The sequence below is a fragment of the Rosenbergiella epipactidis genome (assembly GCF_018494055.1).
In the GTDB taxonomy this organism is placed as follows: Bacteria; Pseudomonadota; Gammaproteobacteria; order Enterobacterales; family Enterobacteriaceae; genus Rosenbergiella; species Rosenbergiella epipactidis.
Genome location: NZ_JABBFQ010000003.1, coordinates 1 through 57,671 on the forward strand (window position 1 = coordinate 1; position 57,671 = coordinate 57,671).

The window sequence follows — 57,671 nt, forward strand, 5'->3', positions numbered from 1 at the left end:
CAGAAGTGAAACGCCGTAGCGCCGATGGTAGTGTGGGGTCTCCCCATGCGAGAGTAGGGAACTGCCAGGCATCCAATTAAGACCAATAGGTCATGACCACACCCTTGACACGGTGCGGGAGAAACAAGCAAAGTAGCAGTGCTGCTTTGAGACAGAATCGGTGGAGCGGTAGTTCAGTTGGTTAGAATACCTGCCTGTCACGCAGGGGGTCGCGGGTTCGAGCCCCGTCCGTTCCGCCACTTATTAAGAGAAACCCATGCTAGAAATAGCATGGGTTTTTTGCTTTGGGAAAATTCTTCCTAAAACACCGCTTTTAAAGCCATTATTTTTCCCTGCAGACTGATATCATTATGGATAGTCATCCATAAATGAGGGATAGCTTCAGCGTGCGAAAAAAGACATTTGCTATGCGTTATACAGCAGGTCAACCTGCAGAACAGGTCTTCCCACCGGAGCTGCAATTTCCGTTCGTCCATTGCTTACCGGAAGGGGCATTACTTCCAGATTATAAAAATCTGAAAGTCTTGGTATGGAATATCTTTAAGCAGCAACGTGCTGAGTGGCAGTCAGTGATCACTGATTTCGGTAAAGATAGCCATTTAGTTATGCTACAAGAAGCGCAGACGACGCCAGAACTAGTCACTTTTGCAACGTGCCATTTTATTGCAGTTGACCAAGTCCCTGCTTTATCCTTTCCTCAACATCCTTCTGGGGTCATGACACTAGCGAAAAGCGCCCCGATTTTCTGTTGCCCACTTCGTGAGCGTGAGCCTTTACTGCGCTTAGCTAAATCAGCTTTGATTACCGTCTATCCCATGCCCAACGGCCAAATGCTTATGGCAGTGAATATGCATGCGGTTAATTTTAGTTTAGGGATAGAAGTCTATCGCAAGCAATTGGCGACAGTAGGCGAACATATGCAACACCATTGTGGCCCGATACTCATGGCTGGCGACTTTAATGCGTGGAGCCAGCCTCGCAGCAAGGCTCTATATCACTTCGTTCATAAGCATCATCTAAAAGAAGTGCATTTTGATCATGACCATCGCAGGACGGCTTTTGGTCGTCCTCTCGATTTTATTTTTTATCGAGGAATGTCTATCGAGAATGCACGAGTATTAAAAACAGAAGCCTCGGACCACAATCCGTTACTAGCAGAATTTAGTTTTACCTAAAGAGTGACTGAGCATGAACTACTTTGATGGCCACAATGATCTCTTGCTTAACCTATGGTTAAATTATCCAGATAATCCTGGCGCTTTCTTCGAAAATATTAATGGGCATCTCGATTTTCCGCGTATACAACAGGCTGGCCTGATGGCTGGCTTCTTTGCGATTTTTATTCCACCTAAGCATTACATTGCCGAAAAATATCCCCGTCACACTAAAAAGCTTGAAAACCCTCTCGAGGTGATGTGGGAACAACTCTCCATCTTAACAACCTTGATTAAGCAGTCTGATGGCAAAATGAAACTTTGCACTACTGCAGCAGAGTTGCATCAAGCTAAGAAAGATCAAGTGTTTGCTGTGATTGCGCACATTGAAGGTGCGGAGGCATTGGCTTTAGACAGTCACGCCCTCGACGCGTTTTATCAAGCGGGCGTTAGAAGCGTAGGGCCTTTTTGGAATACTGCCAATGCTTATGGGGAAGGGGTAACGGGCGCTTTTCCTGGCACACCTGACAGTGGACCTGGTCTCACCTCGGCTGGAAAAGATCTTATTGCTCAGCTCGTAGCAAAAAAAATGGTGATTGATTGTTCTCATATGAATGAGAAAACCTTCTGGGAAGTTGCCGAACTCAGTAACCAACCGCTTATCGCTACTCACTCATCGGTTCATCAACTTTGTGCACAACCCCGTAACCTAACAGACCAACAATTGATAGCGCTCCGTGATAGCGGAGGTGTCGTGGGAATAAACTTTGGCAATGCTTTTGTCCGTCCCGATGGCGCACGTAATGAAGAGACAGACTTAGACATATTAGCCGACCATTTCTGTTATGTCGCTGAACTGATTGGTGATGAACATCTCGCTTTGGGATCTGACTTTGATGGTGTATCGGTCCCAAAAGCACTTGGTGACGTCACCGGTCTCCCTTTGCTGGCTGAGCGGCTTAGACTGCGAGGATTTACCGCTGAAAGCTTAGAGAAAATAATGCATGGAAACTGGCTAAGGGTACTGGAACGCACCTGGGGTCAATAATGATGATTAATTTTGGTTTAGTGTTGACCTTGGAGAAACATTAGCGCAACATTTACTCCCCCAAGGTAATCTATGATTACCTAGATGATAATAATGAGGATAACACTATGTGGAAAAAACCAGAATTTGAAGATATGCGTTTAGGTATGGAAATTACTCTGTACATCTCTAACCGCTAAGCAACACATCTATGCCCGTATACCAGTACGGGCATCTTCCTCTCTCTAAATCGACACTTCTATGTTTATCAAAGTATTAGGCTCTGCCGCCGGTGGTGGTTTTCCTCAATGGAATTGTAATTGTGCCAATTGTCAGGGCGTCAGAGAAGGCTCTATCCCCGCGCGACCTCGTACACAATCCTCGATATTGATTAGTGACAATCGGCAAGATTGGGTATTGTGTAATGCTTCTCCAGACATCTCCGAGCAAATTCGTCATACCCCGGAGTTTGTTAAACACGGTCATCTCCGTGGCACCACGGTAGGCGATATCATTCTTACCGACAGCCAAATAGATCACAGTACGGGGCTATTAAGCCTGCGTGAAGGCTGCCCCCACCGTGTATGGTGTACTGCAGAAGTTCATGAAGATCTTTCGACGGGGTTTCCAATTTTTCCGATGCTAACGCATTGGAATGGGGGGTTATTGCATCAGCCGATTGTGCCGATGGAACCTTTTAAAACCCGCGTATGTACGCAACTACGCTTTACGCCAATCCCGATCATCAGTAATGCGCCCCCTTATTCTCCTTGGCGTGATAAGCCCTTACCGGGCCATAATGTGGCACTCTATATTGAAGATGAATCCACCGGTAAAAGCGTATTGTATGCTCCGGGCTTGGGCGAACCCGATGACGTTATTTTGCCTTGGCTACAAAAAGCCGATTGCTTACTGATTGATGGGACCGTCTGGCAGGATAATGAGCTGGTGACAACCGGTGTGGGACGTAATACTGGCAAAGCGATGGGCCATTTAGCCCTTTCCGAAGAGAAAGGCATGCTAGCAATGCTGGCAACTCTCAAAGCTCAGCGCAAAATTCTAATTCATATTAATAATACTAACCCAATACTTAATGAGTCCTCCCCGGAAAGAGCAAGCCTTGATAAGGCGGGTATCGAAGTGAGTTGGGATGGTATGGAAATCACGTTGGGAGAATAAAATGCATATTAGCGAAACGCTAACACCAGAAGCTTTTGAACAGGCCCTACGCGATAAAGGGGCTTATTATCATATCCATCACCCTTACCACATTGCTATGCATAACGGGCAAGCAACAAAACAACAAATTCAGGGATGGGTAGCCAATCGTTTTTACTATCAAACAAATATTCCGTTGAAAGATGCTGCCATTATGGCGAACTGTCCTGATCCCAGCGTAAGACGTCAATGGGTACAACGTATTCTTGACCACGATGGTGATGGAGAGAGTGAAGGGGGCATTGAGGCTTGGCTACAGTTAGGCGAAGCCGTTGGCTTAACGCGAGAAGCGTTGCTCTCTGAACAACATGTATTGCCTGGGGTACGCTTCGCGGTCGACGCTTATGTGAATTTCGCGCGTCGAGCTAACTGGCAGGAAGCCGCGTGCAGTTCGTTAACTGAACTTTTTGCGCCGCAAATCCATCAATCTCGATTAGATAGCTGGCCGCAGCACTACCCTTGGATCAAGGAAGATGGCTATTTTTATTTCCGTAGTCGTCTGGGGCAAGCTCGGCGAGACGTCGAGCATGGGCTATCCTTAGCCTTAGAGATTTTCGATACGGCCGAAAAACAGACGCGTATGTTGGAGATCTTACAATTTAAGCTCGATATCTTATGGACCATGCTAGATGCAATGACCATGGCTTATAGTTTAGATCGTGCCCCTTATCACACAGTGACGGACCAACCGGTTTGGCACACGACGCGTTTGGTGTAAATGATGATGACTTTATCAGCAGTACCTTGTTTCCGCCGTGGTTATCGCATGCAATGGGAAGAGTCTCAACAACAGCATGTGATCCTCTACCCTGAGGGGATGGCTAAACTCAATGAGTCGGCAGCCATGATTTTAGCGTTAGTTGACGGTGTCGCCAGTGTCGACCTCATCATAGAGAAACTCAATACACGCTTTCCTGATGCGGGGGGCGTAGATGAGGATGTTATCGATTTTCTTCAGGCGGCTTACCGTCAAAAATGGATTCTACTGAACGATGCAAAGTAATCCAGAAATTAAAGCACCGCTATGGTTGCTGGCTGAACTGACATACCGCTGCCCGTTACAATGCCCTTATTGTTCGAATCCCTTGGATTTTGCTAGAGCAAAAGAAGAGCTAACTACCGCGCAATGGATCGACGTTTTCAAGCAAGCCCGTGCGATGGGCAGTGTCCAGCTTGGATTTTCAGGGGGCGAGCCGCTGACGCGTAAGGATTTGCCTGAGCTTATCGCGGCAGCACGCGAACTCGGTTTTTATACCAATCTGATTACCTCTGGAATTGGCCTCACCGCAAAAAAATTGGATCTGTTTGCCGAAGCCGGTTTGGATCATATCCAAATCAGTTTCCAAGCCAGCGATGAAACGTTGAACGCTGCCTTGGCAGGATCCAAAAAAGCTTTCACCCAGAAGCTTGAGATGGCTAAAGCGGTCAAAGCCCATGGTTATCCCATGGTACTGAACTTTGTCTTACATCGGCACAATATCGATCAGATCGATCGGATCATTGAACTCTGTATTGAGCTCGAAGCCGATGATGTTGAACTGGCGACTTGCCAATTCTATGGTTGGGCGCAACTCAATCGAGAAGGATTGCTACCGACCAGAAAACAGATTGCCGATGCTGAAAAGGTGGTTGCCTCGTATCGAGAGAAAATGGCTGCTTCAGGTAATTTGACTAACCTCATCTTTGTCACGCCAGATTATTATGAAGAGCGTCCTAAAGCCTGTATGGGCGGCTGGGGGGCTATTTTTATGAATGTCACGCCGGATGGCAAAGCCTTACCCTGTCACAGCGCACGTCAGCTACCGATTGACTTTCCATCGGTACTTGAACATCGTCTTGACGATATTTGGTACAATTCTTTTGGCTTCAATCGTTACCGTGGTTACGACTGGATGCCAGAGCCTTGTCGCTCTTGCGATGAAAAAGAGAAAGACTTCGGTGGATGCCGTTGCCAAGCCTATATGTTAACGGGTAATGCCGATAATGCTGATCCGGTATGCAGCAAGTCTGCTCACCACGGAAAAATTCTTGCTGCCAGAGAAGAAGCGAATCATTGCCAGATGACCATCGAGCAGCTGCAGTTCCGGCACCAGCGTAATTCCGAGTTAATTTTTAAAACGTCGGTATAGGCATGGGGAAAATCGCTGAGGCTCGCCGCTACTGCTTATCCTCAGGACCTGAGGTGAATATCGAGCAGATTCCTCATCTGCAGCGCGCGGCAGTGGTTTGGATTTTTCCCGTCGGTAGCCATCAGGAGCCAAAGGAGTGGCCGGGGTTAGCTCATCTTTCCGAGCATATGGTTTTTTCAGGGGGGGAGCAGTTTCTTGAACAACAGCGCCTGATGCCTTGGGTTCAACAGCATGGTGGGCGACTCAATGCAACCACTCAACAGAACTATACCGCTTACTACTTTGAAGTTGATCCCGCTGATCTTCGACAAGGCCTACTGCGTCTAAAAGACATGCTGACTGCTCCGCGCTTTGCGGCGGCGGATCTTTTACGTGAAACTGCTGTCATTGACGAAGAGTTTCGACTTTATTCTCGTTCGCCCCATGCGCTAGCCAGCGCAGCCCTCCACAGTCAAGTTGAGCATCCGTCAGCCTTTGCCGAGTTTCATATTGGTAATGCAAAGGCTTTTGGCAACGATATGACTGCGTTAGGGGCAGCACTGGAACATTTTTACACTCAAGGCTATGCCCTGGAGCGTAGCCAAGTATGGATAGCGTCACCGCTTAGCTGCCAGCAGCAATACGACGAGGTAGCGGATTGCTTTGCATTACCCGATACGCCATCCGCCATCGATTCGCAGCCCGTCAGTCGAGTTGTAGAGAGCGCTGCGATTGGTTGGCAGAATTGGCAAGGCGAAATTGGTCTAGCCAAACAGGCTGGATTAGGGATAACGCAGGTTATTGAGATGAGTCGCTTGAGCGATTGGCCGATATTGGTTGAACTGATGACCGATACCGCACCGGGATCGCTATGCCAGGTGATTAGTCGGAAACTTGGGCATCATCTCTCAGTTAGGGTTGAGCGCCATTATCATGATAATCAACAAATTTTCTTTACGTTATGGTTTGAGGGCGCTGACTTTTCTGAAGAGGATGCACAACGAAGTTTAGCTCTCTGGCAGCAGTGGCGTATAGCAGCCTCACAACTTTCTACTCCCCAGTTCGCTCATTATCGGCAACTCGCGCAAACAGAAGCGCGACGATTACCGGCTATGGAGTTCCTTCGCGAACACGCCTTAGGCTTTATATTTGCGACGTCGACAGAAAATGAATTAATCCCTACACCTCTACAACAAGCGCTGTCGTCCATTAATTGTTTTGCATTACTGCGGAGTCGACAGGAGTCTGCCATTCAAACCGTTGAATGCCAGGGACTTACTTGTCAATTTCAAGTCTCTCCCCTTGTGATAAGGGGCATGACTAATGACCATGATGCGTTTATCTTCTACCCGCAACCTCGTGTAACGTCTAAAGACGTCCTACCGATAACAGGCAGTGGTTGTCATGTGCCGCTCCATTACGGTTATGAGCCGAAGGGGGGAGTAAGTCTGCTATTACGCCCTGCCGCAGGGGCCGCCATCTCTGACGAAGTACGAGCGATTCTCACCCAGTCCCTATCGCCTGTATTGAGTCTTGTGAGACATGCTGCGGGAAAAGTTATTTGGCAGCAGGTTAACGGTAATGATTTACTTTTTATCCGTTTTGAACAGTCTGCCGATCTTCAAGAATGTGTAGCAAACATCATTGAATATTGGCCGAGCGAACTTCCGGCCAGCTCGATTGGCGGCTATGGCTCTTTATCGCTTAGGGAGCTCTTACAGAATGTGCCAAGCCTCTTGGCTGAGAAGCTTGACCGATGGATGGTTCACTTTAGTGGTCTGACGCAACCTGATGCTGAGATCTTACATGGGATGCTCAGTAACCTTCCTCTCAGCTGGCAGAGATTCCAGGTGGACAAACTGCCTCTTCAGCAAAATAGAGTTTATCGGGCGCCAGAGAGTGACTCAGCGACGATAGTGGCTTTTATTCCCTATCCTCTGACTTCGTATCAATCATTACTGGTTTACCAACAGTTAGCTGCTTACTACGAAAGCGCTTTTTATCACCAACTGCGGGAAGTAGAGGCCGTGGGCTATGCCGTTGCTTGCCGCCAGCGTGTCTACCGTGATCGGTGGGGATTACAGATAATCTTACAATCTTCGCATCTTTCTACGCAGCAACTGTACGAACGGGTAGGGGAATTCTTTCAGCGATTGACGCTACCTGAGAAAGGATTAACCGTCCAGACAGACGTTGCGGGTGAAAGCAGTGGCGATGAAGAACTTGACCGCTATTTACGCGCTCATCTTTCTCTTGAAACCGGTAAGCAGAACGATAATGATCAGGAATTTACCCTAGCGAGGGGACATAGAGCGCTTATCGAAAGAGTAAAAGATAAACAGGGTGGCTGGATTTTCATTGAATAAAAAAAAGCTGTTCAGAAAGAACAGCTTTTTTCAGTCTATATTACGAGTTATTAACGAATAACGTCAGTTTCTTACCTGGTTGCAGCGATTGTTCATCTCGCGTCAAACTTCCATTCCAACGAAGAACATCTTTGATGTTAACGCCGTGACGCTCTGCGATGCTGGAAAGAGAATCACCCTTACGAATCTTATAGGTGATGCTGTTTCCATTATCAGCCAGTTGTTGCCTGCTGTTTTTATCTTGACCGCCTAGCTCTAAGGTCTGACCAATGCGTACCTGTGCAGTACGTAAATTGTTCATCGACTTTAAGGCTTTAACGCTCAATCCGTGTTTTGCTGCTATAGTTGATAGGGTATCACCCGATCGAACCTTATAACGTGAAACTGAACTCGTTGCTGCCACTGCCATAGGTTGCACAGCTTGAATATCGTCGGTCGCTAACGAATCTTTCAGCCTCACGACATGCGATTTCGGTACCATCACATACTGCGGTCCACTCGGCGCTGTTGTACCGCGCTTGTAGCCAGCATTAAAACTTTTAAGCCGTCCCACAGGAATTCCTGTCATTGAGGCGACTTGGGTTAAGTTAATCTGCTTACCGATGTTCACCTTCGCTAAGGCTCGGCCGGTATTGGCTTTAGGTAACTTAATCCCGTACTGTTTTGGATTCTTGATCAGCTGGCTCAACGCCAACATTTTCGGAATATAAACAGTCGTTTCTTTAGGCAGAGATAAGTTCCAGAAATCGGTCGGCTTACCCCGTGCTCTATTAGCCTTCATTGCGTTCAGAACTCGACCTTCACCGCTATTATACGCTGCAACAGTGAGCAGCCAATCGCCATGAAACATCTTGTTCAGACGCTGTAACATATTCAGCGCAACGGTCGTTGAAGCAACAATATCGCGTCTTCCATCGTACCACTGCGTCTGTTTCAATCCGTAATTTCGCCCCGTGCTTGCTACGATTTGCCAAATACCAGCCGCGTTAGCATTGGATGTTGCATGGGGGTCAAAAGCACTCTCCACTATAGGTAAAAGTACCAGCTCCATCGGCATCTTTCGTTTCTGTATCTGGTCGACAATCCAGTACATATACGGTTCTGCTTGAGCAGTTACCTCGTGGAGATAACTCTTATCCTTCAAATACTTCAGTTTTTGTTCGCGGATCCGAGGGTTGTTCGGAACCTTCATCTTCAACTTGTCGCTAATGGTTTCCCAGAGATCACTATTTTGTGCGGTTGCATTCCCATCATCCTGCCAATGGGGAGACAACATGCGCGCTCCGAGATTCCCATCACTTCCCTGACTCGCTGAAGACAGACTCTGTGCATGTTGCTCAGGCTCGCCCGCATCACTCCCTGATACATGGCAACTGAACAACAAGACTGAGGCGAGAAATATCGCTTTAGTCTTCATATAAGTTCATTGATTGATTAAAAGACAGGCAATGATACGTGAGCATGCCGCCTAACACAACCCTAAACTTACCCCCGGTCTTTTAGACGCCGTAACGCTGCGAAACGCTGTGCAGGGGTGGTCAGTGTGGGATCATCTTCAAAGCATGCGATAATCTCCGGTCGATCAGTCATTAAGAAGACATTGATCAATCGCTCCGTTTCCAACGTAGTGGGCAGGGTTATTTGATGATTTTCGCGTAATTTTTTTACTTTGTTACGATAATCACTCACCATCGGATCCTGTGGTAAGAGACGATGCGCGAAGTCCAAATTTGAGAGCGTATATTCGTGGGCACAACACACCAGCGTTTCATCGGGTAGCTGATTTAACCGACTCAACGAGGTAAACATTTGGTCGGCGGTTCCTTCAAAGAGGCGTCCACAGCCACCGGAGAAAAGTGTATCGCCGCAGAATAGATAGGGCTTAGCGTAATAGACGATATGGCCTAAAGTGTGGCCAGGGGTGGCGATAACCGTAAAGGTATGATTGAGGAGTTCGAGGCTATCTCCTTCCTCGACTTGTTGGGTCGCCCCTTTGCTAAGCGTCTCTTGGGGGCCATACACCGGTACTGAGGGATAGTGGCGACTAAGCGCATCAACGCCACCAGTGTGATCAGCATGATGATGGGTCAGCAAAATAGCGTCAAGTTTCCAATTGTGTTGAGCGATAGCGTCTAAAACCGGTTGAGTTTCTCCGGGATCGACAATGATCGCCCGTTTATTGTCATCGATCAAAGCCCAGATATAATTATCTTCTAATGCGGGCAGGGCTGTTAGTGTTAAGCTCATAAAGATTCCTTTGTCATCCAACCAGTGATTACTTAATGAAGATTGTAAAAATCAGTCGTTCTCTTTCCAGCCCTTCGCAGTGGCATGAGTTGCGGTGGGGCCGACAGTTCCAGACGCTAGTCAGTGATGAGATACAACCTTGGTTAAGTAAACTCTATGGTTCGCATTTCATTAAGATTGGGCCGCTAAGCCACTCTATCGATACTAGTCGCTGCGCGATAAGCCATCAAGTGAGGATCGGTAATGATGTCACTCGAGTGGATCTCGTCGGTGATAAAGAAAAACTCCCCGTAATGAGTAAATCGATTGATGCTTGTCTAATCACTCATGCTTTAGCATGGAGTAAAGATCCCCATCAGGTGTTACGAGAGGTCGATCGGGTATTAGTCGATGATGGATGGATGATATTGTCGGAATTCAACCCGTTTAGTTTACTAGGGCTGGTGCGCGCATGGCCAGGGCTAGTGAACAAGGCCCGTTTTTATCCCAAAAGCCGGTTAATTGATTGGCTAAGTTTGTTGAATTACGAAATTGTCAGTTACCGTGCGACACAACTCCTCCCTTGGCGTTCACAGACTGGAATATTGACCCGCCACTTTCCAAGCCTCGGTTGTAATCATCTTATCTTGGCGCGAAAGCGGACCTATCCTCTCACCCTAGCGAAAAAAAGGGCTTCAGCTCAGGGGGCCCGCTTACGACCAGCCGTGAATGTGAGTCGCCAAATTTGCTCACTGGGCGATCATCACGAAGCGGATAAATAACCGTTGTCGGGGAGGGTAGGGTGGCCTGCAGCTTGACGGGCTAATTCGTCACAACGCTCGTTTTCTGGGTGTCCAGCATGGCCTTTTACCCACATCCAGTGGATAGTATGATCTTTCAATGCCAAATCGAGTCGCTGCCATAAGTCGACATTCTTCACCGGCTTCTTATCCGCCGTTTTCCATCCGCGTTTCTTCCAGTTGTGGATCCATTGCGTGATACCTTGACGAACATACTGGCTATCCGTGGTGAGTGTCACGTCGCAGGGCTGTGACAGCGCCTCCAACGCGATAATCGCCGCAAGTAATTCCATGCGATTATTCGTGGTGAGATGATAGCCCTCACTGAATTCTTTGGTATGTTGGCCATAGCGGAGAATCGCCGCATATCCCCCTGGTCCTGGATTACCTAAGCAGGAGCCATCGGTGAAAACTTCTACCTGTTTACGCATATCTGGTAGACTTCCTTGGGTAAAACGGTAAGTTTATCGGAATGAGAGCTATGAGCACAGTAAAAAACCGCCAGATAGTCCTTGATACTGAAACAACGGGCATGAATATGGTCGGCGTACATTATGAAGGTCATCGAATCATCGAGATTGGTGCCGTTGAGGTCATCAATCGTCGTTTAACGGGAAATAATTTCCACGTTTATATCAAACCGGATCGGTTAGTAGACCCTGAAGCATTTGGTGTCCACGGTATCTCTGACGAGTTCTTAAGTGATAAGCCTTCCTTTGCCGATATTGCGCAGGAATTTCTTGATTATATCAAAGGGGCCGAACTGATCATCCATAACGCGCCCTTCGATATTGGCTTTATGGATTACGAATTCGACAAGCTCAAGCAGGGCATTGGCCATACCAGCGAGTTTTGCGCCATTACTGATAGTTTGGTGATGGCTCGTAAACAGTTTCCCGGAAAACGAAACAGCTTAGATGCGTTATGTGGCCGATTCGATATCGATAATACGAAACGAACGTTGCACGGCGCATTACTCGATGCGGAGATCCTTGCCGACGTTTACCTTTCGATGACCGGTGGACAAACGACCTTGACCTTTAGCGGCGAGACGGAACAATCGACAGATTCGGGTTTGCTCGCCCAGCACCGAACTGCGCAAGCATCGGGGCAACTTCGTGTAATAAGCGCAACGGAAAGCGAACAGACTGAGCACGAAGCCTACTTGGATCGAATCATGAAAAAATCGGGCCAGTGCCTGTGGCGCTGATGTGCTGATCGAAAAAGAAGCAAACGAACGTTGTGCGTCATAATAATTATTGACGAAAATCAGCAACCTGATTAGTATACGCAGCGTTCCCGACGGGGGACAAGCGCGGAGCGGTAGTTCAGTTGGTTAGAATACCTGCCTGTCACGCAGGGGGTCGCGGGTTCGAGCCCCGTCCGTTCCGCCAAAATTTAGGCCCAAGTTAGCTTGCTAACTTGGGCTTTTCCGTTTTTATCTTCCGTTAACATTCCGCTAATCCTTTTAGTCAGTATCTTTCCTCTACTGTTTTTTCTCTATCCACCCCGCATTATCACTGGCTTTAGCTTTAAATTTGGGCGAAATGACCTTTTTCTCAGCAGTTAGAATGTAAACTGCCGCAGTTTAACTTTTATCCCTAATATTCGTGTGACCATACTCCCATATCTGTAATACCATTCTACCTTTCGCCCAGCATTTATGAACAAGATGCTGTGGTTTGCCTTTGGCTTTTGGAAATTATTATTCATACAGGAAAACTATGGACAAAAACTTTATAAAAAAGCACCTACTCTGGTTATTGGTTGCTTTAGTTGGCGCAGGGTGTCTCGGGGTTGTTGCTCTTCGCCGAGGAGAAAGTATCAGCGCATTATGGCTCGTGATTGCAGCCATCTCGGTCTATCTTGTTGCTTATCGCTACTACAGTCTTTATATCTCGCGCAATGTTCTTGGCCTTGACGCAACGCGTGCCACCCCCGCTTTTGTTAATGGTGATGGCTTAAACTATGTTCCGACCAACCGCTATGTTCTCTTCGGACACCATTTCGCCGCAATTGCTGGCGCTGGGCCTTTAGTGGGTCCGGTATTGGCGGCACAGATGGGCTATTTACCTGGGACGCTCTGGTTATTAGCCGGAGTCGTTGTTGCGGGAGCGGTGCAAGACTTTATGGTGTTGTTCATCTCGAGTCGGCGCAATGGTAATTCGTTAGGTGAAATGGTCAAGCAAGAGATGGGTGCCATTCCTGGGTTTCTAGCGCTGTTTGGCTGTTTCCTGATAATGATCATCATCCTAGCAGTCCTTGCTCTTATCGTCGTTAAAGCACTTGCTGAAAGCCCATGGGGCGTCTTTACCGTCTGCTCAACATTACCTATAGCGCTATTTATGGGTATTTATATGAGGTTTATTCGCCCAGGACGGGTGGGTGAAGTGTCGATAATCGGGGGGATATTATTGCTTCTGGCTATCTGGGCTGGTGGTGTAATTGCTCACGACCCTTATTGGGGACCGGCACTCACGTTTAAAGACACTACGATAACCTGGGCATTGATTGGCTATGCGTTTGTCTCTGCTCTATTACCGGTCTGGTTGATTCTTGCACCACGAGACTATTTGGCCACCTTCTTAAAAATTGGGGTAATTGTCGGGTTAGCAATCGGGATTATCATTCTTCATCCTCAGTTAAAAATGCCGGCAGTCACGCAATTTATCAGTGGTAATGGTCCAGTATGGAAAGGCGCGCTTTTTCCTTTCTTATTTATCACCATTGCCTGTGGTGCGGTATCCGGTTTCCACGCCTTAATTTCCAGTGGTACCACACCTAAATTGCTGGCTAATGAAACAGACGCGCGATTTATTGGTTATGGCGCTATGTTGATGGAATCATTCGTTGCATTGATGGCATTAGTCTCCGCCGCGATTATTGAGCCAGGCTTATATTTTGCAATGAATACGCCCCCGGCTGGATTGGGTATTACCATGCCTAACCTTCATGAGCTGGGCGGAGATAACGCGGCACTGATCATGCAGCAACTGCAAGCTGCGACGGCACAAGCCGCAGCCAAAGTAAGTAGCTGGGGCTTTGTGATCTCTCCAGAAACTATTCAGCATACGGCGGCGGCAATCGGCGAACCTTCTGTTCTGAATCGTGCAGGCGGCGCACCAACGCTGGCTGTGGGGATTGCCATGGTGTTCCATACCATCATTCCTGTAATTGATATGGGATTTTGGTATCACTTCGGAATACTGTTCGAAGCACTGTTTATTTTAACTGCGTTAGATGCAGGTACGCGTGCTGGCCGCTTTATGCTGCAAGACTTACTGGGTAACTTTATCCCGAGTCTTAAAAATACCAACTCTTTGCTTGCAGGGATATTAGGTACAGCAGGATGTGTTGGGCTATGGGGATACTTACTGTACCAGGGGGTCGTTGATCCTCTGGGTGGCGTGAAAAGCCTCTGGCCACTGTTCGGTATTTCAAACCAGATGCTCGCCGCGGTCGCACTGGTACTGGTGGCGGTGATCCTCGCAAAAATGAAGCGGGACCGCTATATATGGGTACCCATTGTTCCTGCTGTATGGTTGATGATCTGTACCACTTGGGCCTTAGTCTTGAAACTTTTCAGCGATAACCCGCAAGCAGAAGGGTTTTTCTATATGGCACGGCTCTACCGCCAAAAAATTGCAGAGGGAACCGGCTCGGTGGCGTCAGATCAGCTTGCTAATTGGCAACACATTGTCGTCAACAACTATACCAATGCTGGATTGAGTATTCTCTTTCTCGTCGTAGTTTACGGTATTGTCGCCTATGGCATCAAAGTTTGGTGGCAGGCTACTCGTCAACCTCAGCGCACCGATCTGGAAACAGCGTATGTTGAGCTAGATCCCGATGTCGTGAAGAAAACGATGTCATCTGGTTCTCATCATTAAAACATAGGTAACTAAAAGATGATTTTCCGCCAATTACGACAGATCAAAAAATGCTTGGCGCAGGCAGGTAATATGTTGGTAGGAATTCCTGATTATGAGCACTATGTGCAGCATATGCAGCTCAAACATCCTGACAGCCCAGTGATGAGTTATGAAGATTTTTTTCGTGAACGTCAGCAAGCAAGATATGCAGGAAAGGGGAAGGGAGGCATGCGCTGTTGCTAAAAAGAAAGGAGCCGTTGAGGCTCCTTCTTATTATGATTGCGGCTGGCCTACTGGGCCTGAACCGACTGGGCCACCAGGTACTGATTGACCACTAGGGGCTACAGGACGACCATTTTCCAGTGCACTACTTTCATGGCGTTGGCAACCCGCTAGAGCTGTCATGGCAACAACGACCAACAATCCTTTTGAAATCATATTCATGCTTTCCGACCTCTTATTATGGGATAGTGATAAGGGTGATGTCTTAAGCCTAGAAAAGAATTCGCCACTCTGCCAGATTTATCTTAATAAATATAAAGACCTATTCAGAGGATAAGCCTGATTGGGATACACTTGCGCATCAAACCACTCTTTTTGAAGTAGCTGAGCATGAAATTGACCCCACTCATCCTAAGTTGCGTGGCACTCTTTATTAGCCCGTACTCCTTTGCACAATGGCCACCTGAGGCAGGTGCAAAAGTTCCCGGTAATACCCTCGAGTTACCGACAACGTTAAAGCCTCTCTCCGTTCCGCTGGATAAACTGCTTAATGAAGGAGCCACACTCATCACCGCTCAGCGCGATACTAACGGACCGCCGGTCACGTTAAAAAAAGGTAAGCACTATATTATGTGTACCGTGGTAGGCGCGGGCAGTGGTGGTGATCAAAATATCGCCACCTCACGCTGCTATGAAATGAACTAAGGCTCACCGCATTGCTAACTATTCGTTCTGGACAAAACGTGTGGCGGAGAAACAGTTTAAGATTTTATGCATCACGAACGTCACAACTAAGGTCGCAAGGAGTGACACAGTGACCGAGGTCAATCGGTAGAGGTCGTTGAAAACAATGTCATTGTTAGGATGCATATACTGTCCAAAGATAAGCCCGAGCGTCGTGAGAATGGAAAAACCGACGCCGGATCCCACCTTCTCAAACACGTGCACTCGGGCGGCCAGAATCAATGCCAAACTCACCAAGGGTAAAAGCAGCAGCAAATGGCGGCTAAAGTCATACATAATCAGCTGAATAATTAGCGCAAACATACAGCCGACAATCACCCCTACTATGCGCCAAGTGGCCGAAAGAATGGCTCCCCGATAGTGCATGGGAAAGAGCGCGAAAATCCCGGCCATCAGCGCTGCTAACGAATCGCTTAAGGTATACACCTGAAATATCACGAACAGCAGTGTGGCTATAACGGATGCGAGTAAGGTCTCGTGCATAATCCGAGAACTGCTTTTATCAATAGGTGCAGGGCGCTGACGCGGTTCTGTGTCGGGGAAAATAAAGCAGGCCACCGCAGAGAGTACTACTGCTAGTAAACTGCCGACGATATTGGAAAACATCAGATCATTCATATCCGTCGTGGCGTAACTGAGGAAGTCAGGCATCACACTTAGACAAATAACGCCCATCGATCCAAAAAGGAAGAGGGGGCCGCGACTCATTAGATAAAAGCGCAAGGTATAGAGTATGAAAACGGCCAACGTCATGGGCAGAGGGTAATTAACCAAGAAGGTAAATAGAAGCAGCATCTCTACACAATTGATGATAGCGTTCGCCACCATTTGACGAGCAATATGTAGATTAAACATCGGCACCAGCCCCGTCAGCATGATGGGGTAGACGACGTAAAATACGCCATATTGCGTATCTATCCAGCTGTGGAGAATAATCCCATGCTACCGGCAAAAGTGATGCGCAGCATATGCCGCAGATCATTGCCGGATAGAGGTTTATATTTCGCCGGATACTTACGTTCTAAAAGTCGACTAATAAAAATAGTGTAAGAGACTTATCAGGCGGATTTGTAGACGGCCTAAGAAAGACGACACGCCATTACCACTGTTATACAGCTGAACCGTTGCTCTAGCACCCGCCGGGAGGTCGATGTGTTGGTCAGGATCCAAAGCTAAGTGGATACGCATACGCGGACCCAACGGTTCGATTCTTGGGGCGCAGCCAGATAACCATTGATATCTTGTTGGCCAGCCATGACGCCTGCATCACGGCTGGCAACGGTTGCTTTGAAAACTTGTCCAGGTAGCGCATCGAAGACGATCTCTGCGGCGGTACCAACATGGGTCTTTGTAAGACTCTTTTCACGGAAATCGGTGATGATATCAGGGGTCGTATTGACCAGCGCCATCGAGGCGACCCCTGCATTAGCATACCAACCTTCTTTTAATTGCAGATTACTGACTACGCCATCACTGTCTGCACGTACTTTGGTGTAATTAAGGTTAAGGTTAGCCTCCTCAAGCATATTCTGATACTTCTGCAAGGTGACGTTATTGCTGTCTCGGCTACCACGAGAAATGATTAATTGATTTAAGGTTGCGTTCAAATTTTCAACTGTCTGTAATCCCGTCTGCCAAGTGGTATAAGCGGTATCGAGGGCTTGGCGCGAGATTAGCTGGTTATGGTCTAGAGCATGGTAGCGTTGATAATCCCGTCCAGCATTTTGAGCATCGAGTTGTGCGGCTCGGATTTTGGCACGCGTTGCACTGATCTGTGCATCTATTTGTTGATTATCCAGAGTCGCTTGTTGATAAGCGATACGTGCAGACTCGACTTGGTTTTGGTAGGGGCGAGGATCAATTTCATATAACAGATCCCCTTTTTTCACCTGGCGATTGTTGGTGACATAGATATGCGTGACATAACCCGGCGCTCTGGACGACACTGGGGTGACGACGCGCATCACGGTAGACTCTGGTGTTTGAGGAAACCAAATATCGGCAACCAAAAAGTAGCCAAACATGGCAGCAAAGATAATTAGCGTAAATTTCACCCAACGAGAAAATTGTTGTTCTGGGGTCATAATCGTTTACTCGCATTCCACAGAGGGACTATTAAGAGCTAAATAAGCTTGCTCATGTTTTCAGTGAGAAGATTTAAGGTCTGACTAAACTCCTCTAATTGCTCAGGAGGAAAACCCTCGCTAACTTTACGCTGGCACTCTTCCACGACCCGATTTACTTGGGCGACCTGTTGTTCGCCTAACGTACTGAGTTTAATTAAACGAATACGGCGATCGTCTGCGTCTTCTACGCGAATAATCAGTCCGCTTTCGGCTAGTTGATTTAATGTCCGTGTTAAAGGGGGCAGTTCTATTCCCATGGCGAACGCTAATTCACTCACCGTCAGCGGTCCTTCTGCCACTTGTAATTGCATTAATACTGTCCAGCGGCTTTGCGTAAGGCCGGTTTCGATCAGAGCGTGATCGACCACTGTACGCCAGAGTCTAGCTAGCATAGCGAGTCGCATACCTAATGGGCGATGTGCGAAGTTTTCAGCGAGAAATTTTTTATCGTTCATTTTTTTAGCCTTAGAAATGAGAGCTCATATTATTACTTATCATGATAACTATCAAGGTAAGTAATAAGCGAAACTGACTCATTGTGCTATGGTAGAGTTAACGAGCGATAAGGAGATGACCATGGTTCGATGTGGGAAGAGAGTTTTAGTCGTTGTGGGGGTGCTAGCGTTAAGCGGTTGTGACAAGGCCTATACGCCAGCCGATTTTATGAAAGATGCTGCCTTACGGAACAAAATACTGACACAGTGTACGCAGCAGCACGATCAGCAGAGTAAAAATTGCCAGAATGCCCAAGAGGCACAAAAGAAAGTCGATTTTGAAAAGCAGACTGGTAAAACGGATATCAAGTAATGCGTTTGACTGCATCCACTCACTTGAGCAAGGCTTGAGGGGGAGGGGTGCTACCATGGGACGTAAGAATTATTGATATAGTAAAATATGCCAAGGCAGAAACTACCTTGGCCAAGGGTTAGTCTAACGCGGCATAATGTTCATCAGTCACCGGCTCTAACCACTCGTTGCTCGCATTTTCAGCAGGAACGGCAAGGGCTACATGGGCGAACCAGCTATCTTTCGCCGCGCCGTGCCAATGTTTTACCCCCTCAGGGATATTGACAACATCACCAGGCTTTAAGGGTTGTGGGGGCTCATTCCAAGCTTGATACCAACCATAGCCATCGGTCACTAATAAGATTTGTCCACCTCCGCGGTGGATATGCCAATTATTTCGGCATCCCGGTTCAAAGACGACGTTGCCAATATTCACTCCTTCGGTGGATAGCATGCTGAGATAGCTAGTCCCGGTAAAATATTGTGCAAAGGCATCATTTTTACCACCTTTAGGGAAGAGGCTGTTACCTGTAAAATCCGTGCTCATCATAGACTCCAATTAACAGTTTTTAGTTTTTTTAAAGTGTAATGGATTTGATGGAGAATATTACCCGCTCAAGTTGGGATGTGCTTATGAATCCTATTCATTAAATCGAGGGTAAATTAGGTGAATGAATATTCACCTAATAAAAAGATTAACGTTAAATAAGTATCTAAAGTCAAAAGTTAATCTACAGTCGACTGATGTGTAAATTAAAATGATTATTAATATTAATTAATTTAATCTATTTTAGCCGTTCCACTTAGCAAGGTTTTTGAGAGGTTGTTTTACATAAGGGCTAATTTTCATTAAATTGAAAAATAGCTTATTAACGAGAGTGCCTAGTTTATCCATCGGACGATCGATATCAATAAAAAGTACTGCCCGAAGTTCATCGGTATCATTTCGGACTTCGTGTTCGTAAAAATCATCAAAAATAATTACCTTTCCCTCTTCCCAATGCAGAATTTGGTCATCGACACGAATCCATAACTTATCGGGTTGGTGTGTTGGTACGATTAGGCCAAGATGTACACGTACCATGGCTCGGCTGGGTCCACGGTGGGGAACGATATGATAGTGTGGCTGCAATATTGAGAACATGGCGGTGCGCATGTTGGGAATCGCGGCTAAGGCTTTCGCGGTATGCGGGCATAAGCGGCAGTTATTATCGATTCGCTCACCAAATACATACATACCGAAAGTTTTCCAATTGTTCCCTTTTGATATCCGTTTTTGGTCGGGTGATATTTGATGGAAAGCGGGGATCCTTTCTGGGAATTTCAATAACTCAATAAGCTCTTGACGAATTTCGGGATACACCGCTTCGAGTTTATCAACCCAGGGGAAATAATGATTATCAATTTTGGGTGTGGAGGGAATTAATGAGTGGCGAGATTCAAATCCGCCACTCCATCGTAGGATCTTTTTACCTAAAGAAACAATAACACGCTGGGTAAAAGGCCGTTGCTCGGCCAAATTCTCTGCCATGATAAGTCATCCTTAAATTAAGAAGTATCAATTAATTGATACCCTTAACTATGAACGGAATTGACTTAAGCAATTTCACCTTTAATGACTTTTTTAAAACCCAGCTCTGTCATAAATTCGTCGACAGAGTGATCGACTTGCGCAAGAACGAGTTCTAAAGGTTGGTCGGCATCAATATTAATGATTTTTTTGCCGCCAAAATCTAATTTAGGAGTGATATCGATTTTTTTCTTCAGTGCATCACGGCGGTGATCCGGTTTACGGGCGCAGGCCACATCCAGTGATACATTCAGTTTGATCACTAAATCTGGGCGATGTTGGGTCATCCACGTAAACGCATTCAGCTCCCGTTTGGCAATCCAATTGATCAGTGGATTTTTGGTCGCGGTGGTCGGAAGTGTGAGGCTATCATAAGCACCGGGAACTTGCAGATGCGGGTAACGGTCCGCGAGAATGATATGGCCCTGCTTACGTAATTTCAACATATTACGAAAACGACGTACGCGTCGCACCAAGAAAATACCCACCACTAGCCCAGAGAGGGTGGTGTGATGGGTTTTATTCACCTTAACGCGAGTTTTTTCGATCTTGTTGCCAACGGAGCGACCAATAAACGGAAGATTGGCTGCCGCTCTTCCTACGTTGCCTGCTTGTTTACCAAGATGGACATAAGAGGTTGTGCCGTAATCAGAAAGCGTACCCACGAGGTGCTCACAGACTGTTGATTTACCGGATCCATCGCTACCTATAACCGCGATAACCGGAGTGGACTTGGTGTACATAAAAACCTCGTGTTCGACACTTTAAGAAAGATAAATAGTTATTAAACAGGGCTAAAATAGCAAAATTGCGTCATCTGTCTGTCACCAAAAGTGTGATAGCACAGCATTAGGTGAGGAGAAACCGAGACATTCTGCGGAACTTGACCCTTAATGACGGAGCAGTTTATGCTGCATCGCATGAGTTGGAAACTGAATGAAAGGGGTTATTTGTAACAAAGTCCCCATTTACTGCCACAACCTGTTTAATTTCATTAATGATTTTACGCATAAATTATCGCGGGAAGCCTCCTACATGAGGGGGTTTACGGCTTTTCAATCGGAGGTATACCCGGTGTTCGCAGAGCGAGATTTACAGATGAATAGGTAGCCGTTAAAAAGGGGAAGGGAAGACAATGCGTAGTAAATCCTCTACTATAGGACGAAATTGAATACTACTATGCGTAACAGTGATTGTGAATAATTCTACCTCATCCCCTCAATCTTCACCTATCCGTGTCATTGCTATCACAGGCTGTGATGGTTCAGGTAAATCGACACTTGCCAACCGATTGGTCCAAACCCTCGCGTTAAGGACAAAAGTAGAAGAGGTTTATCTCGGTCAATCTTCAGGCTTTATTAAGCAGAAAATTACTGAGTTACCCGTGGTGGGGGAAAAGATTGCTGCCTATTTGGTGAGCAAGTCCGATAAAGTGCACGAGAAACCCAATACCGCTCCGGGTAATGCAGAAGGAACGGTCATCTTCTTATTATCCTGCTGGCGTGCTTATAAATTTAAACGGATGCTACGCCGAGCGGAAGAAGGCGTATTATTGGTAACCGATCGCTATCCGCAAGCAGAGGTCGCCGGTTTCCGAGTCGATGGGCCACATCTTAGTAAAGCCCAAGGTGGGAGTCGATGGATTCAAATGTTAAGAAAGCGCGAGCAGCGTCTTTATGAATGGATGGCCTCCTATCGCCCAGCGTTATTAATTCGTTTATCTATCGACGAAGAGACGGCTCATGCGCGTAAACCCGATCATGATATCGTCTCGTTACGCGAGAAAATCAGGGTTATCCCAACGTTACATTTTAACGGTGCGCATATTCTCGAATTATGTGGCAGAGATCCTGAAGACGAAGTATTCAAGGCTTCTTTAGAAGCTATTCATCAAACGTTTAATCTCCCTAGCTCACTCTGATAACGGTAAATAGCGCTACTATGACAATTCATTCCGACGCACAGGCGTCATCCTCCTCTGCTGTAACGCCTATCGTTATCCCGCGCATGGTCGCGATTGTCGGTTGTGACGGCTCGGGAAAATCGACCATTACTGCGGATTTAATTAAAGAAATGCAGAAAATTCGGCCTACTGAGCGTCGTTACTTAGGTCTTATTTCTGGCGAAGACGGCGATAAAATTAAAAAACTGCCGATTATTGGTGTCTGGCTTGAGCGTCGTTTAGCAAAAAAATCTGAAAAAACACAAAGTATGCGAAGTGAAGCGCCTCCCCTATGGGCTGCTTTCATCATGTACGCTCTCTCTTGCTGGCGTTCCTCAAATTTCCATAAAGCGAAAGCATTAGCTGAAAGCGGTGTGTTGGTCATTGCTGACCGTTACCCTCAAGCGGAAATTTCAGGGTTTCATTATGATGGGCCTGGTTTAGGCGTGGAGCGGATGAAGGGTTGGCTACTTAAAGAGATGGCGAAAAGGGAAGTGGTGATTTACGAGAAATTAGCTAATTATCAGCCTGAATTGATCATTCGTCTGGATATCGACGTCGAGACAGCCTTTGCGCGCAAACCTGATCACAGTTACCAAGAGCTTAGCGATAAAATTGGTGTAATGCGTCAGCTTACCTACAACGGTGCGAATATTATGGATTTGGATTCAAGAAAACCCTATGAAGAAGTACTCGCCAGTGTGATAGCGGCGGTGAAAGCCATTTAATAAGTCGGCTGGGCGTTAAGGACTTTTGTCGCATTAACGCCCACTACAGACTTAACCGGTCTTTTAAAAAAGAATAATCAACCAAGTTAATAGCGTTGCGACAATTGCCACTAATTGTGCCGCCCCCGCCATATCTTTTGCTCGCTTCGAGAGCGGGTGAATCTCATAAGAAATTCGATCCACTACTGTTTCGATAGCGGTATTGAGTAATTCAATGACGATTAATAAAAAGCTGCAGAGTATTAGTACAATATGTTGAGTCTTTGAAATATCCAGTGTGAAAGAGAGTAAGACTAACAACGTACTGAAGATGAAAATATGACGAAAGGCATCCTCAGTTTTAAAGGCGTCGGTCACTCCTGACCAGGAGTTATTAATGCTAAAAATTAAGCGTTTTAAACCAGTCTGTTTTTCAATCGACATGATGAGTCATCTTTAGATATGTTTAGAGGGTAGCGAGCGAGATGACCTCGCTGCTACCGTGCTGATCCGTCACGAAGACGACTAGATTTTTTTCTCAAATAATCGATAGTTTTTGTAAGGTTCAGCACCAATACGCTCAAGTATCGTGCGCATTCCCGTATTGGTTTCGAGAATCCAAGACATCTCCAGCGCATCAATATTACGGCGGCGGAAAGGCTCTCGTAGAGCTTCGATGAGGAGAAGGGCAATGATCGGCCCAATACGACTGAATTGGTACTCTTTCTTAACGCCCATTAACGGCACACGAGCGGTACGCACACCACGCACTTTCAAACGCCACAGCACTTTTGCCCAGCCAAAGGGTAATAGCTTGCCTTGGAGTCCATCGATCGCTTCGTTGATATTAGGTAGGCCGACGATAAAGGCTGCGGGTTCGCCATCAATTTCAGCGATATAAATCATATCGTCTGGCACCAAATATTTGAGCTGTTGGCCCATGGTGGCAAACTCATGTTCAGTAAAAGGGACAAAACCCCAGTTATCCTGCCAACCTAAGTTAAACAGGTTTCTCAGAATCTGCATTTCTTGGTCGAAAATTTTACGATTAAGCGGACGGATGGTCACTCTTTTACGAACATTATCCATTAATTTGGTTAGGCCCGGTTCAAAGTGAAGATCCGTTCGCTTCATCCAATAAGCAATAAGGTCGATAGCTTTACTGTAGCCAAGCTTCTCAATATGTTTACCGTACCAAGGTTTACCATGGGTCATTAACGCAGAGGGCGGGGTATCGAAGCCATCGACTAATAATCCGCTTTCTTGATTAATATTGAGGCTAAAAGGTCCGGTAATTTGATGAGCGCCCTGGGATATCAGCCACTCTTCTGCTGTTTTGAATAAGGCAGCAAACACTTCTTCATCATCGATAGCATCTATCATGCCGAAATGGCCAGTGTTAGGACCATAAAGTTCACGGTGCAGCGAATCGATTTGTGCCGTGATGCGCCCGACGACTTCGTTGCCGCGCTTAGCAAGCCAAGCTTGCCACACTACATGGTCTGAGGCGGGGTTTTTTTTAGAAAGATGTTCTTCACGTTCGACAAATAATGGGTCGATCCAATTTTCATCACCCGCAAACAGCGTAGAGGGAAAATTGATGAAGGCTTTCAGATCCTGTTTGGACGAAACTTTTTCTATTGAGATCATAAATACCATTACTTCTAGTAATTGTTAAATTGGCAGCAAATCACTCCAGGCGATCCCTGAGAGGAACGCAGCAACATGCAGCAATAAAGAAAGAGGAGGCTATAGACTCGGCAGTATGTTAGTATATCGAAACAGTCACGGTAGTAATTGTCAATTTATTTTTGAAAGTTAGCTTGAAAACATTCTGACATACTATTAATTTGTAACGAATGTCCTGATTTTAAAAGAAAACGTTACAGGTTAGCGGTAAGTGCGCAATTTAGTCGTAAAAGTAGTGGAACGCACATATTACCTATGACATGATATTTTAAGATCTTTACAATTGCCGAGCGTTTTCAGAGCAAGCCCCTTAAAACCGCATGCGTGTTTGTCTAAAATTTCATGTAAGCATTAAGCGAACGGTTAGTACACAGCCTACGTTTTCGTCATGAAACGATGAACTCTGTTCAAGACAACGTGTCTACCACTCCCTAAGCCGGAGTCAGTGATCTGTGTGAACGGGTGAGCGGGCAGCGATTTACATCGTAGGTTGGAAGATGCTTGAATTACTACTTTGGTCGGGAGCTCTGTAAGGAGCTTAAACTTCCTCAATATCTAATAGTATCAACAGGTGTACCACTATATGGAAGCGTCTACAACGTTTGCAACTCAATCCCATCATCAACTTCCAATTCGCTATGCAGATTTCGCAACGCTAGCTGAAGCCTTGGATTATGCAGCACTCGGTGAAACCGGCATGAACTTTTATGATCGCCGTAATAACCTGATGGCTGCAGTGCCTTACAGTGTGTTGAAAGTCAACGCTGTAAAGGGTGCTCATAAGTTGCTTTCTTTAGGATTAACTAAAGGGGATCGCGTTGCACTCATTGCAGAAACCAGTGTTGAGTTCGTCGAAACATTTTTTGCATGTCAATACGCAGGTTTAATTGCTGTACCCCTCGCGATTCCAATGGGGATCGGTCAAAGTGCTTCCTACGTTAAGAAACTAACGGGTTTACTTAACGGGTGCCAAGCCTCGGTGGTTTTGAGCAGTAAAGAGTGGCTGCCAATGGTGCAAGAGGTTGTCTGTGACTATAATTCGCCGACGATCCTTAGCCATGAAGCCTTTGCTGAACTCTCTTACGATGCGGCGAGCGAATTACCTCAGGTCGCACCAGAAGACATTGCCTATCTACAATATACCTCTGGCAGTACTCGCTTTCCACGAGGCGTTGTCGTCACTCAAGCCTCAGCAATGGCTAACCTTCGCGCAATTAGCCACGACGGTATTAAGCTGAAAAAAGACGATCGCTGCGTATCATGGTTGCCGTTCTATCATGATATGGGGTTGGTCGGCTTTGTCTTGACCCCAGTGGCAACACAAATCTCGGTGGACTACTTGCGTACGCAGGATTTCGCTATGCGTCCAATTCAATGGCTGAAACTCATTACCAAGAACAAAGGTACGGTGTCCGTTGCGCCACCTTTCGGCTATGAAATCTGTCTGCGTCGTAGTAACGAGAAAGAGTTAGCGGAATTAGACCTCTCCAGCTGGCGAATTGCCGGTGTTGGTGCAGAGCCTATCCCGTCTGGTTTGCTGGACCGTTTTACCGAACATTTTAGTCAAGTTGGCTTTGGCGAAGACACATTTATGCCTTGCTACGGACTCGCGGAAAATACCCTCGCAGTGAGCTTCTTCGATAAAGCCACTGGACCGCGTTATAACGTGGTTGACCGCTATATTTTAGAATACGAAAGTAAAGCTGTACCGCCAAAAGATGAGAGTGCTGCGCAAGGCGTATTTGTAAACTGCGGCAAAGCGATGCCTGGGCATGAAATTGTTATCCGTAACGAAAAAGACGAGCCACTGCCTGAAAGAAGTATTGGCCATATCTGTATTGCTGGCCCGAGCTTGATGCGCGGGTACTTCCGCGATAAAGAGTCGCACCAGCAGATTCAAGATAAAGGCTGGCTCGATACCGGCGATCTAGGCTACCTGCTCGACGGTAATCTCTATATTACCGGGCGCAAAAAAGATCTTATCATTATCCGTGGGCGTAATATTTGGCCACAAGATATTGAATATATGGCAGAAGATGAACCCGAAGTGCGCACCGGAGACGCGATCGCTTTTATGACCAATCAAGAACACGACGATGCAGAGAGAATTATTCTACAGATTCAGTGCCGAGTGACCTCCACTGAACGTCGTGGTCAGATCGTTCACTCACTCTCGTCACGTATTCGTAATGAATTCGGTGTGTCGGTAGACGTTGTTCTGGTCCCGCCACACAGTATCCCACGGACCTCCTCCGGTAAACCGGCCCGCGCGGAAGCGAAAAAACTCTATTTAAATCAACATTTCGAACCTCAGTTACAACTGGCTGGAAATAAACAATGACCCAAACTGTTGCCTTGACAGGTGCGACGGGTTTTATCGGTTCACACATTGTTGAGAAACTGTTATCGGCTGGTTTTCAGGTGCGGGCGCTGACGCGCTCGCCCTCGCAGGCATCGACCCCAGCCGGTCTGACATGGGTACGCGGCTCATTAGAAAATGAGTCGTCATTGGTCGAATTAGTGACAGGGGCTGATGTTGTTATCCACTGTGCAGGCCAGGTAAGAGGTAAAAATATCTCAACCTTCACGCAGGCAAATGTTGAAGGGAGTTTACGTTTACTTCGCGCCGCAGAACAGAGCGACAGGTGTAAGCGTTACCTGTTTATCTCTTCACTTGCTGCTCGTCATCCCCAGCTTTCTTGGTATGCCCACTCTAAGGCTATCGCCGAACAGCAACTCGTGGCACAAGCCTCAAGCGTTTCAATAGGGATCTTCCGGCCAACTGCCGTGTACGGACCTAGGGATAAAGAGCTTAACCCGGTGTTCACTTGGTTATTACGGGGGTTACTCCCACAGACGGGTTCTTCGGCTACTCAATTATCTTTTCTGCACGTTTATGATTTTGCAGCGGCTGTGGTCAAATGGATTGAGGCGAACGTCGAGAATAACGAGCCTTACGAGTTGTGTGATGGTCATGCCTCAGGCTACCGCTGGCAGGATCTGCAAGAAATTGGCCAAGCTATCCGCCAAAAACCAGTCAGCATTATAAAAATTCCTCTTCCGTTACTCAAAACCATTGCAATGCTGTCCACGCAAATTAGCCGCTTATCGGGTAAAGAGCCGATGCTAACGCAGAGCAAAATTGGTGAGTTAACACATAAAGATTGGTCAGCAACGAACGTTACGATAACACGTAATATTGGTTGGACCCCGAACATACGGTTAGAACGCGCGCTAGGCGACGGGCTATTTTGATTTACATTTCTAAGTAAGAAGATGGCAATGGAAAATAAACAGCAACTACTCGATTATGTTATTGATTGTCTTGGACAACTCGTAGCCGAAGGTAAAACCGTTAACCCGGATAGTGATTTAGTTAACGACCTCGGTTTAGAGTCAGTCAATGTGATGCGTTTACTGATGATGTTGGAAGATGAGTTAGATATCTCAATCCCAATCAACATCCTGATGAATGTGAAAACACCAGAGCAGTTAGTCGCGGCCATTGAACCCTTAATTGGAGAGCAATAATGGGTTTATATGACAAATTCACCCGCTTTGTTGAAGAGCGTCAAAAATTCCAAGTATCTGGCATCAATCCTTTTGGAACCTGTATCGAAGAAATCTATTCAGCGACCGAAGGACGTATCGGCGATAAACGAATCATCCTCGCAGGTTCAAATAACTATCTTGGTCTGACCTTCGACGCTGAGGCTATACAAGAGAGTCAAGAAGCCTTGCGCTTACAAGGAACGGGTACAACCGGTTCTCGTATGGCAAACGGAACTTTTGGACCTCACTTAGCCCTAGAAAAAGAGATTGCTGAATTTTTTGATTTACCCACCGCAATTGTCTTCTCTACTGGTTACACGGCAAACTTGGGCGTAATCAGTGCTCTCGCTACCCCGGATGCGGTTGTGATTATCGATGAAGACTCGCACGCTAGCATCTATGATGCGTGTGCATTGGGTGGCGCGCAAATCATTCGTTTTCGCCATAACGATGCCAAAGATCTTGAACGTCGTATGCAACGTTTAGGTGAGAAAGCGAAAGAAGCCATTATCATCGTTGAAGGCATTTACAGTATGCTGGGTGACGTCGCGCCGCTAAAAGAGATTGTCGAGATAAAGCGCCGTTACGGTGGTTATATCTTAGTTGATGAAGCACACTCTTTCGGCGTGATGGGCGAAAAAGGCCGCGGACTGGTTGAAGATCTGGGCGTTGAAGCCGACATCGATATTATTTTGGGGACCTTCTCGAAGAGTCTTGCCGCAATCGGTGGGTTCGCAGTGGGCGGTAAACAGCTGGATGTATTACGTTATTGCAGCCGTCCTTATATTTTCACCGCATCCCCATCACCTGCAAGCATCGCTTCAGTTCGAGCCTCTTTACGACAAGTCGGCCACTCAACAGCATTGCGTGAGAAGTTGTGGAGCAATGCACATCGCCTGTATAAAGGCCTTGCTGACCTTGGCTACAAGCTTGGTGAGCGAGTGAGCCCAGTCGTTCCTGTGATGATTGAATCTAAAGAAGCGGGACTTGAGATGTGGCGAGCGTTGGTCGAGAAGGGGGTCTATGTCAATCTGGTCCTACCACCTGCCGCACCTTTCGGTATGACGCTATTGCGTTGTAGCGTCAATGCCGCGCACAGTGATGAGCAAATCGATGCCATTATTCGTGCTTTTGCAGAACTGAAAGCATAACACGTTGCCGTAATTCTAAAAGCTTAGAATTACGGCAATTTATCCCCTCAGTGGTTTCCTGACTCTTGTGCCACCAAATCGCGAAGTAATTGGATCACATGGCTTACCTCTGCATCCGTCATCGGACCGTCTTTCTGCCAGCGTACCTTACCTTGTTTATCTGTTACTATGATTGTTGATGATGCCGCGGGGAGTTGCCAAAGCGCTTTCCCTCTACCATCATCATCGATAACAAATTGCGCCCAAGGGTACTTGCGCTGATTCTTCTCAATCTTTCCCTGTACAAATAACCCTGTCCCGAATAATTCGTCATCCGCATTCACTATTGTCACAGGCTGAAAGTAAGCCGTAGGCAATTGTGCCGCCTTGACTGCTTTAATCATGTCGCCATTTTGCTTCTTGGCAGAACTTCGGCCGGCAATATATTGAATGATTCGTACTTTACCTAACAGCTGTTGGCTGGCCCAAGGTTGATAGGTAATCGTATCGCCATTAAGGATCAGTTGACCTTTATCCGCTACCGATAAAGGTTTGACAGGTTGGCCAATAATAAAATTATTAGCCATTGCGAGGGTAGGGAGTAATGATAGTAATACCGCGACAAATTGACGTGTCATCTTTCTATCCTCTTAGAGAGCCTAATAGGTAATAATCATTATGAGACTCTGACAATTTTCCCTACCAGTTGTTCCAGATATTCCCGGATATGACTATCTAGAGGCGTTGGCGTTTCATATTCGCGAGTACCTGACAGTTTCTCTGCCACCATGTCATCGTGCTTATCCCCCATCAGGCCATTAATATTGGCAAGAAAACGTGAAATGGCATAAACACGAGGCGTATTATTTTCAATAGAGCGTTGTGTATCGAAAAAAGAGACCTGCTGGCTGACAATCTTTCTTATATCGTGGAATTCAGTGCCAGTTACCGTGGGCTTATTAAGCATATTTGCTAATTGACTCATTTGTTGTGAGACGTAGCGTTGGTAACCGGCTTCGTTATCTACCTGCAGATGGTTAAGAGAGCGTTTGACCCAGTTCCAGACTGGACGACTTAATAATAACCGCAGGATTTTACCGTAATGCTGGACGCTTTTTTTATCACCGTTCTTAAAGCCATCTTGCAGGTGACCTAAATAGACAGTGGTCGCTTTGAATATTTTATCAGCGTCGTGGTGACGACTATACAGCCGTTGTGCAAAGCGCAAATGTTTGTAACGTGCACGAATATATTTATATTGTTTACGTTGAGCTTTGGTAAGATCTTGACCGGCTAAAAGTTGCTTGATTAACCCTAGCAACTCTTGGCGAGTGAAGCCTTCCTCCCACAACTGTAAACATAATGCATAATAATCCCGAATATTTTGCTGCGAAGTACCGAGTTCTATCGCGGGTAAATCCGTGGTTTCATTATTAATAACGTCGTCTTCATCGATCGCTAAAAATAAGCGATCGACGACCTCTTGAGGGTATTTCTTCCAACTCATACTATTCATTTATGCTGTCTCAAGCGGTTTATGATAAATCAGCGAACTTCGCCGACGATAAGCTAAGAGTGTTGGGAAGAGGGTAAGAATAACTTCTGACGATTGCCCGATCAAATACGCAACAGCAGCCCCCTCTACGCCATAGAGGTGGGATAATAACATTAATAAGAGGATATACGATCCCGCAGCAATAATTTGTACGCCCAAATAAACGCGTTGTTTACCCGCCATTAAGAGTAATGACTCTTGGGGGAAGCCCATCATCGAAATAACAATTGCCCCTAACATAATCTGTATCAGGCCGTAAGCTTCCAGATATTTTTGGCCAAAGACAAAAGCAATCACGGACCCTCCTGCTGCGTAAACAATCAACGCAATAATTAAGCCCAATCCTCCAGCAAAAAGAGAAGAACGGATCCCTAATAGCCAAGGCTTTGATGTCCGCGGGTCTAGACGCATAATTTCTGGGTAGAAACTTTTCTCCAATAATTTAGCGGGTGTCCCGGTCGCATCGAAAAACGTCATCGCGATTTTGAAGAGCCCTGCCGCACTAGGACCGATAAAAATCCCGACGAGAAGCGTGCTGCAAGAGTTTTGCGCCGCCCAAATAGAGTGAGCGAAATTGGTTGTCCAGACGAAGTTCCAACATCCTGGAATACGTTTGCTCGCTTTGAATAGAGAAGGTCGTAATGCATTGTGCAGGTTAATTCTTTTAAGCTCTTGTCGAGCAAACCACCAGAAGAGTGATCCCCCAAATAGGTTAGCCAAGTACCAAGAGACGACGAAACCTGCAAAGCCAAGGTTACCGAAATATGAAATCAGGCTTCCGATAGCGATTAACAAGGGTTTGACGGCCTGTTGGATAGCAATAAGATCGAATCTATCTAAGGTCCTTAGGATACCTGTTGGGGTGGACGAGGCCATCGACGGGATCAACGTACAGTAAAGTAAGGCGAGTTTAAAGGAGGTCGCATCCAACCCTAGAGAGTGCGATAAGAAAGGCAGCAGTAGCATACCGCCGGCGATTGCAACCACGCTACTGGCAATATCGAGTCCAAAGGAAAAGGAGACCACATCACGCAGGCGTTGGTGATTACCATTGGTGTGTGCGGGCGCACCATACTGCACGACGAATTGCCAGGTTTGAAACTTCACAAAATCGCTGATGGCTTTGGTATACGACTGGATGACAACCAAGGTCCCAAACAACTGGGGAGTCATGCCTTTACCTGCACAGGAGAGTGCTAAGAGTCCTAGGAGAGCACTGACCACATTTCCCGAGAGTAAATAGACGCTGTTTCGAAGAATAGTGCGGAAAGCACCGTCTGAAAACCAATTTTTCATTAAGACCAACTCTAAGACAGTATTAAATAGCGATTAGGTATGACTTCTTCAGGCCAATCTAACAAGGTGGATTATTCGCAACGCTGATGGCGGAGGGATCCCAATTGGAAATGAAGGAGTGATGCGATCCTTTTTACCATGCACTTAAATGTTATCTCAGTGTCACAAAGGCATTGCCGCTTCAATTTCGACTGCAGCATGATAAAGCATTCACACTGTATTGTTAAGCTTCCCTATTGTAGACCAGCGCGACAGATCTCCAGAGCCCCTTACTCGCGGCTGACAACCTGACGAATCTGCAAGCATAAAGTAAACGCCGTTTATCGATCTTTTTTTTATTCTTGTAACAGTATAATGGTTAAGTTGAACGGTTCATTGATTCGCTATGTGTTAACATTCATTGATCAGTCAGCCTTTACCCACCCTTAGTGGCTGGGGGAGGATGAATAGAAATTTACTCGTATTGAGAGCGTACTGCGGGGTTAATGTCAGGTTATGTATTTGTTTGAGCGTTATGTCATGAAAGAAACGCGCAACGTCGTCTTGATGATTGTCGGTTTCTTAATTTTTATATTCACTATTTATTCCGCTCAACGTTACCTCACTGATGCGGCGAATGGGACCCTTGCGCTAAAAGCGGTGTTTGTTATCGTCTTTTATAAGGCATTAATTGCGTTGGAAATGTTGTTACCGATAGGCCTCTACGTGGCAACAGCAATCTCTTTAGGACAACTTTATAGTGACTCAGAGATCACCGCGGCTTTGGCGGCGGGCATCTCACCCTTACGATTGTATCGCGGTGTTTTATTACTGGCGATTCCGGTCGGAATCGCATGCGCCATACTTTCCATGTATGGCAGACCTTGGGCCTACGCGCATATTGATCAATTGATGCAGCAGTCGCAATCCAGTTTCGATGTGAGTCACTTACAAGCGAATAAATTTAATATTGAGGACGACGGCACCATGGTTCATGCTCAGACCATTACGCCATCCGATAACCATATAAAGAATACCTTTATCTACACCACTGATAAAGGTGTAACCAAAGTGTTCCGCTCGCAAGTTGCTAGCATTGATAATACCCGGCCGCAGAACCCTATAGCTCACTTACAGTCAGGTTCAGCCTATACCTTTGAACACGGCTCGAATAACGATAGCCAACAAACCTATCGTAATTTAGCCATCAACTTGAAGCCAGCGGCTGATGATGAGGGAGTCCGTAGTAAAGCGAAATCAATGCAGACACTGGATCGCTCGCGTGATCTATCCGATATTGCCGAACGGCAGTGGCGCCAGACACGTGGGATTAATGCGGTGTTGATGACATTACTGGCAATCCCACTGAGTCGGGTTCGTCCTCGTCAGGGCCGTTTTTCAGTACTGCTCCCTCTAGCCCTCGTATTTATTGTGATCTTCTTTGCCGGCAATATTTGTCGGACTCTGGTGAGTAACGGAATGCTGCCCCCTGTTATCGGGGTATGGTTAGTATCTTGGGTGATGTTACTCGGTAATCTATATTTTTGGGTCAGAGACTCTTCACTATTAAAGAAGTGGTTTAAATGAATATCTTCTCGCGTTATTTAATCCGCCATTTATTCATCGGCTATTTCGCGGCGGCGCTTCTGCTCGTCCCGCTGTTCACGCTTTTTGACTTTATCTCGGAACTCGAAGATGTTTCTACTACCTATAGCTGGGGGCAAGCACTGCTAGTCGTTGTCTTACTCATCCCTCGCTGCTTAGTCAATTTAAGCCCCTTTATCGCCTTATTAGGGGGCATTGTTGGCTTGGGGAATATGTCTAAAAATATGGAACTGACGGCTATACGTTGTGCTGGCTTCTCTATTTTCAGCATTGCAATTGTAGTACTCATTTCCGGAGCGATGTTCACAGCGTCCTTGGCCGTGGTTGACGAATGGGTAGCCTCCCCCCTACAGCAGCAAGCGCAAGTGCGTAAAGAGACGGCGCTGGCAGAGAGCCAAGACAGCGATCTTAAAAACAAGACGATTTGGGGTCAGCAAGGGGAAGAGTTCGTCCGTATCGACCACCTCGATAAAAGTGGGCAACCACAGAATATCGAGATCTTTGATTACAACAGTGATTTAACGATGAAGAATTACCTCTTCGCTGAGTCGGCGAGCTACGGTGAGAATAATGTGTGGACGTTGCATAACGTAAGACATACGCAATGGCAGGAAGAAGGGCAGTCTACAAGCCAACAAACAACCATGGCTTGGCACTCTATCTTTAACACTAATAACTTAAAGCAACTTCAATTATCCACTGAGAGCTATTCAATTCCGCAATTGAAGAATTATATTCATTATTTAAAGGACACCGCTCAGCCTTCTATGGAATATCGTTCCGCATTATGGCAAAAATTGGGGCGGCCTATCTTGGTATTGGCCATGGTATTGCTGATCATACCGTTCACCTTTGTTAACGCCCGTGATACAGGAATGGGTAATCGGCTATCGTTAGGAGTGATAGTCGGATTGGTCACTTATATCATCTATCAGATATGTATTAACCTCGGATTGATCTTCGCTATCCCACCGTTAATCGCGGTGGTTGTGCCCCCGATCCTGATGTTGGTCACTTCTATGGTGTTGGTCTATCGTTTCAATAAAAAGAAGTAGGGAAGAGTGTTTCGATAAAACGTGGAATGCTTTTTAGAGACGCCTCACTGTATTTTGCGGTGAGGCGTCTAACACCCTTATTTAACTAAGGTAACTTTTTTCACATCGATATCGACCTTGTTCCCATCTTTATCGACTTCACCCTCAAGTCTTACAGTGTCATTCGGTGATACCGATTGCCCCATCCATTTATGGTCATCAATTTCGACGACTACCGTTCCTGTGCTATCCATAAATTCATAATGCTCATGGCTAATCTTTTTAGTGATTTTACCTTGAAGCGTAACCTTAGCATCGTCTTGCAGGGTCTTAGACTGAGCTACCGTGAAAGTCTTGTGCGGACCATTGAACCCCCCTTGTTGTTGCTCTTCACTTCCAGGGCCGGTGAAGCCCGCTTGCTGTGCAAAGACAGGAAGGGTCAAACTCGTCAACAATGATAATAACAATAATTTTCTCACGTCTATCTCCTCATTGAGTTGTACAAAAAGGATAGCAGTGACTTGTAACAAAATTTTAAACTTTCTCAATTCTTTTTTACTTTTGTGATCGACGCGACTGATTGCTGTAAAAATCTGAACCTAGGGCTCTTCAATGCCCTCTAAGCGCTTCTTCACCACCCAAAATTAAGCTCGAGGTTTATATTGACTTCTTGAAACTCCTCTATCTACTTCAATCAACCGGTTAATTTTGATAAAAAGTAAATAATTTCTATCTAGTTTGAATAAAAATCATTATTAACTTTATGCAAAAATAACTAGCACTACTCCTCAAGTTGTTTATTTATAAGCAATAAATAGTACATTCCAATTTGGAAAATCTGTTTTTACTGATACTGTGTTGACCGTTTTTTTATATTTGAATATATTGCAACTCAGTTTTAGATAAATGTCAGGAATAAAATAAAATGAAGTTTTACCTTAAGGATTTTTGGATTTTTATTTCAATCGCAGAAACCAAAAGCCTTTCGAAGACCGCATCGCAAATGGGAATGAGCGTTTCATCAATAAGTAAGAGGCTAACGCGTCTAGAAAGTTATTTGCAAATGACCTTATTTGAACGAACCACGCGTAGTATAAAATTATCTCCCGTGGGGGAAGTTGCTTATGAGAAATCACTATTAATTACCAATGAATTCCAACGATTCATTGATGAGTTAAAGTCATCAAAATCTACTCTAAAGATATCTACACCTCATCGCTTTATTGAGTCATTTTTGATTGATTGGTGTTATGAGTATTGTAGGAATAAGCCGAATATTGATATATCTGTAATTGAGAGAAAAGAAAGTATGGATAGTTTGGACATTGATGAACTATTTATTACAAATCGAAAATCAGGCTATCCCTTGGCAATACATAGGCAACTTCACCCAGTGAAGAGAGTCATTTGTTGTAGTGCAGATATGGACAAAAATGTAGCTATTTCAACGCCTGATGATTTGAAGGATTTTTCTACTATATATTTCATATCTAATGAATCTGAATATGATATTGAATTAATAAAAAATGGAGATTCTTATAAATTTATCAATGATGGATTACACTTATCGTCGATTGAGGAATCATTAAAAATGGTTTTAGAAAAGGGGTGTGTGCTTGTGGGGATCCCTTTCATCCATATACGACAATTAGTCAAAATGAAAAAGATTAAGGTGATATTGAGTGAATGGGAAATGAAAGATCTTAACTACTATCTAGTATGGAAAGAAAGGCCTTACTTCAAAAAAGAGCTTACAGAGTTTTTGAAATATATAGAGTATAAGTGGAAAGAAGGGTGTGGAGTATATTGATTTAAACTTAATTTAGAGTATTCTGGATTCTCATTTAATAAACATACCTTTCTCCTTTATTTACTTTTCCGATTAGGAAAAGTAAATTTCCAAAATAGGACCTTTTATTAGGGAATGGTGTTGTGTATATTACTATGAAACGGAGTGACACAAGCTATATTTACAATATCCAGAATGGTTATTTATTCTATGTGGTGCTGCCAAATTATTAATTTAGTGCTTTGTAGATTATCTCGTGGCTTGGCTTAATTTTAATTGTTATACCTGTTCTGCGACTGACAGTGCTATTCGTAAAGCTAAGGATACTTACGGTCCTCAATGTTATCGTTGACAACATTGAGGTAATGCTATGGGTAAATTGGAATGACTATACGAAGATGATTGTTGAGCAGTTTATGAGTCAAAAAATCGGGTAGCATTGTCAGAAAGTTACGATATTATTTATTAATGAATTGCTCTGTACCGACTTAGATCACTACTTCTGTAGTATTTTATCAAGGATGTCATAATTCATTATGATTTAATCCTATTATTTTATAAAAAAGGTTTCAATATGAAATTAAGTAGCCTAATGTCAACGATTGCTAATAGTAAATTTATCTAATATTTCATAATCGTCTCTTGCTATAGCTCTCATTGACTATAAGGTGCTACAGAGAGGAACGATGTTTTCCTCGTGGTTGCCTTATAGTTGAAGAGTTAGCGTTAAGAACTGGTTGCAAGCTTTTTATCTAAGCTTGATTAACATCGACTAGGTCGATCGGGACAATAGAGAAAGTCTCCCGTTGTGGGGCTATCAAGTCGTGATGACTGAAGATCTCAACCTTGACAGATAAATTTATACCGCGCAAAGCTTTCAATACCAGCGTCTCGTTGAGCCCTGACCTGCAGGTGTTCCCCTCTTGGCTCACTTAATACCTCATCAGCTAATGGGCTTAATGTTATGCGCCAAGCCCAGCTGCTATCCTATTCTGTTATTTCTCCCTAGACGAGCCGGTTTGATCCAAGTTCAGCCTAAAAGAGATTGCCCCGACAAATAGCATCAGCAACATAATGAGAGAGAATGAAATGGATAACGAACTAAAGTGAGCAACATAACCGATAATAGCTGGTCCACTTAACACGCCAACATAGCCCAATGTGGTCATTGCAGGGACTGCTACCGCTTGTGGCATCACTTTTTGTTCACCGACAACGGAGAACATCACAGGCACAATATTGGCACATCCCGCACCGATTAAGGCATAACCAATCAGTGAGAGATACCAAAGCGGAATAAAAGTTACCATTGCCAATCCCAGTGCAGCGATCATCGCGCCTACTACCACGACCTTTAATCGACCGCAATATTTTACGACTTTATCACCCGTCAATCTGGCAAGTGTCATTGCCACCGCAAAACAGGTATAGCCCAATCCACCCAAGGATTCTGGCATCGCTCTAACTTGCGTAAGATACACCGCACTCCAGTCCAATACGGTCCCTTCGGTCAAAAATACCGAAAAACAGACGACACCGAGCAACAAGACAATCCCGCGAGGCATAGCAAAGGCCTGGCCTTCTTTCGGGTTGGCGTAGGCCAATAAGCCAGGATAGCTTAAGGCGGCAAGGATCACGACACAAAGAATGATGACAACGGTCGCAAGAGTAACATTGATCCCTAGCGCTAAAAGAAACGTCATTAATCCAGCCCCTGCAATACCGCCGACGCTGTAAAGCCCATGAAAACCGGACATTAAGGGAATAGAAGACTCTTTTTCAACCAGAATTGCTTGAATATTCATCGCACAGTCTGTAATACCAACGCCAATACCAAATAGGAGCAGCGCCAATCCCAGTAAGATGGGGTCAGTGATCACCGCCAGCAGTGGAATAACCAAAATAATTAAAGCCATCGCTGCGATAATCACTTTCCGACAACCAAATTGGCTGGTAAGCGCCCCAGTCGTTGGCATGGTAATTAATGCCCCAATGCCTAAACATAATAATAGCGAGCCTAGGGTCGCATCATTGACGCCAGTATTCGCGCGAGCATAGGGAACGAGAACCGCCCAAGTGGCCGTAACAAATCCTGCGATAAAAAAGGCTAAACGAGTCGCGAGTCGCGAGTTGCTACCTTGTTTTTCCTGAAGCATATTACTCCCCCTGTACGCGATAATAATGCCCTTAGCATAGTGATAATTGAGTTGAGTGTAAAAATTGATAATTCACCTAGGTTGCAAAATAAACTGGGGAATTATTATCAGTATGGAGGTTTACGCTCGGTTATGCTGCGCTTCCTAAGCCATAATTAGATATTTCCCGAAAAAATAGGCTAAAAGGGCTGGGGAGGATGTATTCAGCTTGCACAATGAATGCATGCTGTTCCTGAAGAGGGGTCGTTGTCCCCGAAAATATCAATCGTTATCTGAGGTATGACCAGCCAAAAAAGTTACGACCCGCAGGATGAGAAGGGGAAGGTGCAGGGGCAAAAATCACCATTGCACCGGGCAATGAACAGAATACTCACAAGAATATCGTTCTCGGCGGAAAAAATACAGGGGCGCCGTCCCTATGGATATTTAGTATAACCTTATTAGAGTAAGATGATATTTGAATATTTTGTATCATAGTTTTTTAGCACCTGAATAATTTTATTTAGCTTCTGCCTGTTCGCGGTACGTGTTTTTCTTAAAATATTCCTGCGATGCGTATAAATAGTGCTATTTTTACAGTTCATTATTTTGGCAATCGTGGAGATGCTATTACCTTTGGCCAGAAGTTTAATTATTTTCATCTCATGGAATGTTAGTTGTTCAACCCCTGATGGTAGAATTTCTTTTATTTTATTAAGATGGGTGTTCTCCCTTCTGCTCCGCTGTGAAATATCAACAATAGATGAAAGTAAAGTCTTTATTTCAGATAATAAAAGGTCTTTTGTACTAAAGATAATAAATACAAGAAAGGGATGGCGCTCGAATTTATTTTCCACGGGGTTAATTATCGCCAGATCCTCATAGAATAGTATACTCTTTTTCTGATCTCTATTGGCGTCTACTTGGCCGCCTAGACAATTACCTCGATCGTCCTTCACGTCATTGATGAGGTAGCAGATTCCCAAATTATAAAATTGATTTTCTGAACAGACTGAAATTGATGGCATAGGTATCTCCTTATATCAATCCCATTGGCACTAACATTGCAGGCGGTAAGGCCTGCGATGTTTATGCTCTATTCGCTAAGCGATAACGGATTGATATCGATATGTTTAGGTTATTGAATGTGTTTTACTCTGCATGGAGAATTGAATTAATCGTCAATATCACTTCTAGGATTAACCAATCTTTGGCGTAAAGCTGTTAATAACCTGCACATAATGTTTTCGCTGATATTCTGTAAATTCACCTTCAGATATCAGGGTGAATATTATCATCTCCCGGTTAAGTGGATTGTGTACGGTATCTTCTGGTAAACGCATTATCGATTGAATCTGTTTTTTTATTTTACCTTCATGAAGGTGGCGGTTAGCCACCTGTACAATCGGTATTTTGGCTGGGCCGATTTCATGTTTAAGCAACTTCCCTTCGATGTTGAAACCGGGAAGTTTATTACGTAGCTTTTCCATTTCTTCTTCACACCATGCTTCAACCTCTTTCCCCTCTGGCAGCAACACGCGGTTGATTACGATTTGGTACTCTTTATTCCCATCGTCGCGAAACATTAGCAGGTTGACACTTCTGTCCAGTACTGGACGGGGGGTTAAGAAGCTACCTTCGTAGAGGTGGTAATCATAGGGGCTGTTACTCATAGGGTAGTGAACTCCTTCGTTATTTCTGCAGAGGGCAGGATGATGACGTCTACCCGACGGTTCTCCTGGCGTCCCTGCGCATTGTCGTTGGGGGCAATAGGCTCTTCTGCGCCTGCAGTTTGGGTGATCAATAGGGAGGGATCGATGCCGTGCTGCGTTAGCCATTGCGCCACGGCCTTGGCGCGCCGGGCAGCAATGACGTCATTGATTCGTTTGCTACCGATGTTGTCTGCGTGGCCAGTGATCACGACCTTTCGCTGTGGATGAGTCCGAATTAGCTCTGCTATCGCCTCCAGCTGGGGGATAGCCTGAGGTAATAACGTTGAACTACCGGAGTTAAATAAGGGATCCCGCCACTGCTGCGTGCTATAAGAAGGCAATGTGGTCAGGATGGCCGTACGCTGGTTTATGGCAGCAAGAAAGCCGGCGCAGGATGACAGCCCCCAGGTGCGCATCTCGGGGATCTCCGTACAGGGCAACCAGTCGGTATATAGTGCCTGCAGCTGCATGATCCGTCCTTGTAATTTAACGGCAGAAAGATCGTCTAACGGATTCAGAACTCGCTGTATGTTAAGGCGAAATTGTTGCTGTTGCTGATGAATTGAAACAGTGGTAATGAGAAGCGATGCCGCCAGTATTATCGTCACCAGTAGCTGGCTCCACCGCAGAACATGGGCTTTTTCTCGGACAGCAGCTCGCTCAGGCTTATGGCCAGGCTGTGGTTTAAGTTTGATCACCGGAAGTGAAGGTTCTGCGGTGCGAGAGCTCACAGCAGGTAACAGTGCATAGCGCTTTGCTAGCCATGATGACCATGCACCATGGCGATGAAACCCCCCACTGCAATCACACAGCATGAGTTGATTGAGTCTCAGTGAGGCAGGAGAAAATACGCGGGCCAAACACTGGGTGATCCCGCTCTCAGTCAACCATACCAACAGCTGTTTGCTTATGACGGCCCGTTGAACATCTTGTGGGGTAGAGATAGGAGTGCTATCGATGCGCGCACTGAGCTGACATATGGCTTCTTCAGGGCTAAATGCCAGCTGTGTATCAATAGCAATATCACTCAGCCATCTTTCCGTGACCTGTTGGCTCTCGCCGCTTACACTACTCAGCCGCGCATAGACAGCAAGTACCGCAGGTAAAGAATAATGCGCGAGCACGCTGTTGAGCTGTTGTTCCCATTGCGAAATTTTTGTCTTTATTTGTGCTGCGCTATCTTCTACGTCAGGAAGTAGAGGAAAAAACACTATGGCACGAGCCTTGGGTGAAACTTGGCGGATCCTCTCAAGGCGCAGCTCGAACGTTTTGGCGTCGTTTACCAGTAGCCATACTAGCTGGTGATTGAAACGACTGTCGTCCCCGTTGCCGTACTGTCGAAACCACTTTGCAGCATAGGGACCAATAATCAGCATTACCGGTTTTTCTACTGCGACAAACCTTGGTAACAGCGGTCGATTGACAGTATTATGGGGTATTGCCAGTATGCTATAGCCATGCAGGATAACCAGGACGATGGCCAATGACACCATCACTGGCATTAACAGCCACTCCTTTTGCAGGGCTGGCAGCAGTGTCAGTCCAAAGCAGAGCAGGAAAGCTGAAGTGATTATAAATAGGGAAAAGCGAAGCCATATCCTGCGCATGTAAAGTCCTCAATAGAGATAGAAATAACAGCCCAGCCAGACCGCTATCAGGCAGGTAATGATCGGGATAAACGCTTTAGCTGACCAAAGGACATCGTGCCAGAGCAAAGCGCTTGTAGGGCTTGATGCTGCAATGTTGTCCTGTGAAACAGTGGTAGATGCTGATAACTCATCTATGCCGATAACAGGATGTTGGACGGCAACCCGTAGCGTATCCGGATAGGGAAATGAGGACAGTGAAAATAGCCGACGTACGGCTATGGTCAGTTCCCCTCGGGTCTGATGAACCAGCAGTTCAGCATGTTGCTCGGTAAAAAAGGGGTCATCACCCGAGCCATAAAATAGATTCTCAAGCTCATAACCCTGCCAGCTCAACCCCTGCTGCTGCAGATTACGCTGAGTATTGAGATCGAGGGCATGACAACTTAAACGACACAGGGCATCGACAATATCGTCAGAGTATCCCTTTTGCCTTAAGTCACTGCATAGGATTTCTATGCGATATTTCAGCTGATACTGATACTCCATCAATGAGGGAATAATAGTCGGTAGCGAAACCAGAGCGCAGGTGGCAATGATTTCGTCGAAAACTGTTAAATATTTCACCAGCTCTTCTCCAGCACATCATCCCATTCGTTCCGGTCGGTAAAGGCGCAGATACGTACTGTGTTGGCAAGGGAACTATTACGGGTATCGAAGCGCAGCGTAAGCTGGCTGGATTGCTGATCTGTATGGGTGATTAGTCGGCAAAACGCCTCTGGAGAATAGCGGCGCAACATCACCGGGCGCTTATCCTGGCTATAGACACCAATGTGCCACCAGACAATGTCGCTACGCGAAATATTGATTTCATCTCGGCTTAACGAGAGGGTTTTATCATGGAAAAAGCGTAAACTCTGTAACCATTCCTGCTGGTCGTCGGGAAGTTTAGTGAACCAGCTTACTTTCTCCGTTCCCCAGATATCCGGATGAACACGCTGTCCGATAAGGTCAATACCAATCCTGTACTGAAACTCCTGCAGCGAACGTTGACGGCCCAAGCCCCACGGTTGGGCGAAGGTCTCTGTGTCATCAGCGTTTAGCAGGCGCCGAACGTGCAACGTCGAAGCCTGATTGCGTTGCCACCATACGGTATCAATCAGCCCCTTTTCTTTCGCTTCGTTTGAGTGATCGTCCCACACTTTCGGCACATTTTTGCGTTGATAGTAATGCCAGAGGGTAACCCGATGCGGGGTCCAGACGTCGTAACCATGCGTCCAAGCACGCATTGCGCGGTTGAACTCTTCCCCGATAAAGAAAATAGCAGGATCGTTAGGTACGTGGGTGACGAAGTGACCGTCGGCAAAAATGAAGCCACCGGCAATATAGGCGCTCCTAATGGGGGTTTCGGACGTGAATTGTGTAGAGTGCTGAGCGACAATACCTTCTTTACTGAAGCCGTTGAATACCAGACGTGATAGATAATCTTGGCGATCTTCGTTTTTGCCTGGCGTATAGGCAGGAGGATAGCCGGAAAGCACCGGTTTTGCACTCTGCTCACGCAAGCTTTCAAGCATAGCGATCATCTCACTATCCCAACCAGTAATAAATCGGCAGTGCGAGTCAATCTGTAGTAAATAGCTTTCCTGTTGATAGCATTTATCTACCTGATAGCGTGCCCAGCAAGCCCCCTCGCTTTTTAGATAGTCAACAGCAATAACCTCGAGCTGTACGCCACCGTAGCTGAATTGATAAAGCCGTTCTGATTGAGTCATCAGTACCAGACCTGCATCAAGAAATGGCTGAATATCACCGTCATCCTGCCAGCAGATAACAATGCGTAAATTTTCCGGCTTATTCGCGGAGCGAATCAGGCTATGTAAGGTGGGGCACAGCTCCGGATCGCGGTAGCTGGCAATATTCACAAAAATGGTGCTGTCTGAAGTTTTCATCTGTTTAATCACTGCTTCTACAATGGTTAATTTATCTGAAAAGTAATTTCAGCCTGGGCGGTAAAATTACCCACTGCGGGTAAAAGTGAAGTCGGTGAGGCGCGCAATAGCGTGGCACTCCAGTTAAACTGTGCAGAATTATTGTTGTAAATGTTGTTCTTGGATTCAGATGAACTCCCATCAACGTTCATCGTTTTATCTTGACTGTCTGTAATACCGATCTTGAGTCTGTCCGTATTTCCAGCGGAATCGGTTACCGTAATATACTTGTTATCCGGTGTCCGCTTACTGGCGTTTATACTTGCGATTGCATTGAAAGTACCGAAATCGGTCTGGCACTGAAGCGCGAAATTAAGATTACGTTTGATTCCATTGTTGAGCGAGGTCTCTGTAACGCTGCCGAACGGCACATCTTTCACTGATGAATCGGTTTTACACACTGGGGTACTTACAATACTTATCGCACCGATGTTTACTGTAATAGGTCTGTTATCGCCCGGGGTATCGCTGTTTATCCACTGGTGGATAAAATCGCTGGTAGCAGGAATAATGATATCGCCCAGTGGATTACGCAGGTTGAGTTGAGCGCCTATCTTGTAAAGTTCTACTGAAAACTGTGTGATATAAGGGAACACAACATAAGCGCCAGACGGCGGAATAGTGCCGGGTGAGGAAGGAAAAAGGCCTGCTCGACCCTGTAAGATGACTGACGGTTTGATTGAAACACCGGTATCGGCAACGGCAAAAGTATTATTAGCGAGAGGAGTAAGGCCTGAAGTATTGAGCGTTTTACCGTAAGTATATAACGCTTGATTTTTACAGTCATAATAAACGTCATTATGCCCTGAGCCAGAAATACTTATTGTTCCGATGGACGCACCGGCAGGCGTATCTGCATCGACACGAATAGTTTGAGCTGGTATGGTCAAAAAGTACGGATAGCCAGGTATAGAGGACGCTGGAAAATTATCTTTTATAAAGGGACACTCAGCCAGACAGGGCTGCAGTGCAATAAAATTGCATGTGATAAACAGTTTAGAAATCAGTCGCATTATGCTATGTCCTGTAAAGATTTTAAATTAGCGATAAGCTCCGGGGGTAAGATATCCAACAGCTCAAGAAAACTTTTCCCGACGGTATATTCGGTAAGAGTCAGCAGTAAAATCGCGGGTGAGCTGGGTTCTGTCTCGGTGAACCAGCTACGCAGTTGATCCAGTCGACGTAAGGCTTCCCCCCGATCGTTGATAGCTGGCGCGGATAATGCCGTCGTAGCTGTACTCACTAAGGATAAGGGTCGCTCGTCTGCCTGGGGGAGTGGATCTGGCAGGAGTGCAGCGCTTGGTGGCTCGGGTAAGTGCATCGGGCCGTCCGTCTCTGGCAAGACAGGCTGATTTTTTTTTAATGGATCGATGCCAGTATCGCTGGCAAAAAGGGCTAGCAGAGAGGTTAGTGCAGAGAAGTCGGGTGCATCATTGCCCAAGCTGTGATCAAGAATTGTCTTTAATGCCCTTAAATGTTCAGCGGCGAGTCGTAGCGAAACGATGGAGGGCTCGTTCTGCCACGTTTGTAAAATCGCTTTTACCGTCATTTCGCTCTGTGTATGCTCATCAGTCGGACCGGTAAGCGCGCGCTCAACGTCCCTAACGGTTAGCTGCAAACCACTCGTCTTTGGTAGCGATTTGAGGCGTAAGTCGGCTAAATAACCTTCAGGTGAACCCAACTCAGCAAAAGCATTGGCTCGCAGGAGCGGGACGTACTCTTCCTCATCCATCGGTAATGGATGAAACTCTTGCGGCCATTGCGTAACCAGGTGAAGGAGAGCGTTAAGCCCCTCATTGAGGGCTGCCAAACCGATGCTGTGCAACCGACAGCGCATTAGCACAATAACCAGGCGTGCATCCTTACTTTTTAACAGCAACGTGCGTGCTTCACGTTCAACATCGGCCCAGTTGACGGGATCGATAGCCTCAACAAAATCTCCATATTCGGCGCCAAGTCGTGGCTGAAGCCGTCCCTGTAGCATTAAAAATGCCGGATCATATTCCAGACTTTCCCCACAGGGGGAAGGACCAGTAATGGGCTGAAGGAGTGGCTGATACCAGTCAGGGCAGGGGTAAGTTAAGGTCGGCAACATGTCGCTCCTGTCTCAGAAATAGAAAGTGATGGTCAGGCCCAGTTAGCCTGTGCTTCTGGATCAAAACTCATTCCGGCCAGCGCAGTGGATTTATCACTGCGTGTCAGCCAGCTGGTGTAGCCCAATTGATGTGTCTCACCGAGTGATGCATAGGGCACTTCTTCAGCGGATAAGACCAGGCTGACTTCCCAGGCATATTCGAAGCCTACAAAATTCCTTACCCATTCACGGAGTACCGGTAGATCGTCGCCGCTTGGGCTAAAGCACAAATACTGTTCCAGACTGAGAGGCCCGAAGATAAGCTGAAATTTATGCTGCCTGTCGACAATCATACTGCCTAAAATCGCACCGTCACCCAGACTGGACGAGCCATTCATAATGCCGAGCTGGGTACAGTCTGCTTTTTCAAGGGTTATCCACTGACTGGCGAATTCCTGTATCTGAACGGGTACATCAAAGTAATAGTGAAGTGCGCCGATCAGGCCTTCAGGATTGCGTGACTCACGAATCAGATGGGCTGCAGAGGAGAGTCTTGGATGCAGCGGCAGGGCGCTGTCGAGCAATTCATGGGGATCAATACCTGCCAAGCTCCCAACGTAAAATGAGAAACGTTCTTCGTCAGGGCGATCAAGAGAGGCGGTATCTTGGGAAACGAACCATGCACGCCAGAATTGCGCTAGGGCGCGGTGATGAAAAATATCGACAAAGGCGTTCAGCGTATCATCATGCGACTCTGCTCGGGTATAGGCTAACTCGGTCAGATGCAGTGGCATGGCTCCCTGAGGTCCCCATACGCCAAGGCCGAAAAGTTCTATATCGGTCTTGCCTTGTGTCTGGCTCAGAGAGGCTATCTCACGGGGCGCAAAGTTCATATGCGCCTTCTGGCTTAGGCGAAAGTTTTCTTGTGTAGGTAGGCGAGCGCTTCCTGGCACTGGCATCCCCGGAGAGCGGGCGGCAAGCTTGCGAAGCAGCGGAATAAAGCCACTACCGATGCTGAGATCATCGTTCGCGCGGTTAGTCATAAACTTTTGGCTTAGAGAGTGGGTATCGCGAACGGTCACAGGATACCTCGCTGTCCCGGACGAGCCTGCCACTGTCCTACCACTCCACGCTGCATTGAGCGTAGTTCTGTTTCGGTAAAAACATTTATCGCAGCATGTCGAGCAAGATAGTTTTCCATTATCATGCCAAAGAGATACGGACTGATACCGGAAAAACTCTCCTCATCGATGGTCAGTTCGCAGCGTACCCCTCGCCCGTAAATTAGTAGTCCTTTCCCCGGAAGACGGCGAATGACTGGGGTACTATGACAGCCTACCAGTGCGTCTATTTGCTTGATTGATTCGTTATCTGAATCGCTAACAAACAGGCGCAGGATATTGCGCAGTGAAGCGCCACCTTCGTGGTGAGGCATATCCGAAAGAGGGAGGTAGTTAAAGCTGAGCTGGCGAATGAGTCGCCAAGCTGACTCGCCTTGAGCGAACGGTGAGCGGGGGGCGCTGGGTTGAAATACAAATCGGGCTCCCTCAACCGGCGCGGAATCTGGCATGCTTAACGAGAAATTACCGTCCGCTAAGATCAGACGCGGTAAATCGCGGTTGGTAATGAGTGCCTCAATTGACAGGTAGCGAATAGTGTCCTGCCAGGGAGCCTCTTTTTGATCCACCAATGAAACAAACACCTCGGTACCAGAATAGGGCGTACGGGTTGCGTACTTACGAGCATTACTGTTGGTTTGGCGCGGCTTACGTAGCGTGGAAAAGTAGCGCCCAAAGTTACCTGGGGTACTATGACGAGTTTGATAAAGCGGATTGAAAACTACCTCGCTGCTATTTTCTGCCTGCTGACCAAAGACTTTATGAATGGAATGGACTTCAAAATCAAGCGGCCGGCTGCGGTCCGGCGTTGCGTGAAACTCATTTGAACGTTGATTAATTTCAAGCTTGTCTAGGCGTCTGGGAAACAGGTTAATGACCGGTGTACAGTGCAGTAAGAAGCGGGATGCGGAAATGTGTTCGGTCAAGTGTGATGCATGGCGGTTTAATAGGATAATGATTTCTGCTTCAGAGGTGTGATTGTTTATCAGTCCGTCAGTAAGCTGAGTCAGGGAGAAAAAGTAAAATCGTTTACGACAGGAGAAGTACTCTTGTACCAGATTATGGCCATGGAACATATTCCATGCGACCGGCAGGAGATTATGTGCGGTTGATAGGCCTTCAAAGGCCAGCGGGTTGTGGCTGACGATACTGTCAGTCACGTCATTCCCCCGGCCGGAGCGGACAATCATCGCCACCTGTCCCGCATGTAGTAACTCAAAAATATGTGAAACGATCCGCTCATCACCATCAATATAAAGGGGCAGACGCTCAAGCCCATTGAGTTGGGCAAAGGTAATATCATCAGGCAACGAGAGCTTAATTCGTAACGCACTTTTTAGCGGTGCCACCGGAATATTGTAACGCTCTAGATGAGGCATGTCCGGTGGCAATGAGGTTAAACGCGCATCCGTAATTTTTAGTGGCCACAGTTTAACCTCTTGGCCGCTACGAAACTCACAGCGTGTGACTTCTCCTGCCGCGATCGGTGTATAAAAGGTGCTATCACGCGGGACTGAATATCCTCGTGTGAGATCCCCTTCCTTTAGGTTGGGCTGTATCTGAATCACGCCCATTGAAGGAACCGGTGCGGTGTAATTAGGATAAATAATATCAAGTAGTCGTTGGGTAAAACGGGGGAATTCAGAATCGAGCTTTAGTTGAGTCCGCGCAGACATGAAACAGAATGCTTCGATCAGACGTTCTACAAAGGGATCGGCGACGTCAATACCATGCATGCCGAGGCGACCGGCAATTTTCGGGTGCTTTTCGGCAAACTCATTCGCCATCTCACGCATGAATGTCAATTCTGTATTGTAACTATCTAAGAATTTTTGATCCATGTAGACCCCGAATATAAAATAAGTGTGATGTAGAAAGCGTATATAATCAGCAGGAGGATGGCAGCATTGCAAATACACGCAAAAAGTGAGCTTATATTTGCATCTTATTTTAGTTAATCCTCGATATTGAAGAGTATAATACGGGGTTTTCAATATTTAAATAGTCCTTGAATTAATTCGTTATTTAATTTTGTTTTTATTTTGAAAACTCTTTGAATATTAAAGGCTTTCGATTTTGGTAAAATTAATAAATTATTTCGCTATGGGAAATAAAGTGTGTTGGCGTCTATAAGGGTGAGTTTGTATTGGAGTTAATCTGCAGGTGATTTTGGCTCACTGTAGTGAAAAAGAAAGGTTAAGTATGATGTGGAAAGGCCGAGTTATCTGTAGGGAAATAACGGAGAGACAAAATAAATTGGCAAAAAATTCATTGAAAACAGACGGTTATTTATATCTTTTTTACCTGTGGTCTGGTGCTTAACTTTTGAGGGCTGAAGTGTCAGGAACCATGTTATTTATATTTTCTTAATAGATAATTGATATTTTTTGGCTAGATTTTCTTTTCTTAGAATAAATTAAAACTATTTACTAATTAGAAAATATACTATTTTGTTTCGTTTTTTATAAAATAAGATTTTTATTAAAACATTCTCTTTGTTAGCTGGTTTTTATTTATTTTTATTTACGTTGTGAGTTATGCTTAATTAAAGATTAAACAGATAATTAAATTCTAAGTAGGAAAGAGAGACGTGGCTATCCAGAGGAAAGACCTATTTAGCAAGCTTAATGGAACACTTTTTTCATCTATCGAAAGTGCTGCTGGCCTGTGTAAATTACGTGGCAACCCAAATATTGAGCTTGTTCACTGGATCAATCAACTTTGGTTCGGAGGAAATAACGATCTCCGTCATATTGTTACGTTTTTCGAGCTAGATGCTGAGGTGATTGAGCGAAGCCTGGCAACATCATTAACTGAGCTACCATCAGGGGCACAATCAATTAATGATTTCTCATGGCATATAGAACTATCGATCGAAAGGGCGTGGATATGTGCAAGCCTTGAGTGTTTGCAAAACCGTATCCGCAGCGCGCATCTTATTTTGGCGATGCTATCGCATAGTGAACTACGACGTGCACTATTGAGGATCATTCCGACACTGGGTAGCATCAACCTAGAGATGCTACAGACCAGACTAAAAGAAATAACTGATGGATCTGACGAAGATACTGAAAGTGAGGACGATAGAACGCTTGACGCACGCGCAGATGTCGAGCAGCAGCTCAGAAAATCAGAGAGCGATACGCTTGCGAAATATACTACCGATTTGACTGAACTGGCTCGGCAAGGAAAAATCGATCCAGTACTGGGACGTGAGAGCGAAATTGCCAGTATGGCGGATATTCTGCTGCGGCGTAGACAAAATAACCCACTGCTGACCGGTGAAGCAGGGGTAGGAAAAACGGCCGTAGTTGAGGGGCTCGCGCAGGCTATTGCCTCGGACGACGTCCCCCCGGCGTTGCGTGACGTTCGCTTACTGTCATTAGATGTTATGGCTCTTTCAGCGGGTGCCAGTATGAAAGGTGAGTTCGAAGCTCGGCTTAAAGTTGTACTGGATGAAGCTATCGCCTCTGAACAACCGGTGGTGTTATTTATTGATGAAGTGCATACGCTGATCGGTGCTGGTGGGAATGCAGGAACGGGCGACGCCGCCAATCTATTGAAACCTGCGCTGGCGCGTGGCCAGTTGCGAACAATCGGCGCAACGACCTGGAGTGAGTTTAAACGGCATATCGAAAAAGACCCTGCACTGACGCGACGTTTTCAGGTTTTGCAGATCGATGAGCCGGATGAAGCCCGGGCGATTGCCATGCTGCGTAGCCTTATCCCCTCGTTAGAAAAACATCATGGCGTGTGGATTATGGATCAGGCGGCACAAGCAGCTGTTTCACTGTCACAGCGCTACATTCCTGCTAGGCAGCTACCTGATAAAGCCATCAGTTTGCTGGACACAGCCTGCGCTCGTGTCGCTATTGCTCAGTTCGCCCCGCCTGCGCAACTTAATACTCTGCAGTGGCAGTATCAGAGTGGTCAAACAGAGCTGTCATTGCTGGAAAAAGCCGGGCAATTTGGTAAAGGTCAGAGTGATCGCCTAGAGCAGCTAAAAGCTGAACTGCTGGAGCTTGAAGGGAAGATTGCTGACCTAACTGAACGCTGGCGGGCTGAACAACACGCCACGGAGACTATCATCGCGCTGCGTCAACAGATTATTGCACGCAGTTCCGAAGGCGATGATGAGGTTGCTGAGGGTCTTCGTAAGCAATTAGCGACAGAAGAAAATAGATTAAGCCAGCTGCGACAGGAGGAGCACCTTGTCCATGCTGAAGTCAATGAAGACGTAATAGCACGCATCGTCGGCGATTGGACTGCTATTCCGGTTGGACAGATGTTGAAAGATGATGTGCAGAAAGTTATGACACTCCCGCAGCATCTCAGTGAGCGTGTTATCGGTCAGGAAGCGGCACTTTCTCAACTCAGCGAGAGCATCATGACAGGTCGTGCGGGGCTGGCCGATCCTTGCAAACCGCTGGGTGTATTTATGCTGGTGGGACCTTCAGGCGTCGGTAAAACAGAGACGGCACTGGCAATCGTAGACAGCCTGTATGGCGGTAAGCAAAACCTAATCACCATTAATATGAGCGAGTTTCAGGAAGCGCACACTATCTCTTCACTAAAGGGCTCGCCACCCGGCTATGTTGGCTACGGTAACGGTGGGGTACTGACTGAAGCGGTACGTAGGAAACCTTATAGTGTGGTGCTGCTTGATGAAATTGAAAAAGCTCATCCGGATGTACACGAGCTTTTCTATCAGGTATTTGATAAAGGCCAGATGGAAGACGGTGAAGGTCGACAAATAGACTTCAAAAATACCATATTATTACTGACGAGTAATATTGGCAGTGACATGATCATGCAGCAATGTAGTCATTCTGAAAAACTGCCAGATAGTAAGACGTTATTGAATAAGCTCAAACCTGAGCTGCTCAACGTTTTTCCTGCCGCGTTTTTAGGCAGGGTAACCGTGGTCCCTTATTTTCCTTTACAAATAGATTCTCTTAAACGGATTGTTGAACTCTATTTAAATCAGATTGGTCAGCGATTACTTACACAGTATCAAGCATCATTTGTTTATAGCACAGCTGCGGTACAAAGGGTAATCAGTCAATGTGGCGTTTCAGATGCCGGAGGACGTGCACTAATTCGCTTTATTGAACAGGAAATTATGCCGTTGTTGAGTAAAACGATATTACAACACCAGACTGAATTATACGGCTTAACGTTAAAACTTAATTTTTCTTCAGGTAAGTATCAAGTTAGAATAATTAATTGAAATAAAAAGTTATAAAAAATAATGATAATAACGGTTTATTTTATCAGTACAGAAAATTTGTATTGATCCTAGGGGTAATTAATTGTCATTAAAGGCAATACAAAGTGTTGGCAAGATATCCGCAACTAATGCATGAGTCGTTGAGGTGCCGACCTTGTCAATATATTTAAATCTAATTAATTTCAAGGATACTAAAATGATAACAAAGCGACGCATATTCTGTTTTCTACCTTTTATGATTACTCCTGGCGCCTATGCAGCTTCAGCCGGGACAGTAGAGTTTAATGGCGAAATCATTGCAGGAACCTGTACCATAAAATCAGGGGATGTAAATAAAGTGGTTACTCTGCCGAAAGTTTCCTCAGAGAATTTAAAAACAAGCGGAAGCACTGCGGGTTCTAAAGTGTTTACCATTGAGGTGTCGAACTGTGCTACCACAATTAATGGAGTTACAGCACACTTTGAAGCCATCAATGGTACAACCGGATACGATGTACAAACTAATAACCTGACCAACGATGTTGTAACTGATGCGACAGCAACGCCTCCGGTTAAGGCTGCAGGGAATGTTCAAATCAGACTCTTTGATAAGGGTGGAACAACTCAAGTGCAAGTTGGCGGCACTGACGGGGCTTTTGTACGAACCAACGCTGCACATGAAGCAACGATGGAATATGTTGCTTCATATTATGCTACTGGCGCTGCGACTGAGGGAACAGTGCATGCGAATGTCGCTTATACACTAGCCTATAATTAAGTTACTAGGATAGCAGCGTGCGTATTCTAATAAAGATATAAGAGTACGCACCTGTATTATCTCGTCAATTATCTGTTTATATTTTTCACGGAACTGTCCATGTTTAAATTTTTATCAGGTTTATTAATTTTTTTGCTTCTAATGCAAAATAGTAGGGCAGGGATGTCAATAGTGGGTACACGGATTATTTACCCCGGAAATGAAAAAGAAATTACCGTACGAACAAAAAATAGAACCGATGAGCCCATTCTTTCACAAGTCTGGATTGATGATGGTTCCAGTAATGAAGATATTGATAAAAGCAAAATACCTTTTATTGTTACACCACCTATTTTCAGAGTGGAGCCTAATAGCGGACAAAGTTTGAAAATGATTTACAATGGGATGAGTTTACCTCAGGACAAGGAGTCAGTGTTTTGGTTTAATCTGCTGGAGATCCCACCAGTGGATACCAGTAATGCTCAGCAAAAACTTGATATTGCTTTCCGTACACGTATTAAAATATTTTATCGCCCGGCAGCCGTAGCTAAAATAAAAATGCCCGATATCACCACTCTCCTGCATTGGTCTGTAATTAAAGACAGTGCTCACGGCACGGGTTTTCGCGTGGAAAATACGGGGCCTTTCTATTTCTCATTCAACGATGCAATTGTGTTTGTTAATAATAAGCAAGTTAACATGAAAATGTCTATGCTCGCCCCCAGAAGCTCAGCTGTATTTTTCCCAGATCAAAGAGTGACATCCTTTTCACGATTGAAATATAGTTTTATTAATGATTTAGGCGCCAATGTAAATAAGGATTTGATCTGGAATGAAACAAAGGGGTTACAATCTCAATAGAGTCTTGGGTCTAAATTTATATCTTTCAGCTTGTTTGCTTGCTTGTGTATCTTTTGTTGAACGATTAAGTGAAATATAAAAGTGATTATGAACCTTACAGCTAAAAGATGTAGGCGCCACACCGGGAATATTACAAACCCTGTGGTGATTGCTGTTGCTTTGTTTTTTTGTTGTGACGCTAAATCAAATCCCAGGAATACTCTTGGCAAGGTTGAGGAGATGAATTTTAACTCAGAGTTTGTCCATGGTGGCAACATTGATTTATCTAAATTTCGAAAAGGTAACCCTGTTGCACCGGGGATTTATGACGTTTTCGTAAAGGTCAATGGCGAAGGACGAGGACAAAATAAGATTAGATTTCGTCAGCAAAAGGGTGATGAAAACGCCGTTGCTTGCCTGACGCGCGAGCAATTAACCGTGATTGGAATTAAATTGGTGCAGGAAAAAGACGTCTCTAGCAGCTGCGAACCCATTCAATCATGGATAGCTCAATCCCATAGTGACTACAGCAGCACGGATTTTACATTAAGTCTGCAGGTACCGCAGGTTAATCAGACTTATGTGCCACGCGGATATATAGATCCGGCACGCTGGCAGCAAGGGATCACTGCTGGTTTTATCGATTACAATGCTAACGTTTATTCACAATTACAAAATAATAATAGAGATTCTAATCGCGCTACGGCATCTTTCGCTTTCAACGCGGGTTTCAACTATGCCGGTTGGCGATTGCGTAAGCGTTTTAATACTGGCCTTGGCAGCAATACACATTGGCAAAATCTTTATGGCTATGCTGCGCACGATATCACAGCCTTAAAAAGCGAGGTACTGCTGGGCGATGTCAATACCAGCGGCGAGCTATTTGACAGTGTTGGCCTGCGAGGCGCTGTGTTGCGCTCAGACGAACGCATGTTACCGGATTCCCAGAACAGCTATGCACCGGTGATAACGGGTATTGCAGAATCTAATGCAAAAGTTACGGTTATGCAGCGTGGCGTATCGATCTATGAGACGGTGGTTCCGCCAGGTCCTTTTGTACTGAGAGATATCAGTGGATTAGGCTACGGTGGTGATCTTCAGCTGGTTATAAAGGAAGCCAACGGGCGTGAGCGTATTCAAATAATTCCTTTCTCCTCACCACCGCTAATTTTACAAAAGGGAATTAGCCATTTCTCTGTCTCTGCCGGTGAGCTTAAAGATGAAAATATCAGGCATCGCCCGCGCGTAGTCCAGGGTACTTATCGCTATGGTGCATTCAGCAACTGGACACTTTATGGCGGTGTACAGCTAAGTGAGAAGTATCGTGCACTGGGCGTTGGTAATGCTTTTAACACCGCATTAGGTGGCATAACGTTTGATGTTATTCACGCTGATAGCCAGCCACTAGAAAAGTCACGCGCGTCGGGTAATAGTTATCAGCTGCAGTTTATGCGCTATCTCAGCAGCTCCCAGACGACGCTATCTCTGGCGGCCTATCGTTACTCATCGGCAGGTTTTTACACGGTCAGTGAAGCCAATAGAGATAATAATTCAAGCAAAGATAAGTTAAGTGATACCGATTACCGTACGCGTCGTCGCCTGACCGCCACCCTTAGTCAGCGGATTACTGACCGCATATCGCTTGATTTTAATGGTTCTTATTATACCTATTGGGCGGACCGTACGGCTTCCCGACAATATTTGGTGCGGTTTAATCACAATCTTGGATTGTTTAGCTACAGCCTGAGTACCACCCGCACGAGAACCCGTTCGGGTAGCGAAGATAAACAATATATTTTCTCTATTTCGATGCCATTGGGTCAGCCCACAGCCTCTTCACAGCCGCTGTTTAGCTCACTTTACGGTACAGTCACCCACGGTAAAGGCGGTGACACTCAGGTTCAGACCATGGCCAGTGGTTCTCAGGGGCCGCAAAACGAATTGTCATACGGTATTGCTGCCAGTATGAGTGAGGATAATGTGTCCAAACGGACTTCAGTGCTGAACGGTAATATGAGTTACGAAACGCCTTTAGGCCAATACGGTGCAACCGCAACGGTCGACAGCAGAAATAATAATCAGTTCTCGCTTTCTGCCAATGGCAGTCTGGTGGCTCATCACGGTGGGATCACCGCCGGTCCTGTGGTGGGCGAACAACCGTTTGCCATCATTGAGGCAGAAGGAGCCAGCGGTGCACGGGTGAATAACGGCTATGGTGCCAGGATCGATCGTTGGGGCTATGCCATCGTTCCCTCGCTCACCCCTTATCGAGAGAATAGCGTATCAATTGGGTTGCACGATCTGCCGGATACGGTGGATGTTATGGAAAATGAAAGAACCGTTATCCCACGGCAGGGTGCAGCGGTGTTGGTCAAAATGAAAACCTCGATGGGGACGGCAATGATTCTGACCGTAAAAGATCGTAGCGGCCAGTTTCTACCGATTGGGGTAGATATGTTGTCCGCTGCAGGCGATAGCCAGGGAATTATCGGTCAGGGGGGACAGGCTTACGTTCGTGGCTGGGAATACAGCAGGCAGCCACTCTTTGCCCAGGTGGACGGTTCAAAACTGAGTTGTACTCCACAGAGCGCACCGTTACCGATAACCGGAACTAACATGATCAGGATGGAGGTGATATGTCAGCCTTAGTAAACGGCACATTGTGCACCAGTATTTTACTGTTTGTACTTGGTAATTCACCCGTTAATGCCGCGGCGCCATCGTGTAAAGGAAGTTGTGATATTCAGGTCAAATTTACGGGGCGTTTCGAACTGGAGACTTGTCAAATCAGTATTGACAATCGTAGCGCGAATGAAACCGTCGTATTACCTACAGTCCTGTCCTCCTCGCTACAGCATGCAGGTGACGAAGCCGGATCGACATCTTTCTTGGTGATTTTAAAGAAATGTCCAGGGGCGGTTACCGTCGGTGTTCATTTTATTTCCGTTGCCTCGACGCAAGTCGATAACGCTACCGGAAATATAAAAAACAGCTCAGTTGCCGGTATGAGCCCTGAAACTCAGCTGCGACTGAGAAATAGTGCAGGCGTACAGATGCTGCTGAATGATACCACTAGTATTCAGGATTATATCATTCCGCAAGGCGGTGGAGATGTGCAGTACAATTTTAATGTCTCTTATTTCGCTAAAACCCCGGTGACCCCGGGAAAAGTCTCGGCCACGGCGGGTATTGAACTGATATACAAATAGAGAAGGGGGCGAATTTATCGTTTTCTGACTCTGTGTTTACAGGTCCGGCGGTTAGTAGTGTCGGCAATTCAACAACAAAAGGAAGAAAGGGTGAGTAAAGACAGCTCGCAGAAATTTATTTCTCGCAATCGCGCGCCGCGCGTACAGATTGAATATGACGTCGAAGTTTACGGATCAGAAAAAAAGGTCGAATTACCCTTTGTCATGGGTGTTCTGGCTGATCTCTCCGGCAAACCGGTAGAGCCACTGCCTTCCGTGGCCGATCGTCAGTTCTTGGATATCGATATTGATAACTTCGATGAGAGAATGAAAGCCATGCGTCCAAGAGCTGCGTTCGCTGTGCCTAACACGTTGACGGGTGAAGGTCAGCTAATGGTCGATATGACTTTTGAGAGCATGAACGAATTCGCACCGGACGCGATTGCCAAAAAAGTCGATTCACTTTCACAGCTATTGGAAGCCCGTACACAGCTGGCGAATCTTCAGACCTATATGGACGGTAAAGCTGGCGCAGAAGAGCTAGTAATGAATCTGTTGAAAGAT

General features: G+C 45.9%; 53 protein-coding genes, 2 tRNA genes and 2 pseudogenes (1 of these 57 running past the window's edge). 31 read left to right on the forward strand and 26 right to left on the reverse strand.

Annotated elements, in window-relative coordinates:
* Positions 1 to 162: 162 nt before the first annotated feature.
* The 9 genes from HGT71_RS05425 to HGT71_RS05465 all read left to right on the forward strand — a co-directional run bounded on the left by HGT71_RS05425 (position 163) and on the right by HGT71_RS05465 (position 7,873).
* Positions 163 to 239, forward strand: a tRNA-Asp gene (locus tag HGT71_RS05425).
* A 147-nt stretch (positions 240 to 386) separates the two neighbouring features.
* Positions 387 to 1,175: an endonuclease/exonuclease/phosphatase family protein gene (locus HGT71_RS05430; protein ID WP_214216930.1), complete on the forward strand. Its 789-nt coding sequence runs from the start codon at positions 387 to 389 to the stop codon at positions 1,173 to 1,175.
* A gap of 13 nt (positions 1,176 to 1,188) precedes the next feature.
* On the forward strand, positions 1,189 to 2,202 hold the full coding sequence (locus HGT71_RS05435; RefSeq protein ID WP_214216931.1) for a dipeptidase: 1,014 nt from the start codon (positions 1,189 to 1,191) through the stop codon (positions 2,200 to 2,202).
* A 107-nt stretch (positions 2,203 to 2,309) separates the two neighbouring features.
* Positions 2,310 to 2,381 (forward strand): pyrroloquinoline quinone precursor peptide PqqA, encoded by a 72-nt coding sequence (gene pqqA, locus HGT71_RS05440; RefSeq protein ID WP_099823985.1) that lies wholly within the window; start codon positions 2,310 to 2,312, stop codon positions 2,379 to 2,381.
* Positions 2,382 to 2,442: 61 nt separating this feature from the next.
* Entirely contained in the window at positions 2,443 to 3,360 is a 918-nt protein-coding gene (gene pqqB / locus HGT71_RS05445) for a pyrroloquinoline quinone biosynthesis protein PqqB (RefSeq protein ID WP_214216932.1), read from the forward strand.
* Between the two features lies 1 nt (position 3,361).
* Positions 3,362 to 4,117 (forward strand): pyrroloquinoline-quinone synthase PqqC, encoded by a 756-nt coding sequence (pqqC, locus tag HGT71_RS05450; RefSeq protein ID WP_048911586.1) that lies wholly within the window; start codon positions 3,362 to 3,364, stop codon positions 4,115 to 4,117.
* Positions 4,118 to 4,123: 6 nt separating this feature from the next.
* Positions 4,124 to 4,402 carry a pyrroloquinoline quinone biosynthesis peptide chaperone PqqD gene (gene pqqD / locus HGT71_RS05455; protein ID WP_048911594.1) on the forward strand — a complete coding sequence of 93 codons (279 nt, stop codon included), beginning with the start codon at positions 4,124 to 4,126 and terminating at the stop codon, positions 4,400 to 4,402.
* The gene (gene pqqE, locus HGT71_RS05460) at positions 4,392 to 5,528 is read left to right on the forward strand and encodes a pyrroloquinoline quinone biosynthesis protein PqqE (protein WP_214216933.1); all 1,137 of its coding nucleotides are present in this window, start codon (positions 4,392 to 4,394) and stop codon (positions 5,526 to 5,528) included. The genes pqqD and pqqE overlap by 11 nt, the downstream gene beginning before the upstream one ends.
* 2 nt (positions 5,529 to 5,530) lie before the next feature.
* Entirely contained in the window at positions 5,531 to 7,873 is a 2,343-nt protein-coding gene (locus HGT71_RS05465) for an insulinase family protein (protein ID WP_214216934.1), read from the forward strand.
* 40 nt (positions 7,874 to 7,913) lie between these two features.
* Here the strand turns inward: HGT71_RS05465 and mltD are convergent, their stop codons facing one another.
* Both mltD and gloB read right to left on the reverse strand, forming a co-directional pair.
* On the reverse strand, positions 7,914 to 9,290 hold the full coding sequence (gene mltD / locus HGT71_RS05470) for a murein transglycosylase D (RefSeq protein ID WP_214216935.1): 1,377 nt from the start codon (positions 9,288 to 9,290) through the stop codon (positions 7,914 to 7,916).
* 68 nt (positions 9,291 to 9,358) lie between these two features.
* Entirely contained in the window at positions 9,359 to 10,120 is a 762-nt protein-coding gene (gene gloB / locus HGT71_RS05475; protein ID WP_214216936.1) for a hydroxyacylglutathione hydrolase, read from the reverse strand.
* A 35-nt stretch (positions 10,121 to 10,155) separates the two neighbouring features.
* On the opposite strand from gloB, the gene HGT71_RS05480 reads away from it, so the two are divergent.
* Positions 10,156 to 10,881 carry a class I SAM-dependent methyltransferase gene (locus HGT71_RS05480; RefSeq protein WP_214216937.1) on the forward strand — a complete coding sequence of 242 codons (726 nt, stop codon included), beginning with the start codon at positions 10,156 to 10,158 and terminating at the stop codon, positions 10,879 to 10,881.
* Here the strand turns inward: HGT71_RS05480 and rnhA are convergent.
* Complete coding sequence (rnhA, locus tag HGT71_RS05485; protein ID WP_099823970.1) at positions 10,863 to 11,330, reverse strand: ribonuclease HI; 468 nt, start codon at positions 11,328 to 11,330, stop codon at positions 10,863 to 10,865. The genes HGT71_RS05480 and rnhA overlap by 19 nt on opposite strands.
* 50 nt (positions 11,331 to 11,380) lie before the next feature.
* On the opposite strand from rnhA, the gene dnaQ reads away from it, so the two are divergent.
* The 4 genes from dnaQ to HGT71_RS05505 all read left to right on the forward strand — a co-directional run bounded on the left by dnaQ (position 11,381) and on the right by HGT71_RS05505 (position 15,014).
* Complete coding sequence (gene dnaQ, locus HGT71_RS05490; RefSeq protein WP_048911593.1) at positions 11,381 to 12,109, forward strand: DNA polymerase III subunit epsilon; 729 nt, start codon at positions 11,381 to 11,383, stop codon at positions 12,107 to 12,109.
* A gap of 107 nt (positions 12,110 to 12,216) precedes the next feature.
* Positions 12,217 to 12,293, forward strand: a tRNA-Asp gene (locus HGT71_RS05495).
* Between the two features lie 330 nt (positions 12,294 to 12,623).
* Positions 12,624 to 14,789 carry a carbon starvation CstA family protein gene (locus HGT71_RS05500; RefSeq protein ID WP_214216938.1) on the forward strand — a complete coding sequence of 722 codons (2,166 nt, stop codon included), beginning with the start codon at positions 12,624 to 12,626 and terminating at the stop codon, positions 14,787 to 14,789.
* Between the two features lie 21 nt (positions 14,790 to 14,810).
* Complete coding sequence (locus HGT71_RS05505; protein ID WP_048913658.1) at positions 14,811 to 15,014, forward strand: YbdD/YjiX family protein; 204 nt, start codon at positions 14,811 to 14,813, stop codon at positions 15,012 to 15,014.
* A gap of 30 nt (positions 15,015 to 15,044) precedes the next feature.
* Here the strand turns inward: HGT71_RS05505 and HGT71_RS05510 are convergent, their stop codons facing one another.
* Positions 15,045 to 15,215: a hypothetical protein gene (locus HGT71_RS05510; protein ID WP_168174371.1), complete on the reverse strand. Its 171-nt coding sequence runs from the start codon at positions 15,213 to 15,215 to the stop codon at positions 15,045 to 15,047.
* 168 nt (positions 15,216 to 15,383) lie between these two features.
* Here HGT71_RS05510 and HGT71_RS05515 point away from each other — a divergent pair, with 168 nt between their 5' ends.
* Positions 15,384 to 15,698: a hypothetical protein gene (locus HGT71_RS05515; RefSeq protein WP_214216939.1), complete on the forward strand. Its 315-nt coding sequence runs from the start codon at positions 15,384 to 15,386 to the stop codon at positions 15,696 to 15,698.
* Between the two features lie 18 nt (positions 15,699 to 15,716).
* Here HGT71_RS05515 and HGT71_RS05520 read toward each other — a convergent pair.
* The 3 genes and pseudogenes from HGT71_RS05520 to HGT71_RS05530 all read right to left on the reverse strand — a co-directional run bounded on the left by HGT71_RS05520 (position 15,717) and on the right by HGT71_RS05530 (position 18,318).
* Positions 15,717 to 16,780 (reverse strand): annotated as a pseudogene (locus tag HGT71_RS05520) (DUF2955 domain-containing protein).
* Positions 16,770 to 17,824: pseudogene (locus tag HGT71_RS05525) on the reverse strand (HlyD family secretion protein). Before HGT71_RS05525 ends, HGT71_RS05520 begins: the two co-directional pseudogenes overlap by 11 nt.
* 35 nt (positions 17,825 to 17,859) lie before the next feature.
* Complete coding sequence (locus HGT71_RS05530) at positions 17,860 to 18,318, reverse strand: MarR family winged helix-turn-helix transcriptional regulator (RefSeq protein ID WP_214216940.1); 459 nt, start codon at positions 18,316 to 18,318, stop codon at positions 17,860 to 17,862.
* 121 nt (positions 18,319 to 18,439) lie between these two features.
* Between HGT71_RS05530 and HGT71_RS05535 the strand changes: the two genes are divergently transcribed.
* On the forward strand, positions 18,440 to 18,670 hold the full coding sequence (locus HGT71_RS05535) for an EexN family lipoprotein (RefSeq protein ID WP_214216941.1): 231 nt from the start codon (positions 18,440 to 18,442) through the stop codon (positions 18,668 to 18,670).
* Between the two features lie 118 nt (positions 18,671 to 18,788).
* On the opposite strand, the gene HGT71_RS05540 is transcribed toward HGT71_RS05535, so the two are convergent.
* From HGT71_RS05540 to HGT71_RS05550, 3 genes are all read right to left on the reverse strand, one after another.
* Positions 18,789 to 19,196, reverse strand: a complete 408-nt coding sequence (locus tag HGT71_RS05540; RefSeq protein ID WP_214216942.1) for a cupin domain-containing protein — start codon at positions 19,194 to 19,196, stop codon at positions 18,789 to 18,791.
* Between the two features lie 243 nt (positions 19,197 to 19,439).
* Positions 19,440 to 20,180 (reverse strand): aspartyl/asparaginyl beta-hydroxylase domain-containing protein, encoded by a 741-nt coding sequence (locus HGT71_RS05545; protein WP_214216943.1) that lies wholly within the window; start codon positions 20,178 to 20,180, stop codon positions 19,440 to 19,442.
* A gap of 65 nt (positions 20,181 to 20,245) precedes the next feature.
* A complete protein-coding gene (locus tag HGT71_RS05550) occupies positions 20,246 to 20,962 on the reverse strand; it encodes a nucleoside/nucleotide kinase family protein (protein ID WP_214216944.1) in 717 nt (238 codons plus the stop codon).
* Between the two features lie 449 nt (positions 20,963 to 21,411).
* Between HGT71_RS05550 and HGT71_RS05555 the strand changes: the two genes are divergently transcribed.
* The gene (locus HGT71_RS05555) at positions 21,412 to 22,140 is read left to right on the forward strand and encodes a nucleoside/nucleotide kinase family protein (protein WP_425328668.1); all 729 of its coding nucleotides are present in this window, start codon (positions 21,412 to 21,414) and stop codon (positions 22,138 to 22,140) included.
* A 20-nt stretch (positions 22,141 to 22,160) separates the two neighbouring features.
* Positions 22,161 to 22,889, forward strand: a complete 729-nt coding sequence (locus HGT71_RS05560; RefSeq protein WP_214216945.1) for a nucleoside/nucleotide kinase family protein — start codon at positions 22,161 to 22,163, stop codon at positions 22,887 to 22,889.
* Between the two features lie 63 nt (positions 22,890 to 22,952).
* Here the strand turns inward: HGT71_RS05560 and HGT71_RS05565 are convergent, their stop codons facing one another.
* Together HGT71_RS05565 and HGT71_RS05570 are read right to left on the reverse strand one after the other, a co-directional pair.
* Positions 22,953 to 23,312: a diacylglycerol kinase gene (locus HGT71_RS05565; protein ID WP_214216946.1), complete on the reverse strand. Its 360-nt coding sequence runs from the start codon at positions 23,310 to 23,312 to the stop codon at positions 22,953 to 22,955.
* Between the two features lie 81 nt (positions 23,313 to 23,393).
* On the reverse strand, positions 23,394 to 24,518 hold the full coding sequence (locus HGT71_RS05570) for a hypothetical protein (protein WP_062812290.1): 1,125 nt from the start codon (positions 24,516 to 24,518) through the stop codon (positions 23,394 to 23,396).
* Between the two features lie 622 nt (positions 24,519 to 25,140).
* On the opposite strand from HGT71_RS05570, the gene HGT71_RS05575 reads away from it, so the two are divergent.
* From HGT71_RS05575 to spt, 4 genes are read left to right on the forward strand one after another with little or no spacing between them, the layout of a single operon-like run.
* Positions 25,141 to 26,898 carry a fatty acyl-AMP ligase gene (locus tag HGT71_RS05575; protein ID WP_214216947.1) on the forward strand — a complete coding sequence of 586 codons (1,758 nt, stop codon included), beginning with the start codon at positions 25,141 to 25,143 and terminating at the stop codon, positions 26,896 to 26,898.
* The gene (locus HGT71_RS05580; protein ID WP_214216948.1) at positions 26,895 to 27,812 is read left to right on the forward strand and encodes an NAD-dependent epimerase/dehydratase family protein; all 918 of its coding nucleotides are present in this window, start codon (positions 26,895 to 26,897) and stop codon (positions 27,810 to 27,812) included. The genes HGT71_RS05575 and HGT71_RS05580 overlap by 4 nt, the downstream gene beginning before the upstream one ends.
* A 27-nt stretch (positions 27,813 to 27,839) precedes the next feature.
* Positions 27,840 to 28,088: an acyl carrier protein gene (locus HGT71_RS05585; RefSeq protein WP_214216949.1), complete on the forward strand. Its 249-nt coding sequence runs from the start codon at positions 27,840 to 27,842 to the stop codon at positions 28,086 to 28,088.
* The gene (gene spt / locus HGT71_RS05590) at positions 28,088 to 29,260 is read left to right on the forward strand and encodes a serine palmitoyltransferase (protein ID WP_214216950.1); all 1,173 of its coding nucleotides are present in this window, start codon (positions 28,088 to 28,090) and stop codon (positions 29,258 to 29,260) included. Before HGT71_RS05585 ends, spt begins: the two co-directional genes overlap by 1 nt.
* A gap of 47 nt (positions 29,261 to 29,307) precedes the next feature.
* Here the strand turns inward: spt and HGT71_RS05595 are convergent, their stop codons facing one another.
* The 3 genes from HGT71_RS05595 to HGT71_RS05605 are packed head-to-tail and all read right to left on the reverse strand — an operon-like array spanning position 29,308 to position 32,090.
* On the reverse strand, positions 29,308 to 29,877 hold the full coding sequence (locus tag HGT71_RS05595) for a YtfJ family protein (RefSeq protein WP_214216951.1): 570 nt from the start codon (positions 29,875 to 29,877) through the stop codon (positions 29,308 to 29,310).
* A 38-nt stretch (positions 29,878 to 29,915) separates the two neighbouring features.
* Entirely contained in the window at positions 29,916 to 30,746 is an 831-nt protein-coding gene (locus HGT71_RS05600; protein ID WP_214217317.1) for a hypothetical protein, read from the reverse strand.
* 9 nt (positions 30,747 to 30,755) lie between these two features.
* Positions 30,756 to 32,090, reverse strand: a complete 1,335-nt coding sequence (locus HGT71_RS05605; protein WP_214216952.1) for a lipopolysaccharide biosynthesis protein — start codon at positions 32,088 to 32,090, stop codon at positions 30,756 to 30,758.
* A gap of 495 nt (positions 32,091 to 32,585) precedes the next feature.
* Here HGT71_RS05605 and lptF point away from each other — a divergent pair, with 495 nt between their 5' ends.
* Positions 32,586 to 33,656 (forward strand): LPS export ABC transporter permease LptF, encoded by a 1,071-nt coding sequence (gene lptF, locus HGT71_RS05610; RefSeq protein ID WP_214216953.1) that lies wholly within the window; start codon positions 32,586 to 32,588, stop codon positions 33,654 to 33,656.
* Positions 33,653 to 34,729, forward strand: a complete 1,077-nt coding sequence (gene lptG, locus HGT71_RS05615; RefSeq protein WP_214216954.1) for an LPS export ABC transporter permease LptG — start codon at positions 33,653 to 33,655, stop codon at positions 34,727 to 34,729. The genes lptF and lptG overlap by 4 nt, the downstream gene beginning before the upstream one ends.
* Before the next feature lie 77 nt (positions 34,730 to 34,806).
* On the opposite strand, the gene HGT71_RS05620 is transcribed toward lptG, so the two are convergent.
* Positions 34,807 to 35,187, reverse strand: coding sequence for a YgiW/YdeI family stress tolerance OB fold protein (locus tag HGT71_RS05620; protein ID WP_214216955.1), 381 nt, complete (start codon positions 35,185 to 35,187; stop codon positions 34,807 to 34,809).
* Positions 35,188 to 35,633: 446 nt separating this feature from the next.
* On the opposite strand from HGT71_RS05620, the gene HGT71_RS05625 reads away from it, so the two are divergent.
* Positions 35,634 to 36,518 (forward strand): LysR family transcriptional regulator, encoded by an 885-nt coding sequence (locus tag HGT71_RS05625; protein WP_214216956.1) that lies wholly within the window; start codon positions 35,634 to 35,636, stop codon positions 36,516 to 36,518.
* A gap of 974 nt (positions 36,519 to 37,492) precedes the next feature.
* On the opposite strand, the gene HGT71_RS05630 is transcribed toward HGT71_RS05625, so the two are convergent.
* From HGT71_RS05630 to tssF, 10 genes are all read right to left on the reverse strand, one after another.
* Positions 37,493 to 38,653 carry an MFS transporter gene (locus HGT71_RS05630; RefSeq protein WP_214216957.1) on the reverse strand — a complete coding sequence of 387 codons (1,161 nt, stop codon included), beginning with the start codon at positions 38,651 to 38,653 and terminating at the stop codon, positions 37,493 to 37,495.
* Between the two features lie 440 nt (positions 38,654 to 39,093).
* Complete coding sequence (locus HGT71_RS05635) at positions 39,094 to 39,660, reverse strand: helix-turn-helix transcriptional regulator (protein ID WP_214216958.1); 567 nt, start codon at positions 39,658 to 39,660, stop codon at positions 39,094 to 39,096.
* A gap of 171 nt (positions 39,661 to 39,831) precedes the next feature.
* On the reverse strand, positions 39,832 to 40,305 hold the full coding sequence (locus HGT71_RS05640; RefSeq protein ID WP_092678019.1) for a DcrB-related protein: 474 nt from the start codon (positions 40,303 to 40,305) through the stop codon (positions 39,832 to 39,834).
* Positions 40,302 to 41,951 carry an OmpA family protein gene (locus HGT71_RS05645; RefSeq protein WP_214216959.1) on the reverse strand — a complete coding sequence of 550 codons (1,650 nt, stop codon included), beginning with the start codon at positions 41,949 to 41,951 and terminating at the stop codon, positions 40,302 to 40,304. The genes HGT71_RS05640 and HGT71_RS05645 overlap by 4 nt, the downstream gene beginning before the upstream one ends.
* 9 nt (positions 41,952 to 41,960) lie before the next feature.
* Positions 41,961 to 42,557 (reverse strand): hypothetical protein, encoded by a 597-nt coding sequence (locus HGT71_RS05650; RefSeq protein WP_214216960.1) that lies wholly within the window; start codon positions 42,555 to 42,557, stop codon positions 41,961 to 41,963.
* Entirely contained in the window at positions 42,554 to 43,882 is a 1,329-nt protein-coding gene (locus HGT71_RS05655) for a GlcNAc-transferase family protein (protein WP_214216961.1), read from the reverse strand. The genes HGT71_RS05650 and HGT71_RS05655 overlap by 4 nt, the downstream gene beginning before the upstream one ends.
* Positions 43,883 to 43,908: 26 nt before the next feature.
* Positions 43,909 to 44,811 carry a fimbrial protein gene (locus HGT71_RS05660; protein WP_214216962.1) on the reverse strand — a complete coding sequence of 301 codons (903 nt, stop codon included), beginning with the start codon at positions 44,809 to 44,811 and terminating at the stop codon, positions 43,909 to 43,911.
* A 122-nt stretch (positions 44,812 to 44,933) separates the two neighbouring features.
* Positions 44,934 to 46,016 (reverse strand): type VI secretion system protein TssA, encoded by a 1,083-nt coding sequence (locus HGT71_RS05665; RefSeq protein ID WP_214216963.1) that lies wholly within the window; start codon positions 46,014 to 46,016, stop codon positions 44,934 to 44,936.
* A 32-nt stretch (positions 46,017 to 46,048) separates the two neighbouring features.
* Complete coding sequence (tssG, locus tag HGT71_RS05670) at positions 46,049 to 47,038, reverse strand: type VI secretion system baseplate subunit TssG (RefSeq protein WP_214217318.1); 990 nt, start codon at positions 47,036 to 47,038, stop codon at positions 46,049 to 46,051.
* A gap of 35 nt (positions 47,039 to 47,073) precedes the next feature.
* On the reverse strand, positions 47,074 to 48,954 hold the full coding sequence (gene tssF, locus HGT71_RS05675) for a type VI secretion system baseplate subunit TssF (protein WP_214216964.1): 1,881 nt from the start codon (positions 48,952 to 48,954) through the stop codon (positions 47,074 to 47,076).
* A 749-nt stretch (positions 48,955 to 49,703) separates the two neighbouring features.
* On the opposite strand from tssF, the gene tssH reads away from it, so the two are divergent.
* From tssH to tssB, 6 genes are all read left to right on the forward strand, one after another.
* Positions 49,704 to 52,343 (forward strand): type VI secretion system ATPase TssH, encoded by a 2,640-nt coding sequence (gene tssH, locus HGT71_RS05680; protein WP_214216965.1) that lies wholly within the window; start codon positions 49,704 to 49,706, stop codon positions 52,341 to 52,343.
* A gap of 145 nt (positions 52,344 to 52,488) precedes the next feature.
* On the forward strand, positions 52,489 to 53,100 hold the full coding sequence (locus HGT71_RS05685) for a fimbrial protein (protein ID WP_342355445.1): 612 nt from the start codon (positions 52,489 to 52,491) through the stop codon (positions 53,098 to 53,100).
* Between the two features lie 99 nt (positions 53,101 to 53,199).
* Complete coding sequence (locus tag HGT71_RS05690) at positions 53,200 to 53,940, forward strand: fimbrial biogenesis chaperone (protein ID WP_214216966.1); 741 nt, start codon at positions 53,200 to 53,202, stop codon at positions 53,938 to 53,940.
* A 219-nt stretch (positions 53,941 to 54,159) separates the two neighbouring features.
* Positions 54,160 to 56,568: a fimbria/pilus outer membrane usher protein gene (locus HGT71_RS05695; protein ID WP_214216967.1), complete on the forward strand. Its 2,409-nt coding sequence runs from the start codon at positions 54,160 to 54,162 to the stop codon at positions 56,566 to 56,568.
* Complete coding sequence (locus tag HGT71_RS05700) at positions 56,556 to 57,128, forward strand: fimbrial protein (RefSeq protein WP_214216968.1); 573 nt, start codon at positions 56,556 to 56,558, stop codon at positions 57,126 to 57,128. The genes HGT71_RS05695 and HGT71_RS05700 overlap by 13 nt, the downstream gene beginning before the upstream one ends.
* A gap of 90 nt (positions 57,129 to 57,218) precedes the next feature.
* Positions 57,219 to 57,671: the 5' portion of a type VI secretion system contractile sheath small subunit gene (gene tssB, locus HGT71_RS05705; RefSeq protein ID WP_092677993.1), read on the forward strand. Its footprint extends 75 nt past the window's final position; 453 of the gene's 528 nt are visible here — the first part of the coding sequence; its start codon is at positions 57,219 to 57,221; the stop codon falls past the right edge of the window.

What these genes read in the sequence shown, in the direction of transcription:
- HGT71_RS05700 (WP_214216968.1), top strand. Translation starts at nt 56,556, where the DNA reads ATGTCAGCCTTAGTAAACGGCACATTGTGCACCAGTATTTTACTGTTT.
- HGT71_RS05480 (WP_214216937.1), top strand. Translation starts at nt 10,156, where the DNA reads ATGAAGATTGTAAAAATCAGTCGTTCTCTTTCCAGCCCTTCGCAGTGG.
- HGT71_RS05540 (WP_214216942.1), bottom strand. Translation starts at nt 19,196, where the DNA reads ATGAGCACGGATTTTACAGGTAACAGCCTCTTCCCTAAAGGTGGTAAA.
- HGT71_RS05605 (WP_214216952.1), bottom strand. Translation starts at nt 32,090, where the DNA reads ATGAAAAATTGGTTTTCAGACGGTGCTTTCCGCACTATTCTTCGAAAC.
- HGT71_RS05585 (WP_214216949.1), top strand. Translation starts at nt 27,840, where the DNA reads ATGGAAAATAAACAGCAACTACTCGATTATGTTATTGATTGTCTTGGA.
- pqqB (WP_214216932.1), top strand. Translation starts at nt 2,443, where the DNA reads ATGTTTATCAAAGTATTAGGCTCTGCCGCCGGTGGTGGTTTTCCTCAA.
- HGT71_RS05515 (WP_214216939.1), top strand. Translation starts at nt 15,384, where the DNA reads ATGAAATTGACCCCACTCATCCTAAGTTGCGTGGCACTCTTTATTAGC.
- tssG (WP_214217318.1), bottom strand. Translation starts at nt 47,038, where the DNA reads ATGACTAACCGCGCGAACGATGATCTCAGCATCGGTAGTGGCTTTATT.
- HGT71_RS05690 (WP_214216966.1), top strand. Translation starts at nt 53,200, where the DNA reads ATGTTTAAATTTTTATCAGGTTTATTAATTTTTTTGCTTCTAATGCAA.
- HGT71_RS05500 (WP_214216938.1), top strand. Translation starts at nt 12,624, where the DNA reads ATGGACAAAAACTTTATAAAAAAGCACCTACTCTGGTTATTGGTTGCT.
- rnhA (WP_099823970.1), bottom strand. Translation starts at nt 11,330, where the DNA reads ATGCGTAAACAGGTAGAAGTTTTCACCGATGGCTCCTGCTTAGGTAAT.
- HGT71_RS05630 (WP_214216957.1), bottom strand. Translation starts at nt 38,653, where the DNA reads ATGCTTCAGGAAAAACAAGGTAGCAACTCGCGACTCGCGACTCGTTTA.
- lptF (WP_214216953.1), top strand. Translation starts at nt 32,586, where the DNA reads ATGTATTTGTTTGAGCGTTATGTCATGAAAGAAACGCGCAACGTCGTC.
- HGT71_RS05580 (WP_214216948.1), top strand. Translation starts at nt 26,895, where the DNA reads ATGACCCAAACTGTTGCCTTGACAGGTGCGACGGGTTTTATCGGTTCA.
- HGT71_RS05530 (WP_214216940.1), bottom strand. Translation starts at nt 18,318, where the DNA reads ATGAACGATAAAAAATTTCTCGCTGAAAACTTCGCACATCGCCCATTA.
- HGT71_RS05665 (WP_214216963.1), bottom strand. Translation starts at nt 46,016, where the DNA reads ATGTTGCCGACCTTAACTTACCCCTGCCCTGACTGGTATCAGCCACTC.
- HGT71_RS05640 (WP_092678019.1), bottom strand. Translation starts at nt 40,305, where the DNA reads ATGAGTAACAGCCCCTATGATTACCACCTCTACGAAGGTAGCTTCTTA.
- lptG (WP_214216954.1), top strand. Translation starts at nt 33,653, where the DNA reads ATGAATATCTTCTCGCGTTATTTAATCCGCCATTTATTCATCGGCTAT.
- HGT71_RS05550 (WP_214216944.1), bottom strand. Translation starts at nt 20,962, where the DNA reads ATGTACACCAAGTCCACTCCGGTTATCGCGGTTATAGGTAGCGATGGA.
- HGT71_RS05560 (WP_214216945.1), top strand. Translation starts at nt 22,161, where the DNA reads ATGACAATTCATTCCGACGCACAGGCGTCATCCTCCTCTGCTGTAACG.
- HGT71_RS05655 (WP_214216961.1), bottom strand. Translation starts at nt 43,882, where the DNA reads ATGAAAACTTCAGACAGCACCATTTTTGTGAATATTGCCAGCTACCGC.
- pqqE (WP_214216933.1), top strand. Translation starts at nt 4,392, where the DNA reads ATGCAAAGTAATCCAGAAATTAAAGCACCGCTATGGTTGCTGGCTGAA.
- HGT71_RS05645 (WP_214216959.1), bottom strand. Translation starts at nt 41,951, where the DNA reads ATGCGCAGGATATGGCTTCGCTTTTCCCTATTTATAATCACTTCAGCT.
- pqqC (WP_048911586.1), top strand. Translation starts at nt 3,362, where the DNA reads ATGCATATTAGCGAAACGCTAACACCAGAAGCTTTTGAACAGGCCCTA.
- HGT71_RS05465 (WP_214216934.1), top strand. Translation starts at nt 5,531, where the DNA reads ATGGGGAAAATCGCTGAGGCTCGCCGCTACTGCTTATCCTCAGGACCT.
- pqqD (WP_048911594.1), top strand. Translation starts at nt 4,124, where the DNA reads ATGACTTTATCAGCAGTACCTTGTTTCCGCCGTGGTTATCGCATGCAA.
- HGT71_RS05595 (WP_214216951.1), bottom strand. Translation starts at nt 29,877, where the DNA reads ATGACACGTCAATTTGTCGCGGTATTACTATCATTACTCCCTACCCTC.
- mltD (WP_214216935.1), bottom strand. Translation starts at nt 9,290, where the DNA reads ATGAAGACTAAAGCGATATTTCTCGCCTCAGTCTTGTTGTTCAGTTGC.
- HGT71_RS05570 (WP_062812290.1), bottom strand. Translation starts at nt 24,518, where the DNA reads ATGATCTCAATAGAAAAAGTTTCGTCCAAACAGGATCTGAAAGCCTTC.
- dnaQ (WP_048911593.1), top strand. Translation starts at nt 11,381, where the DNA reads ATGAGCACAGTAAAAAACCGCCAGATAGTCCTTGATACTGAAACAACG.
- HGT71_RS05535 (WP_214216941.1), top strand. Translation starts at nt 18,440, where the DNA reads ATGGTTCGATGTGGGAAGAGAGTTTTAGTCGTTGTGGGGGTGCTAGCG.
- HGT71_RS05435 (WP_214216931.1), top strand. Translation starts at nt 1,189, where the DNA reads ATGAACTACTTTGATGGCCACAATGATCTCTTGCTTAACCTATGGTTA.
- HGT71_RS05625 (WP_214216956.1), top strand. Translation starts at nt 35,634, where the DNA reads ATGAAGTTTTACCTTAAGGATTTTTGGATTTTTATTTCAATCGCAGAA.
- HGT71_RS05545 (WP_214216943.1), bottom strand. Translation starts at nt 20,180, where the DNA reads ATGGCAGAGAATTTGGCCGAGCAACGGCCTTTTACCCAGCGTGTTATT.
- HGT71_RS05600 (WP_214217317.1), bottom strand. Translation starts at nt 30,746, where the DNA reads ATGAGTTGGAAGAAATACCCTCAAGAGGTCGTCGATCGCTTATTTTTA.
- HGT71_RS05635 (WP_214216958.1), bottom strand. Translation starts at nt 39,660, where the DNA reads ATGCCATCAATTTCAGTCTGTTCAGAAAATCAATTTTATAATTTGGGA.
- HGT71_RS05565 (WP_214216946.1), bottom strand. Translation starts at nt 23,312, where the DNA reads ATGTCGATTGAAAAACAGACTGGTTTAAAACGCTTAATTTTTAGCATT.
- HGT71_RS05510 (WP_168174371.1), bottom strand. Translation starts at nt 15,215, where the DNA reads ATGAATATGATTTCAAAAGGATTGTTGGTCGTTGTTGCCATGACAGCT.
- HGT71_RS05695 (WP_214216967.1), top strand. Translation starts at nt 54,160, where the DNA reads ATGAATTTTAACTCAGAGTTTGTCCATGGTGGCAACATTGATTTATCT.
- gloB (WP_214216936.1), bottom strand. Translation starts at nt 10,120, where the DNA reads ATGAGCTTAACACTAACAGCCCTGCCCGCATTAGAAGATAATTATATC.
- HGT71_RS05575 (WP_214216947.1), top strand. Translation starts at nt 25,141, where the DNA reads ATGGAAGCGTCTACAACGTTTGCAACTCAATCCCATCATCAACTTCCA.
- spt (WP_214216950.1), top strand. Translation starts at nt 28,088, where the DNA reads ATGGGTTTATATGACAAATTCACCCGCTTTGTTGAAGAGCGTCAAAAA.
- tssF (WP_214216964.1), bottom strand. Translation starts at nt 48,954, where the DNA reads ATGGATCAAAAATTCTTAGATAGTTACAATACAGAATTGACATTCATG.